The 57671-nt window shown below is 28.7% G+C and carries 39 protein-coding genes and 2 pseudogenes (1 of these 41 cut by a window edge); 5 read left to right on the top strand and 36 right to left on the bottom strand.

From position 1 onward, the window contains the following. The 9 genes from I2E83_RS06215 to I2E83_RS06170 all read right to left on the bottom strand — a co-directional run. Window positions 1–713, bottom strand: partial view of an ABC transporter substrate-binding protein gene (locus I2E83_RS06215; protein WP_195263734.1) — the 5' portion only. It extends 277 nt beyond the left edge of the window; 713 of the gene's 990 nt are visible here — the first part of the coding sequence; it begins with the start codon at window positions 711–713; its stop codon lies off the left edge, out of view. A gap of 338 nt (window positions 714–1051) precedes the next feature. Beyond that, on the bottom strand, window positions 1052–2935 hold the full coding sequence (locus I2E83_RS06210; RefSeq protein WP_195429055.1) for a substrate-binding domain-containing protein: 1884 nt from the start codon (window positions 2933–2935) through the stop codon (window positions 1052–1054). Then, a complete protein-coding gene (locus I2E83_RS06205) occupies window positions 2925–4136 on the bottom strand; it encodes a response regulator (protein ID WP_195263732.1) in 1212 nt (403 codons plus the stop codon). The genes I2E83_RS06210 and I2E83_RS06205 overlap by 11 nt, the downstream gene beginning before the upstream one ends. 14 nt (window positions 4137–4150) lie before the next feature. Beyond that, window positions 4151–5932: a sensor histidine kinase gene (locus I2E83_RS06200; RefSeq protein ID WP_195429053.1), complete on the bottom strand. Its 1782-nt coding sequence runs from the start codon at window positions 5930–5932 to the stop codon at window positions 4151–4153. A 116-nt stretch (window positions 5933–6048) separates the two neighbouring features. After that, a complete protein-coding gene (locus I2E83_RS06195) occupies window positions 6049–10515 on the bottom strand; it encodes a glycoside hydrolase family 2 TIM barrel-domain containing protein (protein WP_195429051.1) in 4467 nt (1488 codons plus the stop codon). A 374-nt stretch (window positions 10516–10889) separates the two neighbouring features. Next, on the bottom strand, window positions 10890–16196 hold the full coding sequence (locus I2E83_RS06190; protein ID WP_195429050.1) for a beta-N-acetylglucosaminidase domain-containing protein: 5307 nt from the start codon (window positions 16194–16196) through the stop codon (window positions 10890–10892). An 896-nt stretch (window positions 16197–17092) separates the two neighbouring features. Next, complete coding sequence (locus I2E83_RS06180; protein ID WP_195263728.1) at window positions 17093–18526, bottom strand: 6-phospho-beta-glucosidase; 1434 nt, start codon at window positions 18524–18526, stop codon at window positions 17093–17095. 22 nt (window positions 18527–18548) lie between these two features. Continuing rightward, window positions 18549–20390 (bottom strand): beta-glucoside-specific PTS transporter subunit IIABC, encoded by a 1842-nt coding sequence (locus tag I2E83_RS06175; protein ID WP_195429049.1) that lies wholly within the window; start codon window positions 20388–20390, stop codon window positions 18549–18551. Window positions 20391–20584: 194 nt separating this feature from the next. Beyond that, window positions 20585–21427: a PRD domain-containing protein gene (locus I2E83_RS06170; RefSeq protein ID WP_195429048.1), complete on the bottom strand. Its 843-nt coding sequence runs from the start codon at window positions 21425–21427 to the stop codon at window positions 20585–20587. A 532-nt stretch (window positions 21428–21959) separates the two neighbouring features. Here I2E83_RS06170 and I2E83_RS06165 point away from each other — a divergent pair. Continuing rightward, complete coding sequence (locus tag I2E83_RS06165; protein ID WP_195263724.1) at window positions 21960–22112, top strand: zinc-ribbon domain-containing protein; 153 nt, start codon at window positions 21960–21962, stop codon at window positions 22110–22112. A gap of 311 nt (window positions 22113–22423) precedes the next feature. Here I2E83_RS06165 and I2E83_RS06160 read toward each other — a convergent pair whose 3' ends face one another. The 9 genes from I2E83_RS06160 to I2E83_RS06120 form a co-directional block, all read right to left on the bottom strand. Beyond that, window positions 22424–22834, bottom strand: a complete 411-nt coding sequence (locus tag I2E83_RS06160; protein ID WP_047002332.1) for a hypothetical protein — start codon at window positions 22832–22834, stop codon at window positions 22424–22426. Between the two features lie 105 nt (window positions 22835–22939). After that, window positions 22940–23965, bottom strand: coding sequence for an IS1595 family transposase (locus I2E83_RS06155; RefSeq protein ID WP_047002333.1), 1026 nt, complete (start codon window positions 23963–23965; stop codon window positions 22940–22942). A gap of 293 nt (window positions 23966–24258) precedes the next feature. Further along, complete coding sequence (locus tag I2E83_RS06150) at window positions 24259–25173, bottom strand: dihydrodipicolinate synthase family protein (protein ID WP_195429047.1); 915 nt, start codon at window positions 25171–25173, stop codon at window positions 24259–24261. A 30-nt stretch (window positions 25174–25203) separates the two neighbouring features. Further along, window positions 25204–27531 carry a sialidase domain-containing protein gene (locus I2E83_RS06145; protein WP_195429046.1) on the bottom strand — a complete coding sequence of 776 codons (2328 nt, stop codon included), beginning with the start codon at window positions 27529–27531 and terminating at the stop codon, window positions 25204–25206. 57 nt (window positions 27532–27588) lie between these two features. After that, the gene (locus tag I2E83_RS06140) at window positions 27589–28698 is read right to left on the bottom strand and encodes a Gfo/Idh/MocA family oxidoreductase (RefSeq protein WP_195429045.1); all 1110 of its coding nucleotides are present in this window, start codon (window positions 28696–28698) and stop codon (window positions 27589–27591) included. A gap of 25 nt (window positions 28699–28723) precedes the next feature. Then, window positions 28724–29557, bottom strand: a complete 834-nt coding sequence (locus tag I2E83_RS06135; protein WP_195429044.1) for a carbohydrate ABC transporter permease — start codon at window positions 29555–29557, stop codon at window positions 28724–28726. Next, on the bottom strand, window positions 29557–30444 hold the full coding sequence (locus I2E83_RS06130) for a sugar ABC transporter permease (RefSeq protein WP_195429042.1): 888 nt from the start codon (window positions 30442–30444) through the stop codon (window positions 29557–29559). Before I2E83_RS06130 ends, I2E83_RS06135 begins: the two co-directional genes overlap by 1 nt. Before the next feature lie 96 nt (window positions 30445–30540). Then, the gene (locus I2E83_RS06125) at window positions 30541–31878 is read right to left on the bottom strand and encodes a sugar ABC transporter substrate-binding protein (protein WP_195429040.1); all 1338 of its coding nucleotides are present in this window, start codon (window positions 31876–31878) and stop codon (window positions 30541–30543) included. A 327-nt stretch (window positions 31879–32205) separates the two neighbouring features. Continuing rightward, window positions 32206–33075 carry an AraC family transcriptional regulator gene (locus I2E83_RS06120; protein WP_195429039.1) on the bottom strand — a complete coding sequence of 290 codons (870 nt, stop codon included), beginning with the start codon at window positions 33073–33075 and terminating at the stop codon, window positions 32206–32208. A 187-nt stretch (window positions 33076–33262) separates the two neighbouring features. Here I2E83_RS06120 and I2E83_RS06115 point away from each other — a divergent pair, with 187 nt between their 5' ends. From I2E83_RS06115 to I2E83_RS06100, 3 genes are all read left to right on the top strand, one after another. Further along, complete coding sequence (locus tag I2E83_RS06115) at window positions 33263–33970, top strand: GDSL-type esterase/lipase family protein (protein WP_207738480.1); 708 nt, start codon at window positions 33263–33265, stop codon at window positions 33968–33970. Between the two features lie 352 nt (window positions 33971–34322). Beyond that, entirely contained in the window at window positions 34323–34505 is a 183-nt protein-coding gene (locus I2E83_RS06105; RefSeq protein ID WP_195429201.1) for a hypothetical protein, read from the top strand. Further along, complete coding sequence (locus tag I2E83_RS06100; protein WP_195429036.1) at window positions 34495–34953, top strand: YhcH/YjgK/YiaL family protein; 459 nt, start codon at window positions 34495–34497, stop codon at window positions 34951–34953. Before I2E83_RS06105 ends, I2E83_RS06100 begins: the two co-directional genes overlap by 11 nt. Before the next feature lie 230 nt (window positions 34954–35183). On the opposite strand, the gene I2E83_RS06095 is transcribed toward I2E83_RS06100, so the two are convergent. The 14 genes and pseudogenes from I2E83_RS06095 to I2E83_RS06030 form a co-directional block, all read right to left on the bottom strand. Next, a complete protein-coding gene (locus tag I2E83_RS06095) occupies window positions 35184–36290 on the bottom strand; it encodes an XdhC/CoxI family protein (RefSeq protein ID WP_195429035.1) in 1107 nt (368 codons plus the stop codon). Between the two features lie 545 nt (window positions 36291–36835). Beyond that, complete coding sequence (gene nifS / locus I2E83_RS06090; RefSeq protein ID WP_207738486.1) at window positions 36836–37960, bottom strand: cysteine desulfurase NifS; 1125 nt, start codon at window positions 37958–37960, stop codon at window positions 36836–36838. 321 nt (window positions 37961–38281) lie between these two features. Further along, window positions 38282–41341: an endo-1,4-beta-xylanase gene (locus I2E83_RS06085; RefSeq protein WP_195429033.1), complete on the bottom strand. Its 3060-nt coding sequence runs from the start codon at window positions 41339–41341 to the stop codon at window positions 38282–38284. 428 nt (window positions 41342–41769) lie between these two features. Beyond that, window positions 41770–43746, bottom strand: a complete 1977-nt coding sequence (locus tag I2E83_RS06080) for an FUSC family protein (RefSeq protein WP_243249586.1) — start codon at window positions 43744–43746, stop codon at window positions 41770–41772. 399 nt (window positions 43747–44145) lie between these two features. Continuing rightward, window positions 44146–44404: pseudogene (locus I2E83_RS06075) on the bottom strand (hypothetical protein); the annotation flags it as partial. 34 nt (window positions 44405–44438) lie between these two features. Beyond that, window positions 44439–44642 carry a hypothetical protein gene (locus tag I2E83_RS06070; RefSeq protein ID WP_195429029.1) on the bottom strand — a complete coding sequence of 68 codons (204 nt, stop codon included), beginning with the start codon at window positions 44640–44642 and terminating at the stop codon, window positions 44439–44441. 59 nt (window positions 44643–44701) lie between these two features. Beyond that, window positions 44702–44827 (bottom strand): annotated as a pseudogene (locus I2E83_RS06065) (DUF3990 domain-containing protein); the annotation flags it as partial. Next, complete coding sequence (locus tag I2E83_RS06060; protein WP_195429026.1) at window positions 44824–45060, bottom strand: DUF3791 domain-containing protein; 237 nt, start codon at window positions 45058–45060, stop codon at window positions 44824–44826. The pseudogene I2E83_RS06065 and the gene I2E83_RS06060, both read right to left, overlap by 4 nt. Before the next feature lie 403 nt (window positions 45061–45463). Then, on the bottom strand, window positions 45464–45784 hold the full coding sequence (locus I2E83_RS06055) for a PTS lactose/cellobiose transporter subunit IIA (protein ID WP_195429024.1): 321 nt from the start codon (window positions 45782–45784) through the stop codon (window positions 45464–45466). A gap of 84 nt (window positions 45785–45868) precedes the next feature. After that, window positions 45869–46186 carry a PTS sugar transporter subunit IIB gene (locus I2E83_RS06050; protein ID WP_195263715.1) on the bottom strand — a complete coding sequence of 106 codons (318 nt, stop codon included), beginning with the start codon at window positions 46184–46186 and terminating at the stop codon, window positions 45869–45871. A gap of 125 nt (window positions 46187–46311) precedes the next feature. After that, window positions 46312–47211, bottom strand: coding sequence for a haloacid dehalogenase-like hydrolase (locus I2E83_RS06045; RefSeq protein ID WP_195429022.1), 900 nt, complete (start codon window positions 47209–47211; stop codon window positions 46312–46314). 136 nt (window positions 47212–47347) lie between these two features. Further along, the gene (locus tag I2E83_RS06040) at window positions 47348–48667 is read right to left on the bottom strand and encodes a PTS sugar transporter subunit IIC (RefSeq protein ID WP_195429019.1); all 1320 of its coding nucleotides are present in this window, start codon (window positions 48665–48667) and stop codon (window positions 47348–47350) included. Window positions 48668–48779: 112 nt separating this feature from the next. Further along, window positions 48780–50561, bottom strand: coding sequence for a beta-galactosidase family protein (locus I2E83_RS06035; RefSeq protein WP_195429018.1), 1782 nt, complete (start codon window positions 50559–50561; stop codon window positions 48780–48782). Next, the gene (locus I2E83_RS06030; protein ID WP_195263711.1) at window positions 50562–51914 is read right to left on the bottom strand and encodes a PTS sugar transporter subunit IIC; all 1353 of its coding nucleotides are present in this window, start codon (window positions 51912–51914) and stop codon (window positions 50562–50564) included. Window positions 51915–52669: 755 nt separating this feature from the next. On the opposite strand from I2E83_RS06030, the gene I2E83_RS06025 reads away from it, so the two are divergent. Next, window positions 52670–53863 (top strand): ROK family transcriptional regulator, encoded by a 1194-nt coding sequence (locus tag I2E83_RS06025; RefSeq protein ID WP_195429017.1) that lies wholly within the window; start codon window positions 52670–52672, stop codon window positions 53861–53863. 94 nt (window positions 53864–53957) lie between these two features. On the opposite strand, the gene I2E83_RS06020 is transcribed toward I2E83_RS06025, so the two are convergent. From I2E83_RS06020 to I2E83_RS06005, 4 genes are all read right to left on the bottom strand, one after another. After that, a complete protein-coding gene (locus tag I2E83_RS06020; protein ID WP_195263709.1) occupies window positions 53958–54176 on the bottom strand; it encodes a DUF2922 domain-containing protein in 219 nt (72 codons plus the stop codon). Between the two features lie 171 nt (window positions 54177–54347). Then, window positions 54348–54569, bottom strand: a complete 222-nt coding sequence (locus I2E83_RS06015) for a DUF1659 domain-containing protein (RefSeq protein WP_195263708.1) — start codon at window positions 54567–54569, stop codon at window positions 54348–54350. A 447-nt stretch (window positions 54570–55016) separates the two neighbouring features. Next, window positions 55017–56096 (bottom strand): conserved phage C-terminal domain-containing protein, encoded by a 1080-nt coding sequence (locus tag I2E83_RS06010; RefSeq protein ID WP_195429016.1) that lies wholly within the window; start codon window positions 56094–56096, stop codon window positions 55017–55019. A gap of 384 nt (window positions 56097–56480) precedes the next feature. Then, complete coding sequence (locus I2E83_RS06005) at window positions 56481–57191, bottom strand: Fic family protein (RefSeq protein ID WP_195429015.1); 711 nt, start codon at window positions 57189–57191, stop codon at window positions 56481–56483. Between the last annotated feature and the right edge of the window lie 480 nt (window positions 57192–57671).

The raw sequence follows: 57671 nt of genomic DNA, 5'->3' as shown, positions 1-57671 counted from the left end.
ATATCATCATTATGTGCAAATAAAGCATCTATATTTTCACCATCTGATTTTAAGAAAGCTTCCATAACTTCTTTACCTTTAGCTCTTGTAAAATCACCAGTTTGAGACTTAATAATTTTTATATCTGGATATTTTTCTTTTAATCCCGCTAAAAATCCTTCTTGTCTTCCAACTGCTGCTGAAGATCCTACAGTTCCTTGAAGCTCAACTATATTTCCCTTTGAATTTATTAATTTAGCAAGTTCATCTACAGCTTTTTTTCCTTCTTCTACGAAATCAGAACCTAAATAACAAGTATAAAGATCTTCTGAAACATCTGCCTTTCTATCAACTAATACTAATGGAATACCTGCATCCTTAACTTCTTTAAAAACAGTTTCCCATCCAGATTCAACAACTGGAGATACACCTATAACATCTACCCCCTGTGCTATAAAAGAACGAATTGACTTAATTTGATTTTCTTGTTTTTGTTGTGCATCAGAAAATTTTAGTTCTATTCCCCTCTTTTCAGCTTCCTCCTTAATAGAATTAGTACATGCAGTTCTCCATTCACTTTCTGCGCCTAATTGTGCATAACCTACAACTATTTTCTTATCTCCTCCAGATTCTCCTTTTCCTTCTTCTTTTACCTTATCTCCTCCGCCAGAACATCCAATGGAAAGAGCCATTGCTCCAGCAAGTACTAAAGATAATAACTTTTTAAATTTCATTTTAAATCCCCCTCATAAACCTTTTTGATTACGATTACAATTAAATTTTAATCCTATTCCCATAAAATGTATTTACAATAAAAAAGTATAATTTATAAATTTCTGCACAAAAAAGGACATGCACATCGCTTGTCCTTTAAATTTATTTTTCTTATTTATAATATTCTTTTGATTAAAACCATTAAAGCCATTAAAACCTTACAGAAGAAATTAAAATTAATCTATTTCATAATTTGGAACAAATTATACCTCTGATTTTTTCATTCTTTTATTTTTTCATTCTTTTATTCTTTCGCTCTTTCATTCTTTTATTCTTTCGCCCTTTCACTCTTTCGCTCCTAATAAGCTCTATTTAGCCATTCCCTATCAAAATTTTCTTCTTCAAATATCTTTTCATCTGTGATTATCATTCTTGTTGTATCTTTTCCACATAGTATATCCTTTGAAATCTTCATTATTTCTGGTCCAATAAGAGGATTACATTCTATTATGCAGTTTATTTTTCCTGATTTCATAGCTAAAATTCCTTGCTTTATTGCATCTATTGATACTATTTTTATATCTTTACCTGGCTTAATTCCATGTTCCTCAATAGCTTCTATTGCTCCAAGTGCCATATCATCATTGTGAGAAAAAACTAAAAGCTGTGAATTACTATATTTTTTATAGCTTTTATCAAGGAAATTTTTCATTGCTTTTTTGCCACCTTCAAATGTATAATTTCCACTATCAGATTCAACTATTTTTATATCATCTACTGCTGATACTACTTCTTCAAAGCCCCTTTTTCTTTCTGTAGTTGGTGTTGATCCTAAAATGCCTTGAATTTCGAAAACATTTATATTTTTGTCCAAATTTTCTATACACCATCTAGCTGCTCGCCTACCTTCTTCTTTGAAATCCGATCCTACAAATGTATTATATAAAGTCTTATCCTCAATATTTATAGTTCTATCTGCTAATATGACTGGTATATTAGCTTCTTTTGCTCTTTTTAAAACTTCTTCAAAACCTTCTTCTTTAACAGGTGAAAAAGATATTATATCCACACCTATATCTATAAATCCATTTAATATATCTACTTGCTTTTCATAATTTAAATCTGCTTCTGCATAAATTAAATCAATACCAAAATCACTTGCTGCATTCTTTATGGATTTTTCATTAGCTTCTCTCCAACCACCTTCATTACCAACATTACAAAAACCCAAAGTTATTTTATCACTTTCCTTATTCGTTTCCTTTTTCAATTTATACTCATTAATATTCTCTTTAGTAATTAAACTACTTCTTAAAATAACTTTTTTAGGAATTCCCTTTTCTTTATTTAAAATATCAATTGCATATTGAATAGCTTCTTTCCCTCCGGTTGGACAAGTAAAAGTTCCATAAAATGTTCCTTGGTCAACTAGGTTTACTCCTCCCATTTCCCCTGTTAATCCATCTATTCCAATAAACTTTACATCTTTCTTATAATTAGAATTTTTATATGCATTATATGCACCTAATGCCATTGCATCATTATGAGCAAAAACTAAATCAATATCATCATTATTCATAAAAATTTTTCTCATGTTATCTTCAGCTTCATCACGATTCCAATTTACACTAATATCACTTACTAAATTTATATTATTACATTGATTAATCCTACTTCTAAACCCATTACTTCTTTCAATCGTTGCATTAGAAGTTAAATCACCTTTTATTTCAACAATATTCCCACCATTAACTTCAAGTAAATCTAAAACACAATCTCCAACTTGTTTTCCTAAAGTGTTATTGTCAGGCCCTATATATAAAGTATAATCATATCCCTCTACACCCCTATCTAAAACTATTACAGGTATATCCTTATAAACTTCAGAAACCTTTTTTGTAACACTTCTAGAATTTGATGGCGAAATGATTAGTAAATCTATATCAAAATTCATAAGCTTATCAATATCATCAATTTGCTTATTTGAATTTCCAACAGCATCTAAATATATAACTTGAATATTATTATAATTACTAGCTTCTTTTTTTATTTCCTCATTTATTTTAATTTGCCAGGGCTCCATTAATTGAGATTGAGAAACTCCTATAATATACGTTTTTTCTTCTCCACTATTATCAACTTTTACATTATTAAAAATTATTACTCCTACTGTTAATATAGAAAAAACTCCAAGTAGTATAATAGCTATAAAATAAACAAAATCTTCATATTTAATCTTCATTATTTATACACATCCTATAATCATTAGGAGACATACCCATATGTTTTTTGAAAACACTACTAAAATAATGTTGTGTACTATATCCTACAAGTCTTGATATCTCATATATCTTAATAGAAGGTTCCTTCATAAGCTCTATTGAATTTTGAATTCTAATATAAGTTAAATAATCTATAAAGTTCATTCCAAGCTCTTTCTTTAATAACCGTGTTAAATAAGTTTGACTAATTCCAAGTTTATTAGATAACTTCTCTATTGATAAATTCTCATCTCCGTAGTTCTTTGCTATATATTTTTCAACTTCTAAAACAATAGGTGTTTTTTTACTTTTTTCTAAGATATTACTTTTTAATTTATCGAAAGTATCTTTAATTTCCATGGGATTATTACTTAGTAAAGATTTTTCAATTATAATGTCAATCTTAAATAAAGTACTTATTTTCTCTTCTAAGTTTATTAATACCTCTTTCCATACTCTTATAGATTCTACATCGCATAGTATTACTACTCTTGATGATGAATATTGAAAAACATATAAATTTTTAAAACTACTCATAAAATCCTTTGAAATATTAACAACACCATATGAAATTAACTCTCTCTCATTTTTGTTAACTATACCAACAAAATTCTTTTCTAATATTTTTATTAATGCAAGAGCCTTATTATTAGAATAATTTATATTAAAATTATCCATTCTTATTTTTAATTCATCAGCTTCTAATTTTCCATTTAACCAATCCTTGAAAAAGCTATCCTTTAAATAAGAAATATTATTTTCAAAAACCATGTTTTTAAAGCTTTCTTTTGCATTTTTCTTGCTTCTTAAAATAACCTCATCCTTTGCCTTTATAAAAACATTATTAAAATTCTCTCTATCAATTGGCTTTAAAATATAGTCAAAAGCTCTAAGTCTTAAAGCCGCTTGTGCATAATTAAATTCGTCATGTCCTGATATTATTATTACAACAGGATTGCATAGCACCTTATTTAACTCTTCTATTAATTGAATTCCATTTAAAAATGGCATGCAAATATCTAACAGTAATATATCTGGCTTCTTTTCTATAGCTAATTGTAGTGCTTCTTCTCCGTCCTCAGCTTCTCCTACTAGCTCCACTTCTTCTTCTTTCCAAGTTATTATACTTTTAATTCCTCTTCTTATCCTCGGCTCATCATCAGCAATTAAAACCTTAATCAAAGATAACTCCCCTCCTACCTTTTATAATCATTTTTAAATGGTAATCTTATTTCTACTTTTGTCCATTCTCCAAGCTTACTATAATAGTGTAGTCCGTAATTTTGTCCATAACTAAGCTTAATCCTAGTATTAACATTAGATATTCCATATCCAGAGCCACTTTCCGAATCTATACAAAAACTATTGCTTGTCTCTAACATAGAATTTATATTTAGTAACTTTTCTTCTGTTATGCCTGCTCCATTATCTTCCACAGTAATAATTATTTCATCTGCAACTTTTCGAAAATTAATATAAATTTTCCCCCTGCCTCTTTTTTCCTTTATTCCATGATAAATAGCATTTTCTACTATTGGTTGAGTTATAAGCTTTAAAATCAAAGTATCCAAAATTTCATTATGAAAGTTTATCTCATAGCTTAATTTATCTTCATATCTATATTTTTGTATAATTAAATAGCTATTAATATGTTCAATTTCATCTCTAAGTTTAATAACTTCCTTTCCTTTATTTAAGCCAATTCTAAATACTTTCGTTAATGCAGCCACTAACTTAACAATATCCTTTGCATTATAATCCTCTGCCATCCAGGCTATGGTATCTAAAGTATTGTATAGAAAGTGTGGCTTTATTTGAGCTTGCAATGTCTCCATTTCTGCCTTTCTTTTACTTCTTTGCTCTTCATATACCATATTTATAAGTTTTTTTATTTCACTTACCATATGATTGAAACTATGACCAAGTTCTCCAAATTCATTGCTATATTTATACTCTTCAAACTTTAAATCTAAATCACCTGATTCTACCCCCTTCATTAAAGTCCTTAATTCTCTAATAGGTGTTACAATACTATTTGTAAATAAAAGTGAGAAAAAAACAGCCAAAAAGGATGTAGCTATAGCTATTATTAAAGTAAACCTTTCCATAACTGTTATGTCTTTGGTTATATCCTCAAAAGAAAATACACCTATGCTTTTCCAACCCGTGACCTCACTTGTAGTGTACATTATCTTAAAAGTTTCATTATTTATAGAATGTATGAAACTATCGCTCTTATTATCAAAATTATTACTATTTATTCTATATATTATTGAATTAACTGGAGAATATACTATGTTATTATTATTATCTAAAAGATAAAAAAAACCTTTTTCTCCAATATAATTGTCTCTTATTATATCATCAAACTTTTTTAAATTAATATCAGCCATAACAACACCTATAGGTTTATTTGTCTCTTTATCTATAACGGCTTTGCTGATAGAAATTATATCCTCTGCACTATAACTTTTATATGACCTTAGATTTCTTCCAATAGGATTACTAAAAAAATATACTTTTCCACTTTCATTAATAGCCCCAGTGTACCATGTTTCTTTTATTAAAGAATCCCTTGTTTTTTTCTCTAATTCATTACTTATATATTTATTATAATTATTAACAATTAATAATCCAAAAATTTCAGAATTCACATCTGTATATACCTTTAAACTTTTCTTTATTCTATCCTCTAATATAGAAATTTCGCTAGAGCTAGAATCTTCTTCTGATTCTTTTAAAAAGTTTATTACATCCTCTGAATTAGATATATACATAAGAATATTTTCTACTGATTTTATATGGTTATCTATGTTCACTTCTATTTGTTTTATCATTTGCTCTGTATGCTGATTTACCTTCTTCTCAACAATCTTTGTGTAAATTAAATTTGCAAAGATTCCTAAAGTTGTTATAGGCAAAAAAGTTATAACCAAAAAAAATATTAAAAGCCTATTTCTTATCTTTCCTTTATACATAAATATCCAAATGCCCCCTAGTAAAATTATATATTTAATATACACAAAATGGAAGGTTAGTTTGGAAATAAATAATAGGCCAAAGGTTAATCTCCTAAGGCCTATATAAATAGATATTATTTTAATTCATATTTTCTTTTTCTTAATATAACTATTCCTACTCCTACTAGTACTAAAGATATTACAAGTATTTGAGTACTTGATACCACTGAACCAGTTGAAGGCAATTTATCATTACTACTTCCATTTGAATCACTTGGCTCATTTACATTTCCTTGATTATTTGACCCACCTTGATTTCCTGGATCACTTGGATTTACAGGCTTCTCTGGATTATTTGGATCACTTGGATCTGATGGTTCTGTTGGTTCTTCTGGATTACTTGGATTTTCTGGGTTACTTGGAGTTTCTGGATCTGTTGGATCACTTGGATCTACAGCTTCTGGAATTTTTTCGAATTTAGCATTCAATACTACATCGGAGCTAACTATAAATCTGTAAGTTGCATCTTTGCTGACCTCTTTTCCATCTTCATCGAACCAACCTATGAAGTTGTATCCTTTATTTGCTGTTGCAACTAAAGTAGCTTCTTGACCTTCTACATATTTTCCTGTTCCAGCAATTGAACCACCTTCTGTTTTGTTTACTGTAACTGTATATTCCTTTGGTGCTGGTAATACATAATTTACAGTATAAATATTTTTAGATCCATCTTCTGCACGTACAACTATTGTTGATTTATTATTATGAATTGGTAATATAGTTAATGCTGCATTTTCTTCTGAAGTTGCTTCAACTAATTCTGGTAATTTTTCTAAATTAATTGAGTATTCATTTATAGTTGGATCAAAGTTTTCTAAAGCTTTACCATCTATTTTTATTTCTGTTAAAGTGTTTGTAGTTTTAGCATTTTCTTGCACTACATATTCATAAACTTTTACTTCTGTTAATCCAATACAATTTCCAACTTGTGGTTGTTGTATATAAATTCTAATGCTATCAGTATTTATAACCTCATTTAAGAAATAAGTTGTTTCTCCTGCTGCATGTGATACTTCTGTTGTATTTGTATGTGGAGCAACAACATACTCTCCATTTTCATTTTTATAGCTAATTTCAACTTTCTTTGGAATTCTTGCACTTAAGTTATCTGTAAATAACCATAAATCTAGACGATCTATATCATATTTGTTATTCCAATCAAATTGGACATATGCTCCCTTAGGCTCACCATTTTCTCCAGTTAAATTACGCTCATTCCAGTTTGTCCAACGCTCATTAACATTTTCTCCACCATTTGTAATTCCATTATTGATAGAATTTAAGTTATCTGCTGTTACTACGCAACTTTGAGATAATGTTGGGATATCATCATTTTCACTTGAATTATTTATAGCAAGATTTCTAGCTGCTTTTAAAGCTGGAACTACACGTACATTTGCTATAACATTATAAGTTTCCTCTAATAACTCTACAGTACCAGGAACAGTAACATTTGTATTTTCAGTTGAAAAATCTAGACCATCAAGATTCCAATTAACAACAAACTCTTCTGATTCAGTACCATTTGCTAAATATCCTTTTACTGTCTTAGGAAGCGTAGGTGTATTTCCTGAATATGTGAAAGTTGATACATTTTCCATTGAAACTACATCACCAATTACATGTACATTAACAACTACTGCAATATCTGTTCCTGATAATTTACCGGTAACTTTAAATATTTGAGGAGCACTTAATTGAGCTTCATCATATTCATTCCAATCAACTTTTAAAGTTTCAGTAGTACCATCACTATATCTAGCTGTAACTTCTTTTGGTAATAATGGCTTTTCTTCTAATGATACATAATAATCTTTAACTATATCATAAGATTCTATATATTTGTTATCACCTGCTGTATTTACAGTATTGATAGTTATAGATTTAGATTCTAATCCTTCACCTGAAACAGTTAAAGTCATTTCGCCTGCATCCCTAGTTGATTGAACTATAACTAAAGCCTTACCACTAAATGCACTTCTAGTTCCTGATTTATCAGTTGCTGGTTTATACCTATCTGTATCAGCTGCATTTCCATTATCTAAACCAACTATTTTACCATTTCCCTCAAGAGTATAAGTTAATCTATTATTTGCACCTGAAGCTATGTTTCCATTTGCGTCTACTAAGTCAACAGTAATATAAGATAAGTCATATCCATCTGCACTTATAGTAGTTTTATCAGCACTTAAATCTACAGTAGATACTTCTCCATAAGTTGTAACTGAAGATCTACCTTCTGTGTTAGTTAACAAATTACCTTCCTTATCATATCCCTTTGCTTCTATTGTTCCAGCTTCATATGGAACAATAAAACTTGGATATAGTGAATCGTTTTCAAAAGTGTAATACTTATACCCTGCATCGGTTATATTCTCTGTTGCTGTTTTAGTTCCAATTAGTTTTCCATTTACATATAATTCAACTCTATAAGCATCTGTAAATACATCAACTTGAACATTTCCATTTTCAACTGGGATATCTTCTTCATTCCATGTTGGTAATACATGTAAGGTGTTTACATCATCATTCCATTGACTTTGATATAAATAATAAACGTCTTTTTCAAATCCAGCTGTATCAACTATACCAAAGTAACTTGATTTTGGAGCTGCTCCAACTCCTCCACCAACAGTACCAGTTCCTGTACCATTCCAAGGTGTAGGTTCTCCAATATAATCAAAGCCTGTCCACACAAATTCCCCTGCATTATAGTCATGCTTTATTGTGTATTTCCATGCATCACTTGCAGAGTGTCCCCAACCTACTTTATTTGCATTATTATCAAACTCAGGTAATTGAAGATCCCTTCTACTTTCATTGTTATGATTTCTAACTTTGTAATATCCTCTACTATGAACTGCACTACTAGTTTCTGATCCATAAAGTATCCAATTACTTTTGCTATTTCTTAAACTGTTAAATTGATTTTCATTAGCATAGTTAAACCCTACTATACCACCATTATTAGCAATAACATCTGAAATAGCTATAGCTCTATTATCCAATCCCTTACTTTTGTTGTCTCCAATAGTAACAGGTCTAGTTGTATCTTCATCTTGAATCCAATTAACAATATTTTCTGCAATTGTAGCATAGTTAGATGAATCTCCTCCTATCCCTTCTAAAACTTCGTTTCCTATTGACCACATAATTACTGATGGATTATTTATTGAAGTTTTAACCATTTCTCTAGCTTCAAATTCTCCCCAAGACATTCCTGGTTCCCCATTAATTATCTGGTTACCTTCTTCTATAGGAGTATTGAAGAATTTAGCAAAATCATTTACATTACCATTCTTAGAGTTTGTCCAAGTATCGAATGCTTCATTTATAACTAAAAGTCCTAATCTATCACAAATTTCTAATAACATTTGACTTGCTGGATTATGAGTAACACGAATTGCATTTACACCCATTTCCTTCATTATCTCCATTTGACGCTCAACAGCTCTATAATAAGATGCTGCTCCTAAAGCTCCTTGGTCATGATGCATACAAACACCCTTAAGCTTCATATTCTCCCCATTTAGCGAGAAACCTGTATCTCTATCAAAATTAAAATATCTGAATCCAAAGTCTACATAATAAGTATCAACTACTTTATCATTTACTATAACTTCATTTTTTACTTTATACATATTAGGGTTATCCACTGACCATAAAATTGGATTATTTACTACTGCAGTTTGCTTAAAAGTAAAACTTCCATTTGCAACTATATTTTCAGTTGTTTCTACTGGATTACTAACTGCTTCCCCATTAGAATTTACAACAGTAGTTTTAAGTTTAATATCATTATTATTATCTGATTCATTTTCTACAATTGTCTCAACTACTACATCAACATTTCCTCCTTTTTGTGATTCAACTTCTGGTGTAGTAACAGTTGTTCCTAAATGTGAAACATGGATAGAATCTGTAACTGTTAAAGTAACATCTCTATATATACCACTTCCTGAATACCATCTACTACTTGGAATTGGATTTTTTACTTTAACGGCTATTATATTTTCAGTTTCACCGTCACATATTAATTCATCAGTAATATCAAAAGCAAATGCTGTATAACCATAGTTATGTTCACCTACTAGCTTACCATTTACATAAACTTCAGCATTCATATAAACACCATCAAAATTTATAGTAAATTCTTTACCTTCATACTTTTCTGGAACAACAAAATGCTTACGATACCATCCAGTACCACCTAATAAAAACCCACTTTCTGCTTCACCTTCAACAGTAAAATCTCCTTCAATACTCCAATCATGTGGTAAGCTTAAAGAACGCCAAGATGAATCATTAAAATCAACTGCTTCTGCACCTGCTTGATCACCTTTGTAAAAGCGCCAATCTTGGTTAAATAATGTAGATCTTTCTCCATCCTTAATAAAACCTACATACACTGTTTCAGCATTTTGCTTTTGCTTAATTTCAGAGCTTAAAGATATTGCAGATGTTCTATTTGTTGGTACTAAGCTAGTCATTACAGACATCCCTACCAATAAAGCACAACATTTTTTTTGAAATGGTCTCATCTCAAATCCTCCCCTTATAAAATATCTTTTTTATTTATTTGAACAATATTATTAAGCATAAATTTTTTAATCTTATATAAGTGCTATTTAGCTATAATAATATCGATCGAAACTATATAAAACACTGAAATACTATTTTTTTGATACTATAATTTCAAAATAATTAACCATATTTAAAACTTCTTTAACTAATATTGCGAATGTTATTTCACTTAATTTATTACATATTTCACATTATATCACTATATTTCACTCTAATGTAATCATTTACTAAACCTATTAGAAATTTATAGATTTATCTAAGAATTTTCATAATTTCAACTTGTAATAATTAAGCCCCAGGGGAAATTCCCTGGGGCCAAGAAGAATGGAAATTACTTTCTTCTTCTTAGTACAGTTCCAGCACCAATAAGTGTCACTGCAATTCCTACTAATGCAAGTGATGAAGTTCCCCCTGTTAGAGGTAAATTACCACTACCATTATTAGAAGATCCACTGTTTCCAGAGCCTCCATTATTAGAATTGTTATTACCATTGTTGCTGTTGTTATTGCTGCCATTATTATTATTATTATTGTCTCTTACTACTAGCTGATCTATTGCTTTTTGTAATTCAAGCTCTGCTTTTAATACATCAGCTTCTGTAGCATTTTTATCTTTTAATACTTTTTTAGCTGCTTTTAATTTTTCACTAAGGACTTCAAAACTTTCTTTTGTGTAATCCTTCTTCTTATAACCTTCTGCTTTATTTATTAAAGCTTCAAGTCTTTCTTTGCTTGGTTTTACTTTTAATTCAGAGAAAGCTTTAAATAATTCATCATAAGCTTTTTGAATTTCCTCTTCTGAAGCATTCTCATTTAAAAGAACTTCCTTTGCAATTTCTAATTTATCTTTTAAGGCATTCCAGGATTCTTCTGTATAGTTTTCACTATTTAAGTTCATTATCTTTTCTATTAAATCAGTTAAAGCTCCTTTATCTGTATTTTCAAAAGATAAAGATTCTATTGCTTTAATTAATCTAGCTACTGATGCATCTATAACTTCTTGTGTTGCTTCTTCATCTGCTAGTATAGCCTTAGCTTCTTCTAAAGCTTCTTTAAATTCAGCAACTAATGATTCATCTTCAACTTTTGAAAGGTCTTCTTCTGATATTGAACTTGCTTTATCAACTAAAGCTTGTAATTGTTCTTTATTTGCAGGTTTATTTTCAACTACAACTAAAGAATCGATAGCTTTATCAACATTGTCTATAGCTTCTGTTACCATATCTTTTGTTGCATCAGCATTAGCTAAAACAGTATTTGAAGCTTCTAAAGCTTCCTTAAGAGCATTGAATGTTGCTTCTGTGTACTCTACATCACTACCTATAATAGCATTTGCTTTATTAATAACAGCTTTTAAATCTTGAATATCAACTAATCCAGTTATTGCATTTACTAAATCTTCTTTAGCTTTATCAATATCAGATTGACTTACACTTGCTAAATTATCTAATGTAGATTTTGCAGCTTCTAAAGCTTCAGTAAATATAGCAAAACTTCCTGATGTGTATTTTTCTGCTATATACTCATCAGAAGATGCTATTAATTCTTCTAAATCAGTTATATTTGGTATATCATAATTATTGATTGTAACTATTTCATATATAGTAGGAGCTACCCCTTCCCAATCAATTCTTATTTCATAAATGTTATCATACTCAGTATTTAGAATTTCATTTAAACTCTTATCTAGTGTTCCAAGTTCATTCCAAATCTCTTGTCCATCTTCATCATATCCAGTTCTAACCATAACTTTAGCATTTGAAATACCATTTCCACTTTGAACAATGTTTATTTTCTTAACATCTGTATTTTCAGATAAACGATATGTTAAGCTTCCTGATTTTATTTGTCCATTATTAGTATTTGGTTTATATGCTGTTGTTAAATCGCCATCTTTAATATTTTGTGGTCCAAATCCTTCTACCTCTATTGGATTAGAAACAAAAGTTGGATCATTTACATTTGGAACATATTCACCATCATTAATTAAGATTTCGCTTATTTTAACCCATCTATGCATATAATTTGCAGTAAATAGTATTCTTAAATATCTTGCTTCTTTAGCTGAATCTAATTCACCTTTTACAAAAGCATGAGAAATTGGAACTATAGTTGTACTATCTCCGTGGTCATATCCAGCATCAACTGGCTTAGCATCCATATCGCTATTATCATTTTCCACACCATCACCAATAGTTATTACATCTGTCCATTCTTCTCCATCTAAAGATATTTGGAATTTAGCATCTCTTAGGAAATCTCTTTCTGTATCTAATACAGCATAAGTAATATTACTTATATTCATAGTTTGTCCTAAATCAAATACTATGCCACTATCTTTTCTTGGGAAAGAATCAAATGATGCTGATGAATTGAAGTTTTTATCAAATATGCTTTCTACTTTACCATTAATTTTTACAAATGATTCTACTATAGATGGCGCATATATTTCATTAGACTTAACTTCAAATTTATTTAAATTGAAAGTAACATCTTTATTTGCTATTAATCTTACATATCTAGCATCTTGTAAATTACTTCTTGTTTCTAAATTAACATCAGTCCACTCTAATCCATTCATAGATGTTTGTAATGCTAATCCATCCATATTTGATACTTCTAAAGCTATTTCACTTAAGTCCTTAATTCTATCTAACTTAATTCCTATATATTCATTAGCCTGTAAAGTTATATTTTCTTTTGGAGCTAGCTTTGTTAACTCTTCATTTTCAAAAATTGATGCAAGCTCTAAATCAGTATTTGTATAAACATTCTTTGTTGATACCTCTGAGCCATACTTTTTAACACTAATTTCTGAGAAGATTACCCATTTATGTGCCTCTTCCTTGTTAGTTAATCTAACATATCTAGCTTCTTTTCCTTCAAGATTTTCTTCAATTATATCTTGTCCACTATCTTTTCCTGTATATTCTTTAAACGTTGTCCAATCTTGATTGTTTATTGAATATTCTAATTTATAGCTAGACCATTTATCGCCTGAACCATTTCTTCCAACAACAAATCTAACATCTCCTACTGGAATTACTGAACCTAAATCTACTCCAATGTAATCTCCAGCATAACTCATATCTCCTGTATGAGTTTTATACCAAACATCAGTTGAGTCATTACCATCTAATAAGTTTGACTCAGATCCACTATAAATTCCTTGCCATCCTGGAGTTCTTATTATAGTAGCATTTATTTCATTATCTTCTTCTACAATATCATCTTTATTAATTATTATGTCTTTAACACCAAACCATGTATTTGATTTATCTTTAGTTGCAATAACACGAACTCCCATTGCATCAAGATTTAAACCATCAACAACAATTTTACTTGGCATAGTATAAACTTCTTCATTTAAATCTATCCATTCTCTACCATCTACTGTATATTGAAGCTTAGCTTCTTGCATTGTGTCATTTGGGTTAGAAATAGCACCTAATGAAAATTCTATGTCTTTAATATTAATTACTTTATTGTACTTAACACCAATATAAGTTCCTGCTACTATAGAATTTGGATTCTTATAAACAACTTCAGTTGAAGGATTGTTATCTAAAACATTTGATAAGTTTCCAGCTGGAACATCTGATCTATTAGTTATAACAGATGCAACTACCTTAGATGGATCTACTATCCCAGAAACTATTGGAGCTAAAGCTTGTTCCATTGTTTTTATAAATGGAACAATATGTTGAACACCTACTTCTGCATATTCAGTATGATCTACATAATGAAATCCATAAGTTTTTGAATTTTCAAATGCAGCTTGTGCTTCTGAATAGTTTGTCCAAACATCATTATTATTTCCTTCTTCATTTGCAATAATAGCTTTTAGATATCCAATTGCTGCTGTTGTTGTATCTTCCCAGCAATTTAACCAGTAAATTATTTGATCTCTTGTCTTTGCATTTCCTGGATTATTTTTATAATAAGCTGCTGCATCTTTAATTTTTGTAAACTCTTCAATTAATGCTAATGCATCTTCTTTAACAAGTGCACCTGAATCATATTTTTCTTTAAATGCTGTTAATTTAGGAGCTAATTCGATAGATTCTTGTAATGCAGTAACACGACCATCCATATTTTGATTTATCATGTGCTTACTAATTTCACGTAAAGCAGATGAAGCTTCAGTTTCTATCGCTGTATTATGATCCATATATTTAAATGAATCATTCCAGTTTTTATCTGCCTCTGCTTTAGTCTCCCAAATATTCCAAGAATAATCTGCAACTGCAAATAGAGCTGATTTGTTAGCTTCTGATTGTTGCATTGGATTTAGCATTATTCCTTCAATAAGTGTTGGATCTACTCCTGGATGTAAAAATGTATCATTACCACCCATAATTAAATGTTTCTTAGAGTTATCTGAACATGGCCAGTTAATCCAATAATATGGTGCTCTACCTGTATTATTTTTGAATGTTTGTGAGAAATTTTGAGTTACTTCTCCCCAAATTCTTCCACCAGTCATAACAAGTTGTACATTTTCTGGAGCTTGTTGTAAATAGCTAAACTCATTACTTGATCCATTTCCCATATAATCAAAAGGAATGTATGGTAATGTAGTTTTCATATCAGGATATTGTGCCTTTACTTCAGTTTCTAACCAAGTAGTTATATCGTTTACTAATCTAAGACCAAGTTCTCCTCCTGGATTAGCAAAGTCATCTGCAAGTATAGCAATTTGTCTAACACCTTGATCTATAACTTGTTTAAGCTTAGCTTTTAAATCAGCTAAATCATTTTGATACCCTGCTTCATCTTTATTTATTCCAAAGGCATCGTTTCCTGGAAATGGATGAATTCCATATACAAATCTACACTTAGAAGCATTACCTGCATCTGCTAATTGCCTAATCCATGTAAGCTCGTCTTCAGTATAAAGTGAACGCCACTGAACTCTATGCTTTGGATCATCTTTAGGAGCATAGAAGTAAGCATTTAATTTATAATACCCGCCATAAGTCATAAGATCACTTCTGTCTTCTACTGACCATGGATTTCCGTAGTATCCTTCTATAAATCCTCTAGTAACTACGTTTGCATAATCTTCAATTTTAAAATTCCTTATTATATTATTATTTATTTGATTTACTACATGATATAAAGTTGTTAACCCATAAAAAGCTGCATCCGTATCTTTTCCAAGAACAGTAATAACATTATTATCAGCAGCTAAGAAATAAGAATCAATTTTACTAAAAAGATTTTCTGTTGATAAAGTATATTTGTCTGCATACTGATCAACAAATTCACCAGAACCCTCAATACCTACTAAAATATTAGTTTTTCCATCAACAACTGCATTAGATGATGAAACTTCATAGCCAATGTTATGTGCTTTTAAAATTTCACTTTCTAAGCGAGTCTTGGTATAGCTATCTATACCAGTTTCATAAACAACGTTTACACCATTATTAAGATTAGAACTTCCATCATTATACTCTATTCTTTGTGGTGATGGATAAATTTCATACTCAGTATTTTCTACTGTAGTGACTTCAGCATTAGGTACTCCATTAGACAGAGTTTCAGCCGATACACTAATTGTGCCTGACATATTCGATAATAATATGGCTCCAGTAAGCATTGCTGATAAATACCTTTTAGATTTTTTTATCATCGTCTCTTTCCCCCTTAAATTTATTTTGTTATGCATTTGATCTAACAAAATGGATATATTTAAGTTTGATTTTTCTATAACTGTACTTCGAATTTGCTTCTTCTATAATTTGACTGTTGCGTAGATTTGCACACATTCCCTCATTTGCTTACAAGTAAACATAATATGGGTTTAATTTTAGTGCATTGTTGCATAAAAAAAGCCGAAAAGAATACTAACTCCTTTTCAGCTAATGCTCAAACTTAATTGATTACACGCTAATTTAACAAATACATGACAATGTTTTCATATATATTCTAGTATATTTTACCTTTAGTTACAATAATTTTTTCTAAAATTTTATCATTTTTTTTGTATATGTTTTAATACTTATACTCATTCAATTATGAATTCTTTTTAAAATGTAATCTTTTTGACTATCATTACTATTAAGAAGAAGTTCCATAAAACTTTCATCCTCGATTAATTTCATTATTTGTGTTATTAAATCAATATGATTTTCACTACTAACACTAGCAATAGTTATAAGTATTCTGACATTTTTATGACTAGCAAATACAATTGGAGTTTTAAAAGTGCCTATTGTTATTCCAAAACTATTAACATATTTTCTTGGCTTAGCATGAGGTATTGCTATTCCATCATCAACTACAATTTAAAAGGGAAGTAAAAAACTCCCCAAACATATGGGAAGTTTTTTCTTATCTACTTCAATTAATTGTATCTATGTAATATAGAAAATTATAAATAATACATATTAAATATTGATTATTGTATTTAATAATTGATAATCCCCAAGGTCGTCGCGAAACGCGACTCCCTTGGGGATTATACTACTCTTTTCCCAATATCTAAATGAAAGTTTCAATTCTCATCTGTTTAATATTCCATTGTTATTATAAAATCTCTCCATTAGATTCTATTACTTTCTTATACCAGTCAAAAGATTTCTTTTTGTATCTTTTTAATGATCCACTACCATCATTATTTCTATCTACATAAATGAAACCATATCTCTTTTTCATTTCTCCAGTAGTAAATGATATTGGATCAATGCATCCCCAAGTTGTATAACCAATAACTTCGACACCATCAATTTCTATAGCCTTTTTCATTTCAACTATATGATTAGATAAGTATTCAATTCTGTTATCGTCATCAACTGTTAAGTCATCTTTAAGAACATCAACAGCTCCAAACCCATTTTCTACTATAAAAATTGGGATTTCATACTTATCGTATAGTTGATTTAAATAAAATCTTAATCCAACTGGATCAATAGTCCATCCCCATTCAGATGTTTTTAAATATGGATTTTCTACAACATCAGCCTTACCTGCTGAATCATTTCCTGTTCTCTTCAGTTCTTTATTTGCTGTTACTACTGTTGTTAAATAATAGCTACATCCAATAAAATCAACTGTTCCCTCTTTTAGAATTTCTTCATCTTCTTTAGTTATATCTAATTTGAAATTATTTCTTTCCCATAACTTTAATGTATGCTTTGGATATCTTCCACGAACATGAACATCTGTAAACATAAGTTGTTCTCTATTTGCTTCTTCTGCCTTCATTATATCATCTGGATTGCATGAATAAGGATAACTTGGCATTGCTGCAACCATACATCCAATCATGAAGTTTGGATTAATTTCATGTCCTATCTTAACAACTTTTGCACTAGCTACAAATTCATAATGAGCAGCTTGATACATAACTTCTTCTTTATTTTCATCTTCTTTATAAATTATTCCAGAGTTAGTAAATGCATAAATTGGATTTGTAGTTATAGTTTGGTTATTTATTTCATTAAAAGTCATCCAATACTTAACTTTATCCTTGTATCTCTTCATCACAACTTCACAAAATCTTACAAAGAAATCAATTAACTTACGATTACGCCATCCACCATAATTTTTCACTAAATTATATGGCATCTCAAAATGACTCAATGTTATTACAGGTTCAATGTTATATTTTAATAGTTCATCAAATAAATCATCATAAAACTTTAAACCTTCTTCATTTGGCTCTAACTCATCACCATTTGGGAATATTCTAGTCCAAGCTATACTTGTTCTAAAGCATTTAAATCCCATTTCAGCAAATAATTTAATATCATCTTTATAGTTTTCATAAAAATTAATTCCATCATGATTTGGATAATAATTTCCTTCGATGATACCATCAGTTATTTTTCTTGGAATAGTATGAGTTCCTGCTGTCATAACATCTGCAATACTTAGTCCTTTTCCACCTTTATTATAACCACCTTCAACTTGATGAGCTGCCACAGCTCCACCCCATAGAAAGTCTTTTGATAATCCCATGTTTTAAATACCTCCGTAAATCTTAGTGAACAACCTTTATAATTGAATCATTTTCTTCAATTTCTTTATTTTCAATTATAATTACATCTGCTAAATCACTTGAATTTGTAACTAATACTGGAGTAACTGTGCTATATCCTTCTTTCTTAATTCCATCAATATCAAAAGAAAGAAGCTTTTGTCCTTTTTTAACCTTATCTCCAGAATTAACATTTAAGTCATAATATTTTCCATCTAAGGAAACAGTATTTAATCCAACATGAATTAATATTTCTGTTCCATTATCAGATACAATTCCTATAGCATGTTTTGTTGGGAATATAGTTGAAACAACTCCATCAACAGGTGATACAACCTCTCCTTTTGATGGAACAATTGCCATTCCTACACCTACAGCACCTGATGCAAAAACTTCATCTTCAACTTCTGATAAATTAATTTGCTCTCCTTTAATTGGTGATACTAATTCTTCAATTTTATTATCATCCTCTTTAATAACAGCTGATGTTTCTGATTCCATTTCTTTAATTTCTTCTTCTTTTAATCCAAACATGAATGCTAGTACTGTACCAAGAATTAATGCTGTTCCAACACCAAGTACATATCCTATAAATGGAGTGTAAACTGGAGCTGAGAAAATGTTGTGGAATACATAAGCATTACAAGTAACTCCAAATGCACCGCAAATAGCACCACCAACACCACCTGCAATAGCTAAAATTGGAATAGTTCTTCTATATCTTAAAATAACTCCATAAATTATTGGCTCAGTTACACCTGCTAATATTCCTGTTAAAGCAGTTGAACCTGTTAATGATTTTAATTGAGTATGTCTTTTTGATCTTAAGAATAAACCTAAAGCTATACCAATTTGTGCAAATACTGCTGCAACTGCTGCTCCTTCAATTGGATCTCCTCCTGTAGTTGCAAGATTTTGTAATGTAATAGGAGTAAATCCCCAGTGAAGTCCAAATACTGCTAAGAAAGGCATACCTGCACCTAAAACTATACCTGCTAATATATGACTCTTATCAATTAACCACATAACGGCATTAGAAATAACATCACCAACAGTTGTTCCAAATGGTCCAAATAGAATAACTGTTAAAGGAACCATAATTAATAGTGAAAACATTGGTACTAAGAATAATTGTAAGTCTTTTAAAATTATCTTCTTTAATAATTTATCAACCCAGTAGTAAATAAATATTGATACGAATATTGGGAATACACTTGATGCATAATCAATAGGTGTTACTTTTAATCCTAAAAAGTCTACAATACCTTCTGATCCAATTAATCCTGTGTAGCTAGGATCTAAAAGTGCTGCACCAATAGCTCCTCCAACAAACATATTACCTCCAAGCTTCTTAGCTAAAGTTATTCCTAAGAATACAGGTAATAAGTAGAATACTCCATTTCCAGCTGCTGATAAAATAGCATAAGTAGTAGTTGAATCAGACATCCATCCAAATGATGTTAATACAGTTAATAATGCCTTTACCATACCTGCTCCTGCTAAAGCTGGTATTAATGGTGAAAATGCTCCTGATATAGTTTCAAAAATCATAGAAACTAATGATACCTTTTCTCCTTTTTCATTAGAAGAACTATCCTTTAATCCTAATTTTTTTGTGATAGTATCATAATAATCAGTAACCTTATTACCAATTACCACTTGATATTGTCCACCACTATTTACAACAGATAAGACATCTTTCATTTTTTCTAATTCTGCTTTATTAGCAACAGAAGTGCTCTTAAGCTTAAAGCGTAATCTTGTAGCGCAATGCACTAAACTTATTACATTGTCTTTTCCTCCAACTAATTTTATTATTTCTTCGGCTTCTCTTTCAAACTTCATTTTAAATCTCCCCTCCAAAATTTATATATAAAAAAAGACCTAAGTTTTTAGAGATGCTAATTAATACAAATTAGATATACAAAAATACAATTAGTATAATTTCTAAATAAAATAACTAACGTATATCTAATTCTATAATATAATCTCTTAAACTTAGGTCACGCCTGCTAAACCAGTAACGATCCTACAAATATTTATTTTTTCTTACTAATACTAGACAATCTATTTAAATGTAAAGTTAAATACAACAATTCATTTTCACTTATGTTCCATTTATAAGTTACTTCAAGAAACATTTTAATCTTTTTAGCACATTTAAAATCCTCTGGATATTTAATCTTTACAATTTCCAATAAAGATGTATCAACATTGACGCTTTCATTTTTAAGTTGTCTACTTATAAAACAACGTAAATGTGATATAAACCTTGTATAATCAAAAGAATACTCATTCATTTCTATTCCATAGTTATATTTTATAATATCTAATATACTATCTATTATTTTGGTTAATAATAATGTTTCTTCCATATTATCTGTTTCTAAATGAGCATTTGCAAAATGTATTGTTATAAAAGCTACTTCTGAATCTGGGATGTTCTTACCAGTTTTTACTCTTAGGTAATCAACAGCCCTTTTAGAGAATTCATATTCTTCAGGATATATTTGCTTTATCTCCCATTGAAGTGGGTTTCTAAAAAATAATCCATCATCTATTCTTTTTAACATATAGCTAATATGATCAGATAAAGTAATTAAAATCGTATCATTTAATTCATATCCAAGAGCCTCTTTTCCCATTTCAATTATTTCACTAGCAAGCTCTACATCATTTAAAGGTATTCTTCCTAATAATGTATAAAGATCATTTAAAGATTCTTTATCATTAAATATAAATCTTTTTTCTATTTTTTTACTATCTATTAAATCCTTTGGAAACTTTTGAAATCCTATGCCTTTTCCCATAACGATTTGCTCTTTTCCAAGGTCATCTATAACAAGTACTACATTATTATTAAACACCTTCTTAATACGCATAACTACCTCCAAAACAATAAAAAAAGACCCAAAATACTGATATACATAAATTAAGCATATCATTATTCCCGGTCACGCCTGATCAAAATTCGTCAGTAACGATCCATATTCAAACTATACTTAAAGTATAAATGAAAACTTATTCATTGTCAATAAAAAATATACAAATACCATCTAAATTTATTACAAAGAAATTATATATTTATACTTAATTTCATATTAATTGTCCTTTAATCATAAGTAAATAAGTTACCCTTAGTAAAATTAGCAATACTTATACTAATGACATATATAAGAAGTAAATTGTAGTTTTATACTAATTCTTTGTTGTAATTATATAATAATTTATTTTAAAACTTTCAGAAAATAATCAATATTGCCAACAAATACTATTTGTATTATATTTGTATCTATGTTATTATAAATGAGTAGCAAGTTGCTAACAAAATAAAAAAGTTTCATTTCGATAATTAGTTTCTCAAAATTAGAGATTATTATCAAATTCGAATCTTTAATTTTAGGAGGACTATATATGTCAGATAAAACAATAACATGCAGAGATTGCGGAAGCGAATTCATTTTTTCAGTAGGAGAACAAGAATTCTATAAAGAAAAAGGATTCGATAACGAGCCAACAAGATGTATTTCTTGTAGAAGAGCTAGAAAAGAACAAAATAGAAGATAATTTTAGATTGTTATAAGCTATAGTGAAAACTATAGCTTTTTTATTATCTTCTCCACTATTTATAGTTATATATTTTTATTAAAAATTATTCTAAGTAAATTGTATCTAAAGAAAAAAGAGCCTAAGTTGCTTTATCAGTAAAAGTCCATATCTTATAATGTAGCTATAACTAACCTTCTACAAATTGTTAATATTTATATTTATATTTTTTAATTATTAGGCTCTGTTTTAAAATATTGTTGATAATGTATTACATTTTAAAAGCCCAGTAATTCTAAAATTACTGGGCTTTTACTATTGATAATTTTAAATTAATCTTCTAACAGTTTCTTGTATTCTTCAACATCATCAAATTCTGTCGCAAAATACCCTGGTGTTGCCCCTATGTTCTTCATCTTTATTGAATTCCCTTTATTGATTTTTTTTATAAGAATTTCAAAAGAGTTGTTTTTGTCTAAAACAATTTCGATAGTTCGTTTGTCCCCAACTAATTTATATTTATCGGTAGATAGCTTTTCATAAGTCCCACTATTAACTTCTCTATTGTCGATATACTCTACAAAACTATTTTCTTGGGGCTGTACAGACACTTGAACAATATGTCCATCTGTAGTTATCTCACTTTGATAGAATCCTCTTAATAAATTATCATTGGTATCTTTACAGCCATAAAGTATAAAGATGCTTAGTAAAGATAGTATCAATATCTTAAATTTTCTCATAAATAATCCCTCCATTAATCTATTAAAAATTATGTGTTTAATAGCTTTAATATATATATTTATTATATATTAATTCATCTTTACAATTCCATTATTTTCAAAATATTATATGAATATTGGTCGAATATTTTTAAATTCCTTTATTTTAGTATAATTATGAGATATATTACTATGAACAATAAAGTTTTTAACTCTAATAGATTCTTTTTCTGAACTAAATGTATTTAGCCATTTATGCCATTTCATATAGTTGTTAAGGTATTTTGTTGAAACACCATTAAACCTACTCATCCATCTTTTTAGATTAGAATGTAGGCTATTTATATGTTGAATATGATATATATCTTCTTTATGCTTACCACTTTTGATTCTCTTATGTTGTAACTTCATATCCTCTGCAAATTGCATGTAGCTTTTGTGGCTGTCAGTACAAAGAATAGAGTCTTCTCCTATACGATTAGTATAAAGTCTTTTTAACTCTTCTGAGGTCATTCTTCCAGTACATAACAACTCTATAATTAAGTTACCTTGCCTATCAAGAGCGGTACCTACACAAACTTGTTCTTTAGAGATACCTCTTTTCTTAACCTGCTTACCTCTTTTGCGAGAAGGTCTTGGCATATTTATAGGTTTAGTTCCTTTATATGAATAAGCAAAAAATACTTCATCTGCCTCAACTACACCATCAACAGAACCTACACCAAGAAAATCACTTATACAATTAAGTATTTTATGTCTCCAAAAGAAACTCGTTGCTATATTTATTTCAACTATTTCAGCACATTTTCTTATTGAATAGCCATTTAACATGCACTTAGCATATTTTAACCATTTGTCTAAAGGTTTCTTACTTTTATATGTTGCAGAGTTAGTAAAATCAGTAAATGTTCTTCCACAATTTTTGCAAATGTATCTTTGTTTATTATTATATTTACCATTTCTTGATATATTTTCACAACTACAATGAGAGCATACTTTCCCCTTAGAAAATCTAATTTCTTTAACATCTTTAGTTATTTCATTAACTTGAGAGCCTAAAATAAGTAGTTCTTCTAACTGAGATAGAATTTCTTTTTGTTGATATAAAGATAATTTTTGAATTTCTGTTAATATAGATGATACATTTGCCATAATTGAACCTCCACAACTGTTTATATTAATATTATACCCTTATTTTAAAAAGATTACTCAAATATCAACATTTAAATAAAACAGAGCCAATTATTAAAACTAATACTATATGAAAAAATATATAATATTCAAATTATCAACAATAACTATAACTAACACTATAGTATTAGTTATATAGAAATAAATTTTATAAAAAGAGTGTCCAATTCCTTGAACACTCTTGAAAATTCATATTAAAGTACCTATTGCAATATTAGAAAATTTAATTACTTAACCTATAATCTTTTTATAAATTAAATCAAACTTCCTATAGCATCATTGATCAATTCACTACATATTTTAATTTTATTTTTATCGGACTCTATTATTGCAGTAAGTGGCTTTCTTACTCCTCCAATATTAATTCCATTTTCCTTTAGTATCTCTTTCATTACTCCATAAAGATTTCCATGACAGGAACACATCTCATATATAATTCTATTAATCTTATATTGAATATCTTGAGCTTTTTTTAAATCCCCTTCACCTAAAGCTTTATCAGCTGCAAGAAACAATTCTGGCATAACTGCATAAGTACCACCAATTCCTCCATCAGCTCCCATTATACGTCCAGCAACAAACTGTTCATCTGGCCCGTTAAATATTATACTTTCTTCACCTGCTAAATCATTAAACATTTGAATATCCTGTACTGGCATTGAAGAATTCTTTACCCCAATTACTCTTGGATTTTTAAGCATTTGCTTATATAAATTAATTCCTAAGCTAACTCCTGCTAATTGTGGAATATTATATATAATAAAATCAGTATTTGGTGCAGCACTACTTATATCATTCCAATATTCAGCAATTGAATAATCAGGTAAATGGAAGTAAATTGGGGGAATAGATGCTATAGCATCTACCCCTATACTTTCTGCATGTTCTGCAAGTTCTTCACTATCTCTAGTATTGTTACATCCTACATGAGCTATTATAGTAATTTTTCCTTTTGCAACTTTCATTACATTTTCTAATGTTATTTTTCTTTCTTCCTTACTTTGATATATACATTCTCCTGAAGATCCACAAACATAAAGACCTTTTACTCCTTTATCTATTAAGTATTGAGTAAACATCTGTGTGCGTTCTGGACTTATTTTTCCCTCATCATCATAACAAGCATAAAAGGCTGGTATTATACCTTTATACTTTTTTAAATTTCTCATAAATCTTCTCCTTAATATTTTCTACTAATTTTAGTTAGATATAGGTTGCTTTAACTCATTAATTGAAAATGTTTCATATTTTAATATATTTTTAAGATGCAATTCATTACGAGACCAAGAATCATACTTCTCATATAGTAATCCAATATCTCCATTAGGTAATTCTGTAAGACAAGAATATGAATATCCCATATTTGAACTATCTACTGAATAACAATATTTCCATTCAATAGAATATTTATTTATTCCTGAAGCACCTGTATCATTAATTAAACCTATCCATACCTTTCCATTTCTACGTGCACTACTTGAATCTGGTGCTGATAGAATAATGGCTTCTTTTCCATCAATCAGCCCCGAATAATTAATAACTGATAGTTGAGTTCCATATGAAGTAGTGTGCATATTAGGTACAGTTACTCTATCGCTCCAAGTTTCTCCTCCATTAATACTTGTGACTTCTGCTATAACTCCAGACCCAGTACGCAAATATGACTTAAGAGATCCATCAGGCATTTCAACAATTTGTGCTTCTGCTGTAGATCCAGTGTTCCTATTGTCTGCTGCTACATAATTCCAAGTTTGTCCATGATCATCACTATACATAAAACCAAGCTCAGCATATGAACTTGAATATAGTGGTACGATTAATCTTCCTTTATACTGTCCCTTTGAAATTTGTTTTCCAACACCTGGCCCTAAAACTAAGAATTTAGAATTTTCCGGTTTAAAGCTACTTACAATATTCAAATTAGACCAAGTTTCACCTTCATCATCGCTATACTTCATTGCTAAATATGTTGTTGGAAATACTTTAAATAGAGAATCTTTATAAAATACATTCATGTTAACATCAACATTTGTAGCTGTTTCCAATAGAGTTGTACCACTAAAATTATAGTCATATTGTTTACATAATAATGCGATTCCATTTTTATATAAATTATAGTCTCCATCAATTTTATACTCTGTAGGCAGGTTAGTTACATCATTATATATTACACCATTTTCACGGATGGAATAATTATAAGTTGAACTTCCATCTTGGTGCCATCTTAACTTCATATATTTCTTACCAGCAATATCCTTATATCCTGATCCCGTTGATGCATTAGAACTTCCTATTCCAGCAGGCATAGCATCTGCAAAAATAAACAATCTCTTTGTTTCCTTATCTTCTAGTAATACTGGATCAATAAAAGATGCACTTCCTTGAATTTGAACATTTTTCCCTACTGAATCACGTGGCCAATCAATATTTTTTGCAACATAATCATTAAATTGTAATGGTATTGTTGGATCTTTCCATGTTATACCTCCATCTAGACTCTTTGAAAATGCAATATCTATATTACTTTTAGAATCATGTGTTCCACCATATCTTGCATCAGCAGCTGATACAACAGTTCCTGAACTTAAAGATAATAATGATGGTATTCTAAAATAATTAGATTTAGTACTATCACCAGCATAAAAAATATTTTTTCCATATGTTGTTACTCCAGTTTCGGCCTTAAGAGCTTCATCAGTTAAAATCTCATTATAAATTTTCACATTTCCAATTGTTCCTCCAAATGGGTATGCTATAACTCCATCTCTAACAGTCCCACCTAACATAACATTATTTACACCTGTAATATCATTTATAAACTTATATACATCGGTATTTAAAGTCGCAAGTAATTCACCATTGGCAAATAATTTATATTGTTTATTGTTTGGATCTGCTTTAAATGCAATTGTGTTAAATACAAGATTATTTTTATAAATTGACCTTACAGATGCTGGTCTACCTAACGTATATTTTAATACACTATCTGTATTTCTAAGTTCCATTCCCACTTCACCTGTATTAGTAATATAAATATGGAAATATCTATCTCTATTCCCGCTAGTATTATTTCCAATGCTTACTAATGACTGTATACTATTATTACTTGTTGATTTATAAGAAACAATTATTGTTCCTTTTTCTAAAGCTTTTACATATTCCGAGCCCATTTCAGAACTCAAGTCATAACCTTTTCCTGCTGTAATATTAATATTACTTTTTTCAATAATTAATCCATTAGGAATAGTTGAATTTGATGTAAATGTAGCCTCTTTAGTAAAATCTACAACCGTTCCACTTAGAGTCTCTATATTTTCTTTTTCTAATATTTTAGTATTTAAATTTTGTATCAAATCAAAAGATTTATTTTCTATATTTTTTATATTTTCTATATTGTTATTTATAAAATATTTTCTTGCTCCATACTCTTCTGTAGTTTGACTTGATACACTATAAGTAGGTAAAGAAGTAATCGCTAATGTTGATAAAGCAATAGTAGATATTGATCTTTTTATTAAATTATACATAATCTTCTCCTCAATTTTATTTATATTCTCAGTCCACAACTACACTGTAATATCTATTTATTTAAAAATAATCTCATTTAGATTTACTTTTCTATTTTCATAACGAGATTTAGTTAATGCATCTGCAGTAGCAATTGCTGCTCTAGCTGCTTTCCCTGTTAATAATGGTTTAAATTCATCATCAACATCTTTTCCATGTAAAATCTCATTAAAATATTTCATTTCATTTTTCATAATTCCATGTAACCACTTTGGAGGTAACTTTCCTGGTTTACCATACATTATAGCTCCATCCATTTCTGTTCCATGGTAAATTTTTGTACGCTCATCATCTTCTTCCTTTCTTTCATGAACAAGATATGTTTCTTCTCCATTTTTAGTTTTTACTGTCATAGCAACATCCTTCATATCAATTCTAATGGCACCTTTTGTTCCTTGAATTAATACATAATGTTCTGGCCAGTGGAATGCTGATCCATATTCTAATAAAGCATATCTATTATTTGGGAATTGCAATGTAATAAATAACATATCATCTTCATCACCAAATTGTTCACCTGAGTGAGCTACATTTCCACCTACCATAGTTACTTCTTCTGGTGTCCCCATAATAAATTGTATACAATCTAATTCATGAATATGATGATATAAGTGTCCCCCTGATTTTTCTCGAATCTTTTTCCATGATATACTTGATTGAGGCTCTTCCCATCCATTTCTAGCCGAATGGCAATAAAGTACATCTCCTAATACACCTTCATTAATTAATTTCTTAGCATGTCTTACACTTCTAAAGAAATTCATTACATGTCCAGCCATAAATATTACGCCTTTTTCTTGACAAATACTAACCATTTCATCACAATCTTCATAACTTAAAGCTATTGGTTTTTCACAAAATACATGGATTCCATATTCTGCTGCTTTAATAACTGGCTCTTTGTGTAGATAGTTTGGTGTTGCTACAATAACAGCCTCTACATCATCTCTACTATACATAGTATCTAAGTCAGTTTCTAGATCGCATCCTAATTCTTTAGCTATTGTTTCTGCATTTTCTGGATCTAGTACTGCTACAACCTTAGCTCCTTCTTGCTCTTTCATAATACGCGCTAATTCAGCACCAAAATATCCTGTTCCTACTATTGCATAACCTATATTCTTCATAATTTACCCTCCATTTTTATATTATTTATTTTACTGATCCATCAGTCATTCCAGCTGCAATTTTTCTTTGAATAAACATAAAGAAAATTATTGATGGTACTACTACAAGTGTTGATGCTGCCATCATATCACCCCATGAAAGAATTTCCGCTCCTTGTAATGATCTAAGTGCAACCGAAACAGTCATTCTATCAGTACTATTTATTAAAATTAACGAATATAAAAACTCATTCCATGCATTTATAAAAGTATAAATTGCTGTAGCTACTATTCCTGGCATAACCAACGGAAGAACTATTCTTACAAAGGTTTGTAGCTTGTCTGCTCCATCAATTTTAGCTGCCTCTTCTATTCCTATTGGAACAGTCTTAAAAAATCCAACCAGCATCCAAACAGCATATGGTACACTAAATGAAAGATAAACTATTACTAATCCTATCCTTGTATTAGTAAGACCAATCTTTGCCATTACCAATGAATATGGAATTGCTAATAAAATTGGTGGAAACATATATGTAGTAACTAATAGTTTAGACATAACATTTCCAAACTTAGGGAAAAATCTTACGATACCATAAGCAGCCATTGCGGAAATTGCAATTGCTATTAAAGTAGTTATAAGAGAAATTAATAAACTATTTTTAATATTTACAGCAAACCCTAAATCTTTAATTACATGAATAAAATTCTCTAAAGTAAAGTTCTTTGGCAAAAAACTTGTAGGATTTGCTGTTAATTCCCCTGATGTTTTAACAGAAGAAAGTACTATCCATAATAATGGGAAAACCGCTATAATAGTTAAAATTATAAGATATATATGACACATAAAATTTCCAAACTTATCTTTTTTACTTATCATTATTTATCCTCCCTTTCCCATTTTCTTATAATAGTAAAATAAGCTGCACATATAAGTAATAAGAATAATAACAATAAAATAGTTATCGCTGATGATTTTCCTAATAGCTTCGTACCCCAGCCCATATTATAAGCATATATTGGTACTGTTGTTGTCGCATTTGCAGGTCCACCACCTGTAATTAAATAAATTAAATCAAAATTATTAAATATCCAAATTGTACGCAATACTACAAGTAATCCAATTACTGTTTTTATATGCGGCATAGTAATAAATCTAAACTGTTGACCTTTTGATGCACCATCAATTTGCGCTGCCTCATACTGGTCTTGTGGTATTGTCTGTAATGCTGAAAGTACATTTACCATTATCATTGGCGCTCCAAACCATATATTTATAAAAAATAAAGTTGGTAAAACTAAATTAGCATCACTTAAAAATTGTGGCAAAGTACTAGTAAATCCTAATTGTACAAGTATATTAGGTACAAATCCTGATACTCCATTAAGCATCCATTTCCAAGATAAAGCTATTACTATAGAAGGAAATGCCCAAGGAATAATTAATAATGTACGGTAAAAACCTTTTAAATGTTTTACTCTATTAATTGCTAAAGCAGATGTAAACCCTATAAATAACTGTCCAAGCAAAGATACTATTGTCCATAAAATTGATATAATAAATGCTTTTAAGAAATCTGGATCTTTTAAAACTGCTATATAGTTTTGTAATCCTATGAAATCATATGATTGCTTAATTAAATGCTTTGTTGTTAAACTATAATACATACTGGAAAATATAGGATAAATCAACAATACTCCTACTATAATAAGAGCCGGAAGTACAAACACCCATCTTACATAATCTTTTTTTGCTTTTACTTTCACAAACAACCTCTCCACCCTTTCTTAAATTATAAGGCTGTCGCAGGCACCTATTTTTTATTTTTAATTGTGCGACAGCTCCATAATTTAAAATTCATATTAATTTACTGTACTAAATAACTCGTTTAATTTATCTTCGGCAGTTTGAGCTGCTTTTTTAACATCTGTTCCATTTGTAATAATATCTTGGAACATAGATTCAATAATTCCTTGTGATGTTAATAAACCTGCTTCTACACTTGGTCCATGTTCAAATCCTATAGCAGTTCCTTTATCAACAGCTGTACTAATAACATCAACAGCATTTGAAAACTTCTTAACTGTTGCATTTGATTTATATTCTTCAGTATCCGAAATTCCCTTAATAGCAGGTAGCATACCTACAGGTGTTGCTTCTAAGAATTTAATATAATTTTCTTTTTCATACAACTTTTCTATAAATGCCTTACATATTTCTGGATACTTTGATTTCTTCCAAATCACTATTGGAATATTTGAGGTTTCAATTCCATAATCAGGATCATCCGCATTAACTTTTGGAATTGGAGCACAATCAATTTTATCAACTAAATCCGGTGAATTTGCGGCTACACCACCTATTTGGAATCCAGAATTAAAGTCAAAAGCAGTCTTTCCTTGATAGAACAATGTTGCTTGGTCAAGAACTGTATAGTTAACAGAATCTTTTGGTGATGAACTCCTATAAATGTCAAGCCAATAATTAATACCATCTATAGCTAAATCACTTGTAAGATCCGCTTTTAAATCATCTGTTAAAAGGCTTCCCCCTGCACTACGTACATAGAAGTTTAAGAATCTTGTCCCCATTAAATCTTTAGATCCAGTAGGGAATGAACATCCATAAACATCATTAGTAGTTAAAACCTTAGTAGCCTTTGCAAATTCCTCCCAGGTCTTAGGAACTTCAAGTCCTGCTGCTTCTAATAAATCTTTTCTATACCACATTACTTGTGCATGAGAGTATAAAGGTAATGAATAATGACTTCCACCTAATTCTCCTTCTGTCAATGATGCTTTAGAAAATTTATCTCGACCAATACTATCAATGACATCATCTACTGGAATAATTGCTTCAGCATCCATCATTTCAACAACATAACCTGGTAGAGCCGTACTCATATCTGGTACATTTCCTGAAGCAAGACCGGTTGTCCACTTTGTATAAAAATCTCCCCAAGAAAAAGTTTCAATATTAATCTTTACATCAGGATTATCTTTCATAAATTGATCCGCCACTTCTTGTATAGTATCCAATCTTGCTCCTTGTGTAAAAGAATGCCAAAATGTAATTTCTCCCTTTAATTTTCCTGGTTCAGCTTCAGTTACACTACCCTTAGAAGAGTTTCCTCCACACCCTACAAGTAACGTTGCCCCCATAATCACCGTTAACATAATGCCTAATAATCTTTTTCTCATTTTTATCCTCCTTGATAATGAAGTCCTTTGTAAAGCTTTACTTATAAACTTAGTATATATTACCACTTTTCACTTTTCCACATAAAAAACATTAAATATTAGCATAAAACAATTTTTTATTACTCTTTTTGTCTCCTAACTTAAGTACTATTTTCTATTACTTTATATTTATATTTTGATAAAAAAAAAGCTCTTGTATCAATACAAATGCTCTTTTTATCAATATTTATATTATATTTAAGAATAAATTTACAAATTATGCTTTCAATTTAAATTTTACACAATGCAAATTTCTATTTTTTATAGGATAAATTAACTATTATATAGTTATTCTTTAGCATTATCCCTATATTGTTTTGGAGTAATACAAAAGTATTTTTTAAATATTCTACTAAAATAATTTGCATCTTCATATCCTACTTCATATGCTATATCACTTATATTATCTCCTGAAATCAATAGCTTTCTTGCAGCGGTCATAACTCTTATTTCATTTAAATATTCTAAAGGATTTTTCCCAACTTGCTGTTTAAATAATGTTCTAAATCTTGATTCACTTAGCTCAGCCATCCTGCTCATTTTTGAAATTGTATATTGCTCTGTAGGATGTAAAATTATATAGTCTACAACAACCTGTATTCTTGGATCTAAATTAACATCAGATTTTCTTATTCTCTTTTTAATTCTTTCTAAAGAAAATTCTTCTTCTTCAATTAGCTCTTTTCTATCAATACTGCTCTTACCTTTATCAATAACATATCCTATAATTAATTCCAGATATCCCCTAACCCAAAACATCCTTGAATCACGATCTTCCTTTATACATTTATACATTTTTTCAAAATACATTCTAGCTTCATCATTTATATCATGAATTACTGTGGGTATATGAAAATAATCTGTTAGTAAATCTCCTCCATCATAATTCACTGATGTTGCAAATCTTATACTATAAAAAGAAAAATCGTCGTTAAGTGCATGACAAGATAATTTACATCCAACTGGAAGATAAACAATATCTCCTTCCTTCACTTTAAATTCTCTCCCGTCAATAAAGAATATAGCATTTCCATTTATAATGTATCTTAGCATACCATAAGGTAAATAGCTTTCTGGATATACCCAGGACTTTCCAAAGGAATATCTATCAATATATAGAAAATTAAATCTTATAGAATTAATAAATGAATTATTCATGAGTAATCCCCACCTTATTATACAGAATATTACAACAATTATAGTATATTATGTTATTTAATTCAATTATAATTTAGTTGTTTTGTCCTATAATTACTCATTTAACCTATTTATAAAAATTTCTCTTAATACTATAATTCAAAATATAAGCATTAATTTTTATTGAAAGGAGGAAGTTTTTATAGTTATGAAAGTTGGTCATAAATATGATAGTCCTGGGTATTTTTCATTAAATGTAGCTGCCGATGCCTGTAGAAAAGAATTTGATATAAAAAATCATACTCTAATAGAAAACAAATTAAAACCTGATTTTCTCTTTATAGGAGATTCTATTACTCATTATTGGGAGCTAAATGCATATTTTAACAAACCCGAACAACTAATTATTAATCGGGGAATAAGTGGAGATACTACTACCTATTTATCCCAAAGACTCTGGGCTGATGCCCTACAATTATCTCCGAAACACTGTATCATTGGTATAGGAATTAATGATTCCTTAGATTTAGAAGGTGATTATTGGAGAAAACTACCCTCGCTTCCCTATAATGATGTTTTAACAAAAGCCCAAAAAAATTATATAGATATTATCGAACAATTTGATAAGACATCTTCAATGCCTATCATAGTTTCTTTATTACCTATTAATATTCCAATTTCATTGTGTGAGGAACAACGAAAAAAATTTATTTGTGACTTTAATGATTTTCTATATAGTTATAGCAAAGAAAAAAACCTCATTTATGTTGATTATTATCATACAACTGTAGTCCCAGGCACAAATTTACTCCTTGAAGGCATTACATATGATGGTCTTCATCCCAATGCAAATGGTTATAACATTATGGCTACAGTATTAAAAAATACATTAAAAAAACAAAATATAATCATCTAAAGTGTATTTTCATCTATGAAGTATAAAAAACATTAGATATAAAAAAATAAAAGAAATAGATGAGCTTCTTTCAGCTGATACAGATACTATTTCTCTAGATTGCACAATGAGTAAACGTGGAGATGGAAGTACTATAAATGAATTCATAAGAGATATAAAAAATAAGTATCCTTATATTATGCTTATGTCTGATATTTCTACCTAAGAAGAAGGAATAAATGCTTGGAAATGTGCTTTTAATTTTGTTAGGACAACCTTAAGGAGTTGTACAAGATATTCTCCTAAAATCAATGAGCCAGATATTGATTTAGTTAAAATATTAGTTAGCATTGGAACTTGTGTAGGTGGTGGAGTGAGTTTCCAAGAAGATTATTTTATTACTCCACTACGAAATAAGATATTTGATATGATTATGCCTAGCTTCAAAAGACATTTAAAAATTACTTCCGCAAATCTAGGTAATAATGTTGGATTGATGGGAGCCATTTATAATTTAATAACAAATAATAACCTTGGAGGTATTTATGATAATTGATAATATACAAAATATCTACAACTATAAATCTCTTTCAATAATTTATGGAATTTTAGAGGAACTTGCAAAATTTAATATAGAAGATATGCCTAATTCAACTATTGTTTATGAAGAAGATAAAATATTTGCTAACCAAATATCACTAACTTCTAAACCCGAATATGAATGCATTTTTGAAGCACATAAAAAATATATCGATGTACATTATATTTTAGAAGGTATTGAGGGTATTTCTACATCTTCTATAAATAAACTTAAAGTTCAGACTCCTTATAATAATGAAAAAGATATTACCTTTTATAATGGAGATGCTGATGGAACATACTATCTAAATCCTGGTGACTTTATGATTTGTTGGCCTACTGATGCTCATAAAGTTGCTATTATGAAAAACTCTCCTTCCCAAATAAAAAAGATAGTTTGCAAGATTTCTGTTGATTATTTATAAAACTTATTTCTTTTGTTATTGAATAGCCCCTACAATATTTAATTTTAAAACCATATAAAAATCTATTTAACTTTTAGTGCAAGTCAAAGGACCTAACGAAACGTTAGGTCCTTTGTTATATCATAAATTTAATGCTTATAATTAAGAATATAACTTCTTATTTTTGCTTAACTTTTGAAATAATATATAACTTTGTGTGATTATCAAACAAATTACACATAGAGTCATTCTTACACTTCTATAATTACATTCATTATTCCACCACAAACCATTCCTTCATCTTCAGCTACATCTCCAGTCATATCAACTTGCATAGTTATAAAGCTTCCTTCTTCTTCATCTTCTATTAAATCCCTTGCTGCAAGAATTACCTCGCCTTCACTACATCCTCCACCTATGCTTCCAAGTGTTTTTCCACTTTGCCAGACAATCATTTTAGCTCCAGCCCCTCTTGGCGTAGAACCCTTTGTAGATGTTACTGTAACAATGGCTTTTCTTTCTTCATCTTCTTTTGCAAGATTTTCTAAAACCTTAATATCCATATCAGAATAATTTGTTCTTTTTTTAGCATTTGCACAAGCTATCATATCTGATACACCAAGCCTTTTTTGTGCAATAATCTGAGAAATAATAGATATTGCAATTTCTAATGGCGTAATTCCCCCAATTCTAAAACCTATAGGGGAACATATTCTATTAAGTAGCTCTGCACTATACCCTTCTTCTATAAATTGTTCTTTAATTCCTTGAACCCTTCTATTAGATCCTATCATTCCGAGATATTCTGGTTTTATATTTAAAACTGCTCTAAGACATTCCTTATCATATTTATGTCCTCTTGTAACAATCGCTACATAATCACTTTTATTTACCTTTATTTTTTCAAAAACATTTTCAAAACTTTCGCAAATAATCTCTGTTGCTAATGGAAACCTTTCTCTATTTGCATAGGCCAATCTATCATCAACAACTGTTACCTTAAATCCAATTTTAGCGCCTATATCAGCAAGATGCTCTGAAATATTTCCCCCTCCAAAAATAATTAATCTTGCCTCAGGAAAAAAAGGCTCAATTAAAATTTGTTCTTCATCATTATGTATGATAAGTTCTGGAGTCCTTTTATCTATTGCCTTATTTATTGAATTTTTAATTTCCCCATCAATGACTAATTCTTTATCAATATCTAATTCTTTATTAATGTTTAAGAATTGTACCTTATTTAAATCTAATAATATTTTTTCTATTTTCTTTCCCCTTTTAAATGAAAGCTTTGTCATCATTACCATACTATGATTGTTTTTCAATTCATTAATAAGTTCTCCATAAGTATTTCTCATATAATCTCCCCCTAGTATTTTGCTGCGCAAAGTAGTGAAATAATGAAAGAGTGAAAAGTGAAGTAAAAAATCCTTGCGGATTTTTGAATTTTTAACTTTATAATTTTGCAGAGCAAAACACCATCAACTCGTTCACTATTAACTCTTCACTAATACTTTGATTCGCTCATTTATATTCAGTAAATCAAATTTACTAATTTTTTATTTAATAATTTTTAGTAGTACAATGTAAGTTGCGAAGATAAATAGACTGTGAAATAAGCATATTCTATTTATCTTCGCCAAACTATATTTTGCGCTTGAAATTATTAAATGAAGAATTAGCCTCATTAATGATATGTATTAAATTGGAGATTTTATTATAATGAGAAACTACAATTCTTATTTAAGATATCTAAGATGGCGTTAAAAATTTTTATTGTTTGAGCGCAGCGAGTTATAAAAATTTAGTCATCTTAGATATCTTAAATTTAGAATTGTATTCGAAATTATACGAAAATCGGAAAGTTAATACATATCATTAAGGTTAATTAGAAATTTATAATTTATGAGCTACAAATTTTCTTTAGCGCTTCTACTAAATCTTCCACGTCTTTTATATTATTTTCTTCTCCAAATGTAAATCTAAGTGAACATTGTGCATTTTCATGAGATAAGCCTATTGCTTTAAGTACATGTGAAGGCTCTAGTAACCCTAAGGAACAAGCTGATCCACTTGATACTGCAAATCCCATTTTATCTAGTTTTAATATCATTGATTCTGCTTCCATTCCCTCAAAGAGAATGTTAACATTTCCTGGCAATCTATCAACAGCATGTCCATTCAATCTTGTGTTTGGTATATTTTTTAAAATATGCATTATAGCTTCATCTCTTAAGTTGCATAATTTTTTTTGATATTGATTTAAGTTTTTATTTGCTAATTCAATTGCCTTCCCCATACCAACAATGGATGCAACATTTTCTGTGCTTCCACGCTTTCCCTTTTCTTGCTCTCCACCATCCATAAGAGAATCGATGCCTGTACCTTTTTTTATGTATAAGGCTCCTACACCCTTTGGACCATAAAATTTATGTGCTGATATTGATAATAAATCAACTTTTAAATCTTCAACATCTATAGGAATACACCCAACAGCTTGTATTGCATCTGTATGAAATACTATTCTATTCTTTCTGGCTATATCTCCTATTTCTGAAATTGGTTCTATAGTTCCTATTTCATTGTTCGCCATCATTATACTTATTAAAATAGTATCTTTTCTTATAGCTTTTTTTAAATCTTCAATTGATATTTTCCCATATTCATCAACAGGCAAATAGCTTATTTCAAAGCCTTCTTTTTCTAATCGTTTACAGCTATTGATAATTGCATGATGCTCTATAGCAGAAGTAATTATATGTTTCCCCTTATTTTTGTAGTGCTCAGCAATCCCCTTAATTGCCCAGTTATCAGCTTCTGTTCCTCCACTTGTAAAATAAATTTCACTCTTTTTAGCGTTTATAGCAGATGCTACTTGCTCTCTTGCTTTTTCTATTGCTTTTTTACTTTTACGTCCAAGATTATAAAAAGATGAAGGATTTCCATACTGATTTGTTAAATATGGTATCATTTCTTTAAGAACATCATCTTTAATGGCTGTTGTTGCTGCATGATCTAAATATATCATCTTCTTTTCAATTATGTCATTTTCCAAAAACCCACCCCTATTTTTATTCAATTCTCTATATTTATTTTAACATATATTGTATTTAATTCAAATTAATATTATATATTCTATATTTTTAATAAACATGTAGTTTTCATTTTTCTAAACTCAAGAACAATACCCTAGGCACCAGAAAAATAGAAATTAATTCGAATATATCTAATGTAAATAAGGGCATTAAAAGATGAATTAGCTTAAAGTCTCATACTTTCATTCATATTTATCTAATGCAAATAAAGGACCTCGCGAAACGCGAGGTCCTTTGTGTATCATAATAATATTTTATTTAGTTTTGCTTAATTTCTCTTTCTTTCCCTTATAAAATAATAAACCACCAACTCCTATTATTACAGTTGCAATAACTAATAGATATATCGGATTGCTTCCTCCTGTTTTTGGTAAATTTTCATTTGCACCTGAATTTGTATCTCCTGGCTGTTGCTCTTGATTATCAGATCCTGGCTTTTGTCCATTATTATTTTCTCCAGGATTTGATGGATTTTCCCCAGAGTTATTATCTCCTGGATTTCCACCTTGATTGTTGTCACCAGGTTTTGGACCTGGATTATTATTCCCTGGCTGCTCTGGCACTTGAGGGTTTGATGGATTTTCTGGATTCTCTGGATTTCCTGGATTCTCTGGGTTTTCTGGATTTGATGGTTCTTCTGGCTTAACTTCATTTTTAATAAGTCTAATATTCCCAAACCTTGATGTATTAGCATAAGATGCACCTGATGGATCACACCATGTTGCTACCCCTGTTCTTTCACCTGCTTCATTAGCATCATTTACTTGTACATCAAAACCTAAGATATTTCCTTCTGTTGGTGTAATTTCTGTTAATGGTATTGCAAGTTCTACTATATATCCCTTATCAGTAATGGAAGTTTGGGTTGTTAAACCTTCTGGTTTGTACCCAGAAACTGTAACCATATTTTCAAAGTTAACTCTAATTTGACTATCATCACCTTGATAGCTAGATGTTTTACCATTGTTTTGATCAAGGAATATTTCTATTGAATCTTGTTCCCAAGCATTTTCATTAGACTTATTTAATACTGTATCTGTAACATCAGCAATAACATATAAATTATTGTTGTTCCACATAGTTTTAACTTTTGCTGTTGCTCCTGAATTGCCTGTCACCCATACATCTGTACTTATTTCTTTTGCATTTTTCCATGCTTCATCAAGCTTTCCATCAATTATTGCAGTTCCAAAAATAGAATCTTCAATTTTAGATTTATTACCTAATTTTAAATCTGCAAAGTATTTTGTATTAGTATCTTGAGAATTAGAATAATCATTTAAAACAACAATTGAATTTTTGCTTCCATCAGCATTATAATCGCTTATTCTAACATCAAAACCTATAACTTTTTCAGTAGTTAATGCTGTATCTAAAGGAATTACTTTATAAATCAAATATCCATTTTCATCATTAATTGCTTCATTACGTTTAATTGTAATATGCTTATCATCATCTCCATAAGCTTCTGTTTTATCATTATTTAAATCTAAAAACACTTCAAAGTTATCGTCATTATTCTTAGTATTATCATTAACATATGCTTTTAAGTATAAATTCTTCTCATCCCACATAATTTGAGCTTTTGCTGTTGCACCATCTAAACCTTCATAGAAAGTATTAATATCTAATGTTCTTACTGTTGACCAAATAATATCATCTTTATTTAATGGTTTTCCTTCTACAGCTTGTGTTTGCTCCCTATTAATTTCAGCATTTTGTGGATCTACTATTGAATAAAAGGCAGGTTTTGCTTTATATTTACCATTAAATAATAATGGTTTATAAGTTTTAACCCAAGAAGTATCATCAATTACTCCCCAAATAACTACAGCACTTATACTTTCTTTTTTAGATTTGAATAAATCAAATAATTGTTTGTAGTATCTTCCTTGCTTAAGTAAAACTTCATGGGTTACAGCTTCATTTTCTAACCCCATGCTTACATCTAATTCTGTTACTTGAAGTTCTATTCCAGGTATAGATTCATACTTTTCCATAGATTTTTTAATACTATCCATTGGTATATCTGAACTTACATGCATTTGAAGTCCTACTCCATCTATTGGTACTCCTTCTGCTTTTAATTCTTTTACTAATTCATATAATTTATTAGTCTTAGCATTATTTCTTTCAATATTATAATCATTAATAAATAGCTTTAGTGAAGGGTCTACTTCACGTGCTGTTTCAAAAGCTACCTTTATATAATCTAATCCTGCTATTTGATACCACTTCGAATCTCTATATTCTCCACTATCTGAAATAACTTCATTAACTACATCCCAATACTTTATTGGACTTCCTTCAGATGCAGTACCATATTTTTCCTTATAATGATTTAGTACTGTTCTTATATGGGTTCTTTCTCTTTCTAATAAAACTTCCTTACTTGCCAATTTCCCAGGATTATCTTTGTCTTGAAAGAACCAATCTGGAACTTGATTATGCCAAACTAAAGTATGTCCTCTCATGATAATATTATTAGCTTTTGCATAATCCACTAGTTTATCAGCTTGCTCAAAGGTAAATACTCCTTCTTCCTTTTGCAATGCATCTGGCTTCATTGCATTTTCTGCAGTCATTATATTATAATGCTTATCAACAAGTTGTTCAGTAAGACTATTATTACCAAAGTCTCCTGGATTCACGGCCCCTCCAACTAAGAAATAATCTTTAAAACTTTCATATAAGCTTGGAATATCTTGCTCTATTTCTATTGGCTTTGCTGGTAATTCACCTTCGATTTTAACATTATCAACATAATAAAAAGGTAAATCTAAATTTGGTGCTTCAATATACATACTAGTTGCTTCTTCCGAATCTTCAGTTGCCTTTATTATTCCTTTTATTTCTGTCCATTCACCTTTTTTAGCTTTTACTTCCCCAACAGTTACATATCCTGGTTTAAAAGTTGCTTTTATTGTTTCTTCTGGATTACTTCCTTCATTATACATAACCCAAAGGCTTACATCATAAGTTTTTCCTGAAACCATCTTTTCAGTTAAATTATAACTTGGACCAGCCCATTCAGCTCCTCTTCCAGAAACCTTTAAACTATGACTTCCCTCATAAAAAATATCATTTACTGATTCAAGTGTTACAGTTCCTTGCTTGTCCCATCCTTCAACTCCATTTTCAAAAGTTGAATTTGAAACTATATTTCCTTTCTGTCCGTCTTCAAATGAGCCATTTTCAATTAGATTTTCGGTATCTTTTGCAAATGCATCTATTGATACACTTGAAAAAATTCCTAGAGTCATAAATATTACAGTAAGAATATTTACAACCTTAATTTTTTTTCCTTTTCTCATAAAATCACTCCTTATAAACGTTTTCAAAGTAGATTATAACTATTATTCGTATTTAGTGTATCAATTACCAATATATAGGTAAAAATTTCAGCATTTCATATAATCTCATTGTAATTTTATGATACTTTTCACAAACTTGAAATTTATACCATATACTATATATTTTTTATGGCTTTTTATGAAACTCATATAAAAAGTAGTATTTTACTCTCAAAATATTAAGAACCTAGATTCTCCAAAGCTATGGATTTTCTAGGTTCTATAATATTTATTTCATATCTTTAATTCTAAGTATTTTTTTACATTTAATTCTAAGTATTTTTTTACATTTAATTCTAGGTATCTTTTTTTATATTTAAAGCTAATTTACCTATGCTCACTATTCTTCCATTTCATTTATACCATAGATTATAAGTTTCAGCCTTATATCATTTAGTATGTCCTTTATACCTTTCACTTACTAGGTTATACATATTTTCTGCTGTATCTATGCAGTTAAGAACTATACTATTAAAATATAAATCCTCACTAATCAATCCGTAATCCTTAGCTTTATTTGACATAACTTGATCTACTGTTAATTCATTACTTTCTAAGGTTACTTGAATTCTATTTAAAATAGTTTCTATATTATCCAAGACTTCTTTTATATTTTTATCTTCTTGCATAATTCCTTCATTATTAAAAACTGTATAAGCAATTTGCCTAATTTCATGTATAAGTTGTTCATTTATTTCTAATAAATTATTGTAAAAACACTGTTCGTACTCATTTTTCTTTTTATAATTTTTAATATCTAAATTTATTTGATTAGAGCTTATTAATAATTCTCTTAGATATGTATTATCAAACTCATCTTTATTTTCTAATGACTTTCTTAAAATTAGCACCATTTCTCTATCTATTTTAATTAGTTTGTTTACATTTAATTTAAATTCATAACTACTCTTATTAGGTAATATATACTTATTTGCTAAAATTGAAATAATAGCTGCAATAAATATATATACTAATCTAAGTTCTATTGCTTCAGTTCTATCCATTGCTAAGGTAGCTAATGCAAGTCCATAACAAGTAGAATATGATGTCATTATCCATGTTGATGGTGTTACTGAATACATGCATATAGTCATTATAACTATTATTAAAATATGAGCACTTGCTGTGTTAAATATACTAAGTAATAAAAGTGCTAAAATAGAACCAAGTATTGTACCTAATATACGATTATTAATTTTCTCTGCACTATCCTCATAAAAAGGAGCAATCATAAAAAAGGCATTCATAGGAATCCAATAGGAATGATTTAATCCTGTTAATTTTGATATTAAGAAAGTTGCTGTTAGTACAAAAGATAGCCTTAATGCAAAACGTAATTGAAATCTATCTAATTTTAAATTATATTTAATTCCATGTAGCTTATGAGTCATTTTTGGTATTCTCCAAGTTTCCTTCACATTATCAAAATTTGAATTATTCATATTAGAAAATGCCAAATTTAAAATATTAATTATATATGCTATATCAGCTTCTATTTTCTTATTTGTAAAGCATTGTTCCTCTAGAAAATTATCTAATAAATTTATTAAAGATACATTGTCTTTTTCATTAATCTCTTTTGATACCTTTTTAAATAGATTACTTAGTTCCTTTAAATATAAAATGTCGCTATCATTTAAATCATCACATATCATATAAATATTCTTTATAACATACTGAAACTTTTGAAAAACAATCATAAAATAATAATTAGTTGAACCAAAGCTATCTACTAAATATTTATAATTTCTACTCGAATATATAAGATTATTTAATTTGTAAATTATTCTATTAAGCTCATCGCTCTCACCTTTTAACTCTTCCTTTTTAGATAACTTATTTATTTGATTAGATAAGTTAAGCAATCCACTTTCTGCTAATTCATAACTATTTTTATGTCTATCTCTTAATGAATTTATAAATAATGCTATAGTAATTACTGCCATACCAAAAATTAATGCAGAAAATCTCTTAGGTAATGCTGAAAATGTAATAGGTCTTAGCTGTAAAAACACAAATGCCATTACATACACAAAATATCCTTTAGGTGTAAAGCTATCTGTATATAAATAAACTATAAGAGATGGTACTATTAAATTACCAGCTACACATAATACTATATTTAAATTTACAATATAAGAGAAAACTGCTATCAACATTAACATGCAAAATATGTTTAGCAATTTTTTTAAATTAAATTCTTCTTTTGATTTCATTCTAAATAAAATTGTTAAAAAAGAGACCATTATTACTTCAGTTGTCCCAAATATCTTCAAAAAAGAAAAAAATAAGCTAATAGCTACAATAATAGTGGGTATTCCATTTATAAATCCATTTTTTGCATTAACTAGCTGCCTTTTTACCATTTCCACTTTTACGTCACCCCTCTAATATTTGCTCTTTATTTTATTATTTTTCATATTCTTTTTTTGTATTCTTTTATAATTTACTCTTTTTTTAATATGTAAAATATACTCTTTTTTAATATAACCAATATATTCTTTTCATAAAATTTTGTCAATTATCGCTTATTATATCCACTTTTAAATCTCCTTCTCAATTTACCCTTACTACTGTAAAATTTTAATAGAATAGCTAACATAGGTTTTACTTGATAAATTGTTTAATCAAAGCTAAAGGGAGTCGTGCAACACGCCTCCCTTAAAGATTTACCTATTAAATCATTTTAGTGTATTTAATAAAATTTCCTAAAATTTTTTTTCATTTTCTTGAATAAATTTTTTTTGATTCTCTATATAATCAACTTATGGTCCTATATTATTAGTTGATGATTCTTTTAAAGCTTTTTTATATTCATCAGATTATTCTCCATTCATATTTTTTAAATACTACCGCTAACCCCATATCATATAGACTAGTTCTGTACATTAAACTCGCATGCCATTCTTTTATCATTTCTAAAGTAAGCTTTTCATCTATTTTATCTAATACCATATCAAAAGTATAAAAAGATTTAACAGTTTCTTGAACATCATCTAATGTATGAGTTCCCATTACTATATTTAAGGCTTGGATTAACCTAGTAACTTATGGAGTGTTAATTATCTATACATCTATATGCTATACTAGCAGCACTTTGTGTAAATAATCCTGTTTCCTTTTTATAAATTAATTTACTTATTGGTGATAAGTAAAATAATTTCATTGCTTCATATTTACTTATTGATTTTAATTTACTAATATTTATTATTATATCATCTATAAGCATTACTAGTATTTCATCAAACTCATTCATTTTCATATTATTTTACTTCCTCCATTCCAATAAACTTTAAACATTCCGTAATCACTTGTTCTAATAGCCCATTTTTCTGCTTGCTCCTTAAAAGTTGTAGCATAAAATCCCATTCCGAAATCTAATGCTCTATTAGATTTAATTACCTTGGGTTCTTTTATTATCATATTTGACCCATGATATATTATCATACTTTAATCCCCTTACTTCTTAATAAATTTATTATTTCACTTACAATATAATCCTCACCTTGAGTATGGAGTATGTCATAATATTTTATAATATATTCATCTAGTATTTTAGTTCTTTCAGTAAGCAAATTATATACATCTGATGGTATAATATTCAAGTTACGGCTTAATGCAGTTATGCAAAATATAGAAAAGTATAATTGTTCATCATTTATATCATTTCTCTTTATCAAAATATCACCCTCATTAAATTACTTTTAGCTCTATAAACTCTCCCTAATATTCTCTTAAATTTTAAAATTAACGCCTTATTTCTATCAATCTTATATCTATGAATTTCTTAATAATAGCACAATCTTCTACTTATATTATATCCTATTACTATTCATTATTAAACCAAAATGACCATAGTTCTGAAAAACTATGGTCATTTTAATATATGCAAAATTCGCTAAATTGAGCTTATCGAAAAACCTCTTTTACCCATGGTGGATTGGCCTCCCTCTACCATACCTGTCTCTTGTTAAACTAATCTAAAATGAACAAAATAAATTTTACTTGATAAATTATTAAAACCTATAGTAGAACAATTAAATTGTTTTACTATAGGTTTTTATAAAATCTTAGTTATATACATTATTTTTTATTCATATGCTCATAAACTTCAACAAATTCTTTTGCTAAATCTGTAAATGCCATTGAAGTCATTAAATGATCTTGTCCATGTATCATTAATAATGAAAGTTCAGTTTTATTTCCTTGAGCTTCTTTAGTTAACATTTGTGTTTGAGAATGATGCGCCTTTGTTAATGAAGCTTGAGCATCATTAATTTTATTTTTTGCTAATTCAAAATCTCCAGTTTTAGCTGCTTGAATAGCCTCCATTGCATTACTTTTTGCATCTCCTCCAAACATAATTAACTGCATAATTACATCTAAATTCATTTGTTCTCCCAAAATAAACACTCCTTTTAAGTAATTTAATTGATTTGCAAAAATGATTATTAATTAAACTTATAGCTTGTTTTAATACTTGCTAAACTACTTATTCATTAAACTTAAAGCTTGTTCTAATACTTTTTCTCCATTCATCATGCCATAGTAAGTCATATTTATTACATCAATTGCAATACCTAATGGCTCTACCTTCTCTTCAAATTGTGATTTCATAAAACGCACTTGTGGCCCTAAAAGTAATACATCAACTTTTTTCTCAGTGAAATAACTATCTGCCTCACTAGCTGAAATAGCAAATATATCTGCTTCAATACCCTTCTCCTCAGCTGCTTTTTGCATTCTAGTCACCATTAAGCTAGTACTCATTCCAGCTGCACATATTAACATAATTGTCTTTTTCATATTTATACACCTCTCTTATAATATCTAAAAAAACTCTTTATAAATTTAGTAATATATAAGAAGGTAGGTTAAAACTAAACCTAACCTTCTATATATTTCAATTTCTATATATTTTCTTTAAATGATCAACGATTAATTGAACGCGCCATCATAGATACAGTATGACGAACACCTCGAATTGCCTTACTCATAGCAAAAATATTCTCAAAAGGTGCAACTCCACCATAACCTGCATCACCAATATGCTGAATATCTACTCCACAAATTTTATTGCGTATTGCAATGTGTTTAATAGTATCTTCATCTGAACTTTCTTGACTGGTACCAATTGCAGTCATTACAAGTGCACCTTTACTATGTGCTATTTTAACTACATCTTTTAATTCTGAATCATCAAAGCCAGGTACTGTTCCAACTGCAGGAACTAAAATAATATCTGCACCTGCCTCAATAAATCCTTCTACTGCTTTTAAATCTGCAACTGGTTCATTAACACCAGCTCCATGCATTTTTCCAGCAATAATTAATCCTGAAAAATGTTTTTTTGATAAACGAATTGTTTTTTCTATTTGTGAATTAGTAACTCCTGTACCAGGGTTTCCAGTAAAACAAACAAAGTCCATACCAAGTTTTTCAATTTCTTTAATTGTTTCAAGATTAGCTTGTCTACCTCTACTGATAGTTAAAATATCTTCCGCCATATCTGCATCTAAATCTACAGGCTCTAAATTCACTCCTATTGGACGTCCAACTAAACGATGTAACTCATCTACAAAATTTCCTTCATTAACTTCTAGTCCAAATATTTCTGGATTTAAAACATCTACACAATTAAGTAAAATTAAATCTGCTCCAAAAGCCCTAGCAATTTCAGAGTTAGTAATATCACCGATAAAGGATTCCCTTGGTGCCACATTCTCTGAAAGAATGGTTCTCCCTTCACTAGCCTTAATACTTTGTTTTAATTCTGCTGCGGTCATTTCTAATATCTCCGATGCATTCGCACTAATTAATCTTTTACCCATAACTACTCCTCCAAAATTCTTTAACTAATTATATTTTTTATTTTCACTTTTTTATTTTAAAAAACTATTTTTAACTTCATTAATATCAAGTTAATTTACTACTTTTCAGCTTATTTACTGTTATCTTCTTAAGCTATTAACTCATTATACTATTATTAATTTCAATTTCCTCAGCTGCTTCTAAAGCTAAGTTTTGCTTTTCAACTGCTTTATAGAAGAACCAATAAATTGCTACATCTACAAGTATGCATACTATTTGTAATACAGCTCCGCTTATATGATTTCCAGTTGTAAGGAATCCACTAAGAATTGGTGGCATTGTCCAAGAAACTTTTATACCTGTAGTTCTTGCAACTAACCCTGAAGACATTGCCACATATGATATTACCGCATTTGCTACTGGTGCTAAAATAAATGGTATGATTAATGAAACATTCATTACTATTGGTAACCCAAACATAGCAGGTTCATTAATATTAAACAAACCTGGTGTTAAAGTTAATGGCGCCATAGCTTTAGTCATTTTACTTGCATTTTTACGTCTAGCAATAATTGCAATAACAATTACTAAACCAATTGTAGCTCCACCGCCACCCATATATACGAAATTATCTATAAATGGTAGTGTAATAATATTTGGTAAATGAGCTGTACTATCAGCTTGGAATAATAAACGATTTGCATCTGAATTCATTAACCAAATAGGTTGAAGAATACTGTTTACAACGTTTCCTCCATGGATACCAACAAACCAGAATAAACTATTTAATAGAATTGCAATAATTGTTCCAAATATATTATTACCAAGTAATCCTAGTGGTTTTCCTAAAACTATCATCATTAAATCATGAATATTACCAATATTAACTCTATCAAGAATCGCAAAAACAACTAACCATAAAGTTATAATAGCTGCACCTGGAATTAAAGCACTAAAGCTTCTAGCTACTGCAGGTGGCACAGAATCTGGTAATTTAATTTGAATATCACGCTTTATAAACCAGCTAAAAATTAAAGCTGAAACAATACCAATAATCATAGCTACGAATAAACCTTTACTTCCCATATAGCCAACTGGTATACCTGTACCTGTTTCACCCTTTACAAAAGGTGTAACAATTATAAAAGAAGATAATGCTACAATACCTGCTGAAACACCATCAACTTTATTTTGACGAGCTAAGCTATTTGCAATTCCAAAACTTGCTACTAGACCCATTAATCCGAAACTACTATCTACCCCCTTCCATAAATAAGAATCAATTCCTACAGCTGTCAACCAATCAGTCCATGCTTTAACTGGAAAACTTGCTATTATCATGAATAACGAACCAATAATAATTAGTGGCATACTTAATGTTATACCATCACGTATTGAAATTAATACTTTATTTGCCCCTAACTTAGCAGCTATAGGTAACATTTTTTCTTCAAGAAACTCATTTAAATTTTTCATATTAACCTCTCCTTTTTAAATATTTATCAAAATAATTTCTATACCATTTAAACATTAGAAATAAATAAATATTATGTGATTATATGTTTTAAAACTTAAATTTTTTATTTAATTACAAATCTAAAAAAATAGGTTTGTCATCAAATTCAAGCTCTCTTATTATGATATTTTCGGTTTCAAATACAATAATCTCATTCTTCTCTTTAAGAAAACCAGATGGAAGATATAAATATTGTATAGGTCCCTTAGACCAATACCTTCCAATATTAAAGCCATTAACAAATACTGAGCCCTTACCATATTTAGAACAATCAATAAAAGTATCATTAATATTATTTAGTTCAACAGTAAAATGATAAAACATTGGAGTTTCTACTTTATCTAAAGAATTTTCTTCAAATTTAATTTTAGAAATCATCTCTTCATCAAGGTATAATGGATATTGAACCCATCCACTATGGAAATGATTATTTATCATAACTCCGCCCTTTATCCCTTTTCTTTGAGTAGGACTATTTAATTTATGTCCATAGTTTACTCTACCTAAATTTTCAACTAATACATCAACATTTATAACTTCATTTTCACTACTAAACTCAACCTCTGTTCCTATTTCTTCCTTATATTGAGTAGCAATAAGTTTTTCATCAATATATACATGGCATCTATCAGAAGCATCTATAACCTTTAATTTTTCATCATGATGATAATTCTTAATTTTGCTTCTATATAGCATGTATCCATAGTTACAATCTAAGTCTTCCATGCCTTTAGGATATACTGTTTTAACTTCTTTCGATATATCAGAAACAATAGACATAAGATTAGCTGTACCATCAACTTTATAGCTGCCAAGATTCTTTAATATTCTTTTCCTTGGAGGCAATTGTTCTATATTAGGATATAGTGATTTCATAACCTTTTGTAATTTATAATACTTATCACTTGGATTACCCCATTCCGTTAATATCGCATCATAATCATAGGAGGTAACTTGTGGTAAATCATTATTTCCTCTTGCAGAACAACCATTCATAAATCCAAAGTTTGTTCCTCCTCTAAACATATAAAGATTAATACTTCCTATTTTAAGCATTTCCTTTACATCTTCAGCTAAGTCAATAGAGTCTCTACGAATGATATCTTCTCCCCATCTATTAAACCATCCATCCCAATATTCCATGCACATAATAGGCCACTCTTTTCCATTTTGTACAATGAAATCTTTAAGCATATCACAATTCTCTTTTGATTTTGAACCAAAGTTTCCAGATACAAAAATATCATCTTCAATTAATGATCCAGACTCTAATGCTTCAATCCATGTACCATCTGATGTGAAAAGAGGAACATCTACCCCATTTTCTTTCATTATTGATGCTACAATTCTCAAATATTCCTTTTCATTACCATAAGAACCATATTCATTTTCAACTTGCATCATCAAAACTGGTCCACCCTTAGTTACTTGATACTTAACTAATCTAGGTAGTAAATCATTATAATAATTTCTTAGCTTTTCAATAAAGTTATCATCAGAGCTTCTAAGCTTCATTTCTTTATCCTTTAATAGCCATGCTGGAAGTCCACCAAACTCCCATTCAGCACATATATAAGGAGTAGGCCTTAAAATAACATATAAACCTAACTTTTCAGCAATTTTTATAAACTTTTCTATATCTTTGATTCCTTCAAAATCAAATTTTCCTTCATATGGTTCATGAATATTCCAAGGAATATATGTTTCTACTGTATTAAATCCTAGAGCTTTTAAATTAAATAATGTATCTTCCCATTGAGAAGGGTGTATTCTAAAATAATGAACAGCTCCAGATAAAATTTTAAATTTATTATCATCTATATAGAACTCTTCTCTTATTTCAAATTTAGACATCTATATGTTCTCCTTATCAGCCATCTTAACGAAAGGTAAGTAAACTACTATTGAAATTGCTAAATTCACCAATGATAATATAATTGCTCTCCAATCAAATCCTGTAGCGAAGAATCCATATAATACAGGTGGCATAACCCATGTAACATTTTGAGTAACTGGTGCTACCCAACCTAAAGTTGTTGCTAAGTATGAAACTGCTGCCATTAATGAAGGTGATAATAAGAATGGTATAAATAAAAGTGGATTCATAACTGTAGGAAGTCCATACATAACAGGCTCTCCTATATTAAATAAAACTGGAGCTATACCTAATTTAGCAACTTCTTTATAGTGACTATTTCTAGATTTCCAGAATATTGCTATTAATAAACCTAATGTTCCATACCATACAAATGCTCCATAAGATACGCTTGTCCATAAATATGGAATTGGTTGATTATTTTGAAAAGCTTCCATATTAGCTAATAAAGTAATTCCAAATAAGCCTTCCATAATTGGTGCCATAACGTTTCCACCATGAATACCAAAGAACCAGAATAATTGTGTTAAGAATGCAATAAGTATAACTGCAATGAAACTTTGTGATAAACCTAGTAATGGAGTTTGAAGTACTTTATATATCCAGTCAATTAATAATTGTCCAGTAATTTTATTAAATGCATATACGAATATAGCTACAACATATAATGCAACAAAACCAGGAATTATTGACATAAAAGGTTTTGCAATAGCTGGTGGTACTGTATCAGGTAATTTGATTGTCCAGTTTTTATTCATTAATTTACTATAGATAATGCAAGCTATAAAACCAATAAGAATTGCAGTAAAATAACCATTTGAATTAATTTGTGCTCCAGGGATAATTCCACTAACTGTAACAGAAAGATTATTTCCTTCAACAGCTATATCCTTAACACCTTTAAAAAGTTCTGATAAAACTTGTCCATCAGCATTAGGTAATTGAATACTTTTAGTTATAGAATTACTAATAGCTATTATAAAAGCTGAAAGAGCAACTATACCTGAGGATAGTGTATCTGTCTTATAAATCTTGGCAACATTTACACCTAAAGAAAAAATAAATAATAGCGATACTATAGCTAAACTGCCTTTAAATATTAAATTATTTACATCTACAAACCAACTAAATGTTTGTGGGATTGAAGTATTTCCAAATTGTCCAGGTACATCTACTAAAAATGCATTTAGTAAAAGAGCAATTGAACCAGTCATAACAACAGGCATTGTACCTATAAAAGCATCTCTAAGAGCTACTAAGAATTTTTGATTACTTATTTTTGAAGCAATTGGTAATAAATATTTTTCAATAGATTCCATCAACTTATTCATTTTTATCTCCTTGTTATTAAAATTTTTTAATTTAAATTAGCATCTCTAAACAGATAGATTTGATTAAACTTAATTCTTACAATAGAAATAAATCCTAATCATTTCTCTCTATTTCTAAATAAAATGCACATTTTTTTGTAGATAATATTTATAAATTCTAAATTATTACTTTATCGTTAAGTATAAGATATTTATAATACAAATCAATTTAATCGTTTTCTTAGGATTTATAGTTAGATTACTATAAATAATGTAATTTAATTATTTAATTACTTAATTATTTAATTATTTAATTACTTAATTATTTATAACTCTTTCTCAACTAAATGTACTTGGACTTCCTTTATAAAATTCAAACTACCTTTTACTTAAATAATCCCTCCTTTTCTCATAAATTACAATTTATAATTTATAATTTATAATTTATCAAGTACATTTCATCTATTTTTTTATATAATTGATAATAATTTATAATTTATTATGATTAAAGTATAATTTACCAAAAATAATTTGTCAACATATATATTGGCTATTATTAACTTTTTTAATTATAATTTATAATCAATTTTACTCTTTATTCTTTAGATTTTTAAGTGAATATTATCATATATAAAAGTGAATATAGCCTAAATCAATAGAGTTATACTTTTGTAGGCTCTTTATTGTCTTCAAAATAATTTATAATAAAAATAATTATATTTATTTTTAAATTATAATTAATGTTATATAATATTATTATTGAAAGGAGATACAATATGAAGCTTACAAAAAACCAACAAAAGTTAAGATTTAAAATTTTAGATAAAATTTATGCTAAAGGACCTATTTCTAGAATTGATATTTCAAACGAAACTGGAATTACACCTGCAACAGTTAGCGAAATTACTGGTAATATGATTCAAGAAAACCTTATACATGAAATTGGAGAAGTTATACCTGAAGAAAATAAGTCAGGAAGAAAAAAAATATTATTAGGTATATCCCCTAATCATAGTTTTTATATAGGTACAGAGTTATCACCTAAATATATATCTTTTTGCTTGACTGATAATATTGGTAAAATTTATAAGGAAAAGACTATTCAATTAGATAATTCTAATTTAGAAGAAATTTTAAGTGAAGAATTTTATATTAATGAATTAAGTAGTTTTATAGATTCTTGTACAAACTATAATCCGAAAGGGATAGGTATAGCCCTTCCTGGCCATTTTGATGAAGTTAATAAATCAATTATTAGTAATAATTCATTTTGGAAAAATTTCGATATAAAAATACTATTAGAAAGATTCGATTTACCAATCTACTTTGAAAATAATATTAAATGTATGACATTATCAGAAAGATTATTTAGTTTTAATGGCAATGATGATAATTTTATATTCTTCCATGTTGGTAGAGGAATGTTTTGCTCATATATGTACAATGGTGAACTCTATGCCAAGGATAATTTTCTTGTTGGAGAAATAGGACATATCGTTGTTCATCCGAATGGTGAATTATGTGAATGTGGAAAAAGAGGATGTCTTCAAACATACGGAAGTGAAGCTTGGATTATTAAAAAATCTCAAATACTCTTTGATAACTCAGAAACTACATATTTGAAACAATTAGTATCTGAAAGAAATAAAATTACCATAGAAACTATATTAAAAGCTTATAGGTTAGGAGACGAAGGAATTATAAAAATACTTAACTCTGCAATTAATTATCTTTCAATTACAATTAATAATTTATCAATGATGATTGATTCAAGTAAAATTATAATTCATGGAGAGTTGTTTAATGAAGATTTATTAAAAAATCTATTAGAAGAATTATTAAGACAAAATATTAACTTGCTTTCTAAAAATATAAAACAAGATATTTTAATTAAGGAATATAATAATTATAATGGTGCTTTAGCTGCTGCTGCTCTTTGTGTGTCAAAACTTTTAATTAAATTGGACTAATAAGTTTTTGTACCTTAGTAGCCTTACTCTATAGTACATTTTTTTGAAAATATAAAGGAAGTCGCGTTTCGCGACTCCCTTTAGTTTTACTATATTAAAGATTAACTTTCTTAGTTTCTTTTGTTATTACATTAGCTTCCACCATTTCAACAAGAGCTCCTGATTCTGTTTGTAATAACTTATTAGTTATTACAGAATTCATAAGAGCAGAAATGTCAGCATCCAAAACATCTTCTTTAACATCCTTAATAGTCAGATTTGTCTTTTTGCCTGCAACATCTTTAAACCCCATTCTAGCAGTTCTTTCTATCATATTAAATCCCCCTTTCCCCAATTTTAAGATTACTCTAGCAACATCTTTTTATTATGCACATTCTTTCGTGATCCTAGCTATTCTGTCATGAATTAAGTTCATTAGCCTTAGCTGATTTTTATTAAGTATTACTCAGAGCTTGTCTTAATAATACTTAAGTTGCAAAGCCAATTAGCCTCTTGTTAGCATAAAAGTTTGTTGCTTCTTAATTGTGCTTACTGAATAATCCATAAGCTTTTCAACTGCATCTGATAACTCCACTAATTTATCATCAGTTGCATCTACAGATACATTCTTAAAGCTTTGCTTATTGAATACATCTTTTCCCTTAGAATTAACACCAACTTGATAATTAATCTCTAAAGCATTTCCTACTAAAACTGAATTTGCCATATTAATCACCTCCCATTTACTATATATGCAGTTATGAGAAGTTTTTAAAATGTTATATAAACTTGTTAATTTTTATAAGCTGAAAGTTATAATAATTAAAGAATGAAGAAATTAATGTGAAAAATCCTTAAGTAGTTTTTGAATAATAGTACTTCTCATAAGCAAATTTAAAATTTTACATAGCAGACGTTGGACATATTGTAACGTGTAGTATGCTTCAACTGAACTTAGTGTGAAAGCTCCTGTACTTAAGCCTGCATAGATTAAATGCATATTAACTACTAATATTTCCTCTTTCATATTAGTATAATTAAGAAATATAAGTTAGCTAAGATAAATAGGCTATGTGGAATAAGCATATAGTGAGGCTAGTACTTCTTTACAAAACTATTTAGCTTATGAAACATATCTAATTATCCCCCCATTTCTATTGATAATTTACTAGAATCATGCCCACCCTAATAATTTCTGCTCTAAATCAACATAGTCATAGTCTCTACCCTTAAAGTTATTAAATCTTAACTTCCTAGGCTCTCTATAATCTATAAATGTATTTTCCTTCTTCGCTTCTTTTATGATATTTTGATTTAAATATACTTCAAACTTATCACCAAATAAGGTCTTAGGAGTTAGATATTGCTCAAACTCAGTATTTTTCCAAACCTTAACCTTTTTATCAATAACTTCTTTAAAATCATCAATACTATAACCTTCATTTAGTCTATCATTGATTAACATAATAGTTACTTTATTATTTTCTTTATACTTAGTTCCAACCTTTAAATTTAAATATGCTATTATTTCTCTAACTTTCTCTATATGTTTATATAAATTAGAATCTATAGTAGATGAGTTATTTAATAGATTAGTCTTTGTTGAACATTTTAAAGTACACCCTTTATCATTTTCTGTAGATAACCTTGTATCATTTTTATAGACAACCTCATCATCACAATAATTTTCCTCATCTATTTTATTGATAGTATCATCATTTTCAAAGACACCCTGGACATTGTTTTTCATATTATAGTTATTGTTGCTACCATAATTATTACTAATACCTAGATTATTGATAGTGCCATAATTACTATTATTATCAACATTAGTTTCTTGATTATGATTATTATATTTAATATCATCATCCCTTTGTTTATTACAATTACTTTTTGCATCATTATTTGGTTGAGCCTCATTTTTATTATTATCAAAAAGCTCATAAAACTTATTTCCAAGCTTAAAATAAGAAAAGGTTCCCCCTTCCTTTTTAGTGTAATGATTTAAAATTCCCATATCTCTTAGCTTTAACATCCTAGCCATAACTGTTCTTTTTTCTAATCCTAAATAAGGCATTTCCTTAGCAAAACTTTGATAGCTAACCCAATAATATTTTTCATCTTCTATAATTTCATAATTCATTCTTCCACTATCTTTAAAATCAGCAAAGTACCTAAGAATAGCTAAATCTTTAATATCTAAACCAAACTCCATAATCTTTTTAACTGAAAAACCTAAAAATGAAAATTGCATATTAAAATCCTCCTAAATATAACTTTTAAAATTCTCTAAATATAACTTTTAAATATCACTCATTAAATAGATATCCAAATTAAAATAAAATTGAGAAAAAACTTTTAAAATTTTTTTCTTATTGCATATGCAGTTATTTTAAAATTTTAAAGATTTATGAAGATATTTTTGATTTAAATTTTTTACTAAAAAAGAGTGAAGATGCATATCTATATAATATAGATCTCCATATTTTACACAATCCTCTAATTAATATATAACAAAACAAAGGACCTCACGTTTCGCGAGGTCCTTTAAAATTTCCAACTTTAAGTAGATATTCATTTATCACTAAATATAAAAAATTTGACCAAGGGGCTTGTGGGGCGATTTGAAACCCACATACTAAAACATTTTTTCATTCTCTTTTATAAAATCCTTTTGCATTTCTATATAATCAACTAATGGTTTTATATTATCCAATGTTGATTCTTCTAAGGCCCTTTTATATTCATTTGAAGATTCACCATTCATATATTTTAAATCTAACCTATTATCTAACAGTTGCTTTAAATATATAAATCTACCTATTCTACCATTCCCATCTTGAAATGGATGTATACATTCAAATTCAAAATGGAATTTTGCTATATCATAAATTGTAACTTCCTTTAAACTATAAAAATTTTCTATAATTGCATTCAACTTCTCTTCTACTTCCCAAGGATTCGCAGTATCAAATTTAGCTCCAAGTATTCTGTTTTGATATTTTTTAAATACTCCTGCTAACCCCATATCATACAATCTTGTTCTATACATTAAACTAGCATGCCATTCTTTTATCATTTCTAAAGTGAGTTTTTCATCTATTTTATCTAATACCATATCAAAAGTATAGAAAGAGTTAACAGTTTCTTGAACATCATCTAAAGAATGAACTCCCATTACTATATTTTTTTCAAATAAAAGTTGAAGCGCTTCTGTTGTAAATGTACTCCCCTCTATTTTATTTGAATGATATATAAAATCGTATTTTAAAATTTCATTTAAAGAATTGTGAATTCCCTTTGTTTCTTTTAACACCTTTAAAAATCTATGATAAAACTCATTCTTCATTATCTTCTCTACACCTCATTAATAAATTTCATTATATATTCTATATTAAATTTAATTACTTATCTTACCTTAAATATTAATTATTATATTTATTATACCCTATCTAAATTTTTTATAAAATAAAAAGTTCCCTTATTTAATTTTTCTTATGACCTCCCATTAGCTACAAGTCATCAGATAATTGAGAACTATTCTATTCCAGGGTGTTGTTTCTGGAGTGCTAAGTATACAGCTTGATTAAAAAAAGATGATTTTATATCATCATCTGTTTACTCTATACGAATTATATTAAATTGTAATTTAAAGAAGAACTGGTTTATTCCCTGAGGTGCTTATGGGGCTCAAAGAGGCCCACTTTCTTTAAAAATACTTTTGCTCTAGATTTTTTACTAAAAAAGAGTGAAGATGCATATCTATATAATATAGATCTCCATATTTTACACAATCCTCTAATTAATATATAACAAAACAAAGGACCTC

Origin of the sequence: Clostridium sp. D46t1_190503_E9 (genome assembly GCF_015555225.1) — a bacterium.
In the GTDB taxonomy this organism is placed as follows: Bacteria; Bacillota; Clostridia; order Clostridiales; family Clostridiaceae; genus Clostridium.
This window is presented reverse-complemented; position numbering and strand designations above follow the sequence as displayed.

Bases quoted from the DNA above. Each gene is read 5' to 3' on its own strand.
- I2E83_RS06070 (WP_195429029.1), bottom strand. From the start codon at position 44,642: ATGAAAATGAATGAGTTTGATGAAATACTAGTAATGCTTATAGATGAT.
- I2E83_RS06200 (WP_195429053.1), bottom strand. From the start codon at position 5,932: ATGTATAAAGGAAAGATAAGAAATAGGCTTTTAATATTTTTTTTGGTT.
- I2E83_RS06155 (WP_047002333.1), bottom strand. From the start codon at position 23,965: ATGGCAAATGTATCATCTATATTAACAGAAATTCAAAAATTATCTTTA.
- nifS (WP_207738486.1), bottom strand. From the start codon at position 37,960: ATGATATATTTAGATCATGCAGCAACAACAGCCATTAAAGATGATGTT.
- I2E83_RS06020 (WP_195263709.1), bottom strand. From the start codon at position 54,176: ATGATAGAAAGAACTGCTAGAATGGGGTTTAAAGATGTTGCAGGCAAA.
- I2E83_RS06005 (WP_195429015.1), bottom strand. From the start codon at position 57,191: ATGAAGAATGAGTTTTATCATAGATTTTTAAAGGTGTTAAAAGAAACA.
- I2E83_RS06145 (WP_195429046.1), bottom strand. From the start codon at position 27,531: ATGTATAATTTAATAAAAAGATCAATATCTACTATTGCTTTATCAACA.
- I2E83_RS06160 (WP_047002332.1), bottom strand. From the start codon at position 22,834: ATGAGAAAATTTAAGATATTGATACTATCTTTACTAAGCATCTTTATA.
- I2E83_RS06100 (WP_195429036.1), top strand. From the start codon at position 34,495: ATGATAATTGATAATATACAAAATATCTACAACTATAAATCTCTTTCA.
- I2E83_RS06015 (WP_195263708.1), bottom strand. From the start codon at position 54,569: ATGGCAAATTCAGTTTTAGTAGGAAATGCTTTAGAGATTAATTATCAA.
- I2E83_RS06030 (WP_195263711.1), bottom strand. From the start codon at position 51,914: ATGAATAAGTTGATGGAATCTATTGAAAAATATTTATTACCAATTGCT.
- I2E83_RS06150 (WP_195429047.1), bottom strand. From the start codon at position 25,173: ATGAGAAATTTAAAAAAGTATAAAGGTATAATACCAGCCTTTTATGCT.
- I2E83_RS06025 (WP_195429017.1), top strand. From the start codon at position 52,670: ATGAAGCTTACAAAAAACCAACAAAAGTTAAGATTTAAAATTTTAGAT.
- I2E83_RS06195 (WP_195429051.1), bottom strand. From the start codon at position 10,515: ATGAGACCATTTCAAAAAAAATGTTGTGCTTTATTGGTAGGGATGTCT.
- I2E83_RS06180 (WP_195263728.1), bottom strand. From the start codon at position 18,526: ATGGGATTATCAAAAGACTTTCTATGGGGTGGAGCTGTGGCAGCTCAT.
- I2E83_RS06210 (WP_195429055.1), bottom strand. From the start codon at position 2,935: ATGAAGATTAAATATGAAGATTTTGTTTATTTTATAGCTATTATACTA.
- I2E83_RS06125 (WP_195429040.1), bottom strand. From the start codon at position 31,878: ATGAGAAAAAGATTATTAGGCATTATGTTAACGGTGATTATGGGGGCA.
- I2E83_RS06045 (WP_195429022.1), bottom strand. From the start codon at position 47,211: ATGGGTAAAAGATTAATTAGTGCGAATGCATCGGAGATATTAGAAATG.
- I2E83_RS06165 (WP_195263724.1), top strand. From the start codon at position 21,960: ATGTCAGATAAAACAATAACATGCAGAGATTGCGGAAGCGAATTCATT.
- I2E83_RS06085 (WP_195429033.1), bottom strand. From the start codon at position 41,341: ATGAGAAAAGGAAAAAAAATTAAGGTTGTAAATATTCTTACTGTAATA.
- I2E83_RS06080 (WP_243249586.1), bottom strand. From the start codon at position 43,746: ATGGTAAAAAGGCAGCTAGTTAATGCAAAAAATGGATTTATAAATGGA.
- I2E83_RS06170 (WP_195429048.1), bottom strand. From the start codon at position 21,427: ATGCGTATTAAGAAGGTGTTTAATAATAATGTAGTACTTGTTATAGAT.
- I2E83_RS06040 (WP_195429019.1), bottom strand. From the start codon at position 48,667: ATGAAAAATTTAAATGAGTTTCTTGAAGAAAAAATGTTACCTATAGCT.
- I2E83_RS06010 (WP_195429016.1), bottom strand. From the start codon at position 56,096: ATGCAATTTTCATTTTTAGGTTTTTCAGTTAAAAAGATTATGGAGTTT.
- I2E83_RS06175 (WP_195429049.1), bottom strand. From the start codon at position 20,390: ATGAAGTTTGAAAGAGAAGCCGAAGAAATAATAAAATTAGTTGGAGGA.
- I2E83_RS06035 (WP_195429018.1), bottom strand. From the start codon at position 50,561: ATGTCTAAATTTGAAATAAGAGAAGAGTTCTATATAGATGATAATAAA.
- I2E83_RS06190 (WP_195429050.1), bottom strand. From the start codon at position 16,196: ATGATAAAAAAATCTAAAAGGTATTTATCAGCAATGCTTACTGGAGCC.
- I2E83_RS06120 (WP_195429039.1), bottom strand. From the start codon at position 33,075: ATGAATAATTCATTTATTAATTCTATAAGATTTAATTTTCTATATATT.
- I2E83_RS06050 (WP_195263715.1), bottom strand. From the start codon at position 46,186: ATGAAAAAGACAATTATGTTAATATGTGCAGCTGGAATGAGTACTAGC.
- I2E83_RS06095 (WP_195429035.1), bottom strand. From the start codon at position 36,290: ATGAGAAATACTTATGGAGAACTTATTAATGAATTGAAAAACAATCAT.
- I2E83_RS06115 (WP_207738480.1), top strand. From the start codon at position 33,263: ATGAAAGTTGGTCATAAATATGATAGTCCTGGGTATTTTTCATTAAAT.
- I2E83_RS06135 (WP_195429044.1), bottom strand. From the start codon at position 29,557: ATGATAAGTAAAAAAGATAAGTTTGGAAATTTTATGTGTCATATATAT.
- I2E83_RS06140 (WP_195429045.1), bottom strand. From the start codon at position 28,698: ATGAAGAATATAGGTTATGCAATAGTAGGAACAGGATATTTTGGTGCT.